34 protein-coding genes, 1 other RNA gene and 4 pseudogenes are annotated in these 42088 nt (G+C 41.4%); 24 read left to right on the plus strand and 15 right to left on the minus strand.

What is annotated here, in order from left to right:
- Together B3X18_RS08835 and B3X18_RS08840 are read right to left on the minus strand one after the other, a co-directional pair.
- Nucleotides 1–2967, minus strand: a 2967-nt coding sequence (locus tag B3X18_RS08835) for an AAA family ATPase (protein ID WP_286935417.1), incomplete at its 3' end; no start/stop codon positions are given.
- Nucleotides 2964–4226 (minus strand): exonuclease SbcCD subunit D C-terminal domain-containing protein, encoded by a 1263-nt coding sequence (locus B3X18_RS08840; protein ID WP_005027472.1) that lies wholly within the window; start codon nt 4224–4226, stop codon nt 2964–2966. The genes B3X18_RS08840 and B3X18_RS08835, both read right to left, overlap by 4 nt.
- Before the next feature lie 455 nt (nt 4227–4681).
- On the opposite strand from B3X18_RS08840, the gene B3X18_RS08845 reads away from it, so the two are divergent.
- Nucleotides 4682–5137, plus strand: coding sequence for an ABZJ_00895 family protein (locus B3X18_RS08845; RefSeq protein WP_005027469.1), 456 nt, complete (start codon nt 4682–4684; stop codon nt 5135–5137).
- Nucleotides 5138–5155: 18 nt separating this feature from the next.
- Nucleotides 5156–6070, plus strand: coding sequence for a TIGR01777 family oxidoreductase (locus B3X18_RS08850; RefSeq protein WP_005027467.1), 915 nt, complete (start codon nt 5156–5158; stop codon nt 6068–6070).
- A 10-nt stretch (nt 6071–6080) separates the two neighbouring features.
- On the opposite strand, the gene B3X18_RS08855 is transcribed toward B3X18_RS08850, so the two are convergent.
- Complete coding sequence (locus tag B3X18_RS08855; protein WP_005027466.1) at nt 6081–7214, minus strand: NAD(P)/FAD-dependent oxidoreductase; 1134 nt, start codon at nt 7212–7214, stop codon at nt 6081–6083.
- A 15-nt stretch (nt 7215–7229) separates the two neighbouring features.
- Complete coding sequence (hemB, locus tag B3X18_RS08860) at nt 7230–8243, minus strand: porphobilinogen synthase (RefSeq protein WP_034671009.1); 1014 nt, start codon at nt 8241–8243, stop codon at nt 7230–7232.
- Nucleotides 8244–8348: 105 nt separating this feature from the next.
- On the opposite strand from hemB, the gene B3X18_RS08865 reads away from it, so the two are divergent.
- From B3X18_RS08865 to B3X18_RS08875, 3 genes are all read left to right on the plus strand, one after another.
- Nucleotides 8349–8849 (plus strand): thioesterase family protein, encoded by a 501-nt coding sequence (locus tag B3X18_RS08865; RefSeq protein WP_034670996.1) that lies wholly within the window; start codon nt 8349–8351, stop codon nt 8847–8849.
- Between the two features lie 297 nt (nt 8850–9146).
- Nucleotides 9147–10295: an HlyD family efflux transporter periplasmic adaptor subunit gene (locus B3X18_RS08870; protein ID WP_005027458.1), complete on the plus strand. Its 1149-nt coding sequence runs from the start codon at nt 9147–9149 to the stop codon at nt 10293–10295.
- 6 nt (nt 10296–10301) lie between these two features.
- The gene (locus B3X18_RS08875) at nt 10302–11831 is read left to right on the plus strand and encodes a DHA2 family efflux MFS transporter permease subunit (RefSeq protein WP_005027456.1); all 1530 of its coding nucleotides are present in this window, start codon (nt 10302–10304) and stop codon (nt 11829–11831) included.
- A 48-nt stretch (nt 11832–11879) separates the two neighbouring features.
- Here B3X18_RS08875 and glpK read toward each other — a convergent pair whose 3' ends face one another.
- Entirely contained in the window at nt 11880–13367 is a 1488-nt protein-coding gene (gene glpK, locus B3X18_RS08880; RefSeq protein WP_005027454.1) for a glycerol kinase GlpK, read from the minus strand.
- A gap of 129 nt (nt 13368–13496) precedes the next feature.
- Between glpK and ssrA the strand changes: the two genes are divergently transcribed.
- The 14 genes and pseudogenes from ssrA (at nt 13497) to B3X18_RS08955 (ending at nt 29310) form a co-directional block, all read left to right on the plus strand.
- Nucleotides 13497–13855: a transfer-messenger RNA gene (gene ssrA, locus B3X18_RS08885) on the plus strand.
- Nucleotides 13856–14007: 152 nt separating this feature from the next.
- Entirely contained in the window at nt 14008–15429 is a 1422-nt protein-coding gene (locus B3X18_RS08890) for a tyrosine-type recombinase/integrase (protein ID WP_228133636.1), read from the plus strand.
- Entirely contained in the window at nt 15426–16247 is an 822-nt protein-coding gene (locus B3X18_RS08895; protein ID WP_139880566.1) for a hypothetical protein, read from the plus strand. The genes B3X18_RS08890 and B3X18_RS08895 overlap by 4 nt, the downstream gene beginning before the upstream one ends.
- 132 nt (nt 16248–16379) lie before the next feature.
- A complete protein-coding gene (locus tag B3X18_RS08900) occupies nt 16380–16580 on the plus strand; it encodes a helix-turn-helix transcriptional regulator (protein WP_051590408.1) in 201 nt (66 codons plus the stop codon).
- Between the two features lie 13 nt (nt 16581–16593).
- Nucleotides 16594–16767: a hypothetical protein gene (locus B3X18_RS08905; RefSeq protein ID WP_155756791.1), complete on the plus strand. Its 174-nt coding sequence runs from the start codon at nt 16594–16596 to the stop codon at nt 16765–16767.
- Between the two features lie 19 nt (nt 16768–16786).
- Nucleotides 16787–17023 carry a hypothetical protein gene (locus B3X18_RS08910; protein WP_034671310.1) on the plus strand — a complete coding sequence of 79 codons (237 nt, stop codon included), beginning with the start codon at nt 16787–16789 and terminating at the stop codon, nt 17021–17023.
- Nucleotides 17007–17276, plus strand: a complete 270-nt coding sequence (locus tag B3X18_RS08915) for a hypothetical protein (RefSeq protein WP_034671305.1) — start codon at nt 17007–17009, stop codon at nt 17274–17276. The genes B3X18_RS08910 and B3X18_RS08915 overlap by 17 nt, the downstream gene beginning before the upstream one ends.
- Before the next feature lie 140 nt (nt 17277–17416).
- The gene (locus B3X18_RS08920) at nt 17417–18628 is read left to right on the plus strand and encodes a hypothetical protein (protein ID WP_034671302.1); all 1212 of its coding nucleotides are present in this window, start codon (nt 17417–17419) and stop codon (nt 18626–18628) included.
- A gap of 689 nt (nt 18629–19317) precedes the next feature.
- Nucleotides 19318–24249, plus strand: a complete 4932-nt coding sequence (locus B3X18_RS08925) for a DEAD/DEAH box helicase (protein ID WP_034676049.1) — start codon at nt 19318–19320, stop codon at nt 24247–24249.
- 57 nt (nt 24250–24306) lie between these two features.
- On the plus strand, nt 24307–26145 hold the full coding sequence (locus B3X18_RS08930; RefSeq protein WP_034671297.1) for a DUF262 domain-containing protein: 1839 nt from the start codon (nt 24307–24309) through the stop codon (nt 26143–26145).
- A 38-nt stretch (nt 26146–26183) separates the two neighbouring features.
- Complete coding sequence (locus B3X18_RS08935) at nt 26184–26567, plus strand: hypothetical protein (protein WP_034671294.1); 384 nt, start codon at nt 26184–26186, stop codon at nt 26565–26567.
- A gap of 401 nt (nt 26568–26968) precedes the next feature.
- Nucleotides 26969–27427: pseudogene (locus B3X18_RS08940) on the plus strand (tyrosine-type recombinase/integrase); the annotation flags it as partial.
- A 10-nt stretch (nt 27428–27437) separates the two neighbouring features.
- Nucleotides 27438–28421 (plus strand): annotated as a pseudogene (locus tag B3X18_RS08950) (DUF2515 family protein).
- Entirely contained in the window at nt 28408–29310 is a 903-nt protein-coding gene (locus tag B3X18_RS08955) for a hypothetical protein (protein WP_286935420.1), read from the plus strand. The pseudogene B3X18_RS08950 and the gene B3X18_RS08955 overlap by 14 nt, the downstream one beginning before the upstream one ends.
- A gap of 170 nt (nt 29311–29480) precedes the next feature.
- On the opposite strand, the gene B3X18_RS08960 is transcribed toward B3X18_RS08955, so the two are convergent.
- On the minus strand, nt 29481–30182 hold the full coding sequence (locus tag B3X18_RS08960) for a VIT1/CCC1 transporter family protein (RefSeq protein ID WP_005027387.1): 702 nt from the start codon (nt 30180–30182) through the stop codon (nt 29481–29483).
- Nucleotides 30183–30615: 433 nt separating this feature from the next.
- On the opposite strand from B3X18_RS08960, the pseudogene B3X18_RS08965 reads away from it, so the two are divergent.
- From B3X18_RS08965 to B3X18_RS08975, 3 genes and pseudogenes are all read left to right on the plus strand, one after another.
- Nucleotides 30616–30729, plus strand: a pseudogene (locus tag B3X18_RS08965) (YadA-like family protein); the annotation flags it as partial.
- 324 nt (nt 30730–31053) lie between these two features.
- The gene (locus tag B3X18_RS08970; RefSeq protein WP_005027386.1) at nt 31054–31941 is read left to right on the plus strand and encodes an NAD(P)/FAD-dependent oxidoreductase; all 888 of its coding nucleotides are present in this window, start codon (nt 31054–31056) and stop codon (nt 31939–31941) included.
- A gap of 87 nt (nt 31942–32028) precedes the next feature.
- Complete coding sequence (locus tag B3X18_RS08975) at nt 32029–32493, plus strand: AAA family ATPase (RefSeq protein ID WP_005027385.1); 465 nt, start codon at nt 32029–32031, stop codon at nt 32491–32493.
- A 651-nt stretch (nt 32494–33144) separates the two neighbouring features.
- Here B3X18_RS08975 and B3X18_RS08980 read toward each other — a convergent pair.
- The 9 genes from B3X18_RS08980 to fahA form a co-directional block, all read right to left on the minus strand.
- Nucleotides 33145–33585: a universal stress protein gene (locus tag B3X18_RS08980; RefSeq protein WP_005027383.1), complete on the minus strand. Its 441-nt coding sequence runs from the start codon at nt 33583–33585 to the stop codon at nt 33145–33147.
- A gap of 269 nt (nt 33586–33854) precedes the next feature.
- Complete coding sequence (locus tag B3X18_RS08985; protein ID WP_286935422.1) at nt 33855–34238, minus strand: carboxymuconolactone decarboxylase family protein; 384 nt, start codon at nt 34236–34238, stop codon at nt 33855–33857.
- Nucleotides 34239–34318: 80 nt separating this feature from the next.
- On the minus strand, nt 34319–35497 hold the full coding sequence (locus B3X18_RS08990; RefSeq protein ID WP_005027379.1) for a thiolase family protein: 1179 nt from the start codon (nt 35495–35497) through the stop codon (nt 34319–34321).
- A gap of 91 nt (nt 35498–35588) precedes the next feature.
- Nucleotides 35589–36998, minus strand: coding sequence for a short-chain fatty acid transporter (locus B3X18_RS08995; RefSeq protein ID WP_005027377.1), 1410 nt, complete (start codon nt 36996–36998; stop codon nt 35589–35591).
- A gap of 134 nt (nt 36999–37132) precedes the next feature.
- Nucleotides 37133–37783 carry a CoA transferase subunit B gene (locus B3X18_RS09000; RefSeq protein WP_010699856.1) on the minus strand — a complete coding sequence of 217 codons (651 nt, stop codon included), beginning with the start codon at nt 37781–37783 and terminating at the stop codon, nt 37133–37135.
- Between the two features lie 2 nt (nt 37784–37785).
- Nucleotides 37786–38490, minus strand: coding sequence for a CoA transferase subunit A (locus B3X18_RS09005; protein WP_005027374.1), 705 nt, complete (start codon nt 38488–38490; stop codon nt 37786–37788).
- An 18-nt stretch (nt 38491–38508) separates the two neighbouring features.
- Nucleotides 38509–39066 (minus strand): VOC family protein, encoded by a 558-nt coding sequence (locus B3X18_RS09010; protein ID WP_005018974.1) that lies wholly within the window; start codon nt 39064–39066, stop codon nt 38509–38511.
- A gap of 19 nt (nt 39067–39085) precedes the next feature.
- Nucleotides 39086–39724: a maleylacetoacetate isomerase gene (gene maiA, locus B3X18_RS09015; protein ID WP_005027372.1), complete on the minus strand. Its 639-nt coding sequence runs from the start codon at nt 39722–39724 to the stop codon at nt 39086–39088.
- Complete coding sequence (fahA, locus tag B3X18_RS09020; RefSeq protein WP_005027370.1) at nt 39711–41027, minus strand: fumarylacetoacetase; 1317 nt, start codon at nt 41025–41027, stop codon at nt 39711–39713. Before fahA ends, maiA begins: the two co-directional genes overlap by 14 nt.
- Nucleotides 41028–41446: 419 nt before the next feature.
- On the opposite strand from fahA, the gene B3X18_RS09025 reads away from it, so the two are divergent.
- Both B3X18_RS09025 and B3X18_RS09030 read left to right on the plus strand, forming a co-directional pair.
- The gene (locus B3X18_RS09025; RefSeq protein ID WP_005027368.1) at nt 41447–41785 is read left to right on the plus strand and encodes a hypothetical protein; all 339 of its coding nucleotides are present in this window, start codon (nt 41447–41449) and stop codon (nt 41783–41785) included.
- Between the two features lie 47 nt (nt 41786–41832).
- Nucleotides 41833–42066: pseudogene (locus tag B3X18_RS09030) on the plus strand (multicopper oxidase domain-containing protein); the annotation flags it as partial.
- Nucleotides 42067–42088 lie beyond the last annotated feature (22 nt).

Below are 42088 nucleotides of genomic sequence, written 5' to 3' on the forward strand. Positions count from 1 at the left end.
AAGCAAATTCTGTAACTGTTCAAACTCATGGGCCGGTTTGGTCGCAAAATGCTGTTCAAACTGTTCCTGTAGGGTATTTAAGGCAGTTTTTGCCTCAGATAGACCCCGATCGTTCGCCTGAATCAGTTGACGTATTCGCTGTTCTTCTGTCGCATCTTGTAATACTAAAAACTCAATCAGTTCAGGGGAATAGTCAGGATGATCATTGAGCCAGTGTTGAACTTGGGCATATATATTCGTATATTCCTGCTGAACATGCTGCCGGGTCGCCTGAAATTGAGAAATTTTGGATTGCTGCTGCTGATAGTTTTGCTGAAGTCCTTCAAAATATTGCTGTTTTTCCAAGCAGGATTGTTCCAGTATGGAAAGCTGTTGCGTAAGGTCATCCAGCCAATGTTGGGCCTGTTCATAAGTTTGTCCGGCAACTTTCAGCGTTAATTCTTTAACCTGTGCAACATTATCTAGACCTTGCTGCTTGAGCTGTTCCAGCTCTTGCTCTAATTGAACAATTTGCGTATTTAAATATTGATATTGAAGCTGTTGAGGCTGTAATTTTAGGTTTAGCTGCTCTACTGAGCCTTTATGAGTATTTAGCTGCTCAAGCTGTAACAAGCGATTCTGGAAGACCTGATAAATATGTTGTGCTTCTTGAAGGCTATTGTCATGCCAGTCTGAATGTTGACTTGAAGGCAGTTTCTCTAAAATTGGAGTAGCGAGCTGTTGTAATTGCTGTGCACGGGTACATTGTGCTCGAAGCTTTTCGAGTTGCCGAACCAATTCATTATACTGCGACTGGGTCTTTTGAGTTTCTGTAATATTAAAATCAAGCTGTTCACGTACTTTAAGCTGAACCTGTTGTAGCTCTCCTAGTTTTAAAAGCAATTGTTCGGGGGGCTGTTCCCATAGAAGCTCTAGCCCGGAAAAACTGTATTTGTGCTGAAGCTGCTGTTGTAATTGCTGTATCTGTTCAAGAGAGTACTGCTGCTGTTGCTGCAAATGTGACAGGACGGTTTCCTGTTTTAGATATTGCTGCCGGGCAGCCAGCCACTGATTTTGAGCCTCCTGTTCTTTTTGCAGATAATTTTTTTCCTGCTGTTCCTGTATAGCCAGCAATGATTTCTCAAGTGAATGCTGCTGTTCACGATAAGGATGCTGCTGGCTGCCGCAGACCATACACGGTTCATCTGGCTGCAGAGCTGCACGTAACTGCTCAATATTTTCTGAAAAGAGTAGACGCTGTTGCTGTAATTGCTTCTGTAACAGTTCACGCTCTTTCTTGTCATGCTCATAAGCTGAGTGCTGTTCCAGCATTGCAGTGTGCAGCTCTTGAATCTCACTTTTTAATTGATGAATATTCTGGTCGAGGCTTTGATGTTCACTATAGTGTATCTGCCAACGTTCCAGCTGGTGTTGGAGCTGTTCAAACTGATAGGTGCGTTCCAGCTGTTGCTCACGCTGCTGATACAAATCACGCAGTTCTTTCTCAAGCTGGTTGGCATTACCTGCATGTTGAACCAGTTTATGAAGTTGCTGTTCAATTGAATCCTGCTGGATTTGAAGATGGACAATTTGATCTTGCGTGTACAGTTCCGATGCCTGTTGAGCCTGAGCTATATAGGCTTTCAGGTGCTGTAAACTAGCTTGCGGTTCACTATCAAAACCGCACAATTGCTGGCTTTGTGCAAGTTGCTGCTGTAGTTGCTGCTGTATATTTTCCAGCTGCTGATATTGTTGCTGTGCCTGCTGTAACTGTTCAAGTTGCTGCTGTTGTTCAGCAGTTTTTTCCTTAAGTTTATTGCGTATCTGCGTATACTGACTCTCAATTAGCTTCCGCTGGTCCAATAACTGCTTGGCCTGATTCAAATAGGGAGCTAGCTGGTTCTGACGCAGCTTTTCATCTTCTACTGCAGTTCTGGCTGCCTGACAGCTTTTTTGTGCTGTCTGATACTCTTCACAAACCTGCTGGAACAACTGCTGGTGTTGAGAAATTTGTTTTTCAAGATTCTGCAATTGCTGCTCACAGCGTTTTTGCTGAAGCAGGACTGGACGAATGGAGGCGAACTGCTCAAGCTGTTGTAAACGCTGGCGCTGTTCACCCAGCTTCTGGTTGGCATCCAGCTGGACCTGATAAAACTCCTGCTTGGCCTGTATCTGAGTGTAGAGCAGGTCGTGACTTTTATGCCATTGCAGCTCATTTCTTAAAATCTGGCGCTGTTGCTCAAGTTGCTGCACTTGCTGTTGTCGTGCTTTATATTGATCTTCGAGTTGCGCCATCTGTTCAGTACTGAGCAGCTCTACATGGCCAATCAGCTCATTTAATTTTTCTCGCTGTATCCGGACCATTTTGGTCCGTTCAAACGCAGCCTTACCCACCAGACTGAAAATATTGGAATTGGTCAGGTATTCCAGTAAGTCAGCCCGCTCATTGTCTTTGGCTTTTAAAAAAGCTCCAACTTCTGACTGCGCCAGAAGTACGGCCCGGGTAAACTGTTCAAAGCTCAGGCCAATCAGCTCCAATACCTGTTTATCACACTCTTTAGCCTTGTCTGTAAGCATGTTGCCATCAGTGACACAGACCAATGCACGCTGCACTGCCTGTAATTTACCTTCGGCATGTCCGCGTGCACGTTTTAATTCCCAGCGGGCAATATAGCGTTTCTGGTTCTGGGCGATGAACTCAAGCTCACTATAGGCATGGGCTGTTCCTCGCCGCAGGATATTGAGAGTTGAATCAATCTGTACGTCTTGGCCACTGACATCCTTGAGCTTACCTTCATGGGTTTTTAATCTGGGAATTTTATTAAATAATGCCAGACACATCGCATCCAGCAGGGTCGATTTTCCTGCACCTGTGGCGCCAGTAATAGCAATCAGACCAGCATGCTGTAGAGGGTCAGCCTCAAAATCGATTTCCTGTTCACCCGCCAAAGAAGCCAGATTCTGGAGTTTTAGGCGTACAATTTTCATGTATTATCCGCCGTTTTCACTTTATGTTCTGACTGCTGTGCATCTTGCAGTAGTGTCATAAAATCTTGCTTGACCTGTTCATCCTGACTATAGCCCATTTTTTGCCATAACTGTTCAAAGAGCTGTTCAGGGGTTGGCGGTGCCAGATCAATTTTAGATGCATGAACTTCAGATGAACTCTGCTGTAAATATTTTCGGCTAATCCGCACCAGCCGATAGCGCTCGGGTGGGAGCAGATCTTCAATTTTTTTGCGTAAGTCAGGTGGAGGCGGAGTCAGGCTATAATATTCAATATCAAGATAATCACGCTGGTCGATATCAGAAATTTCTCCTGCAGGTAGTAAGGTAAGCTGCGTTAATACCTCATCGAGTTCACCGCTCAAGCGGTGTAGCTGTACAGTACGCGGAATATAAAGCGGATTCATCTCGAGTCTATTCTCAGATAGATCCGGATCAATATTGACCTCAAGTACCTGATGTTTATAGTTGAGTTCGCTAAATGAAAGAGGAATCGGAGAGCCACTATAACGGACATGTGGAGACTGGACTTTCTGTGGTTTATGTAGATGACCCAAAGCCACATAATCAATTTCAGGGCTAAACAGTTCAGTCGAAAGTGCTTCATGGTTGCCAATAATGATGGGCCGTTCCGACTCTTTAGATTCATCAGCACCCTGCATATGTGCATGAGACATAAGAATTAATGCCTGATCTGCAGTTTTACGCTGCAAGGCCTCCTTAATAAGTGCCTGATGTATGTATTCGATTGCCTGCTGGCTGTCTTGGGTTGCTTCACCATGACCGGTAATTTCAGCCGGGCGTAAAAAGGGCAGTGCAATACACCAGGCAACTATTTCTTGATATTCATTATGAATAGGTAAAATCAGCCGGTCGAAATCAAGACGATGCTCGGTATTCCAGCGCACGATACCGACTGTTTTTGCATTGTATTTCTCAAGTAAAGGTTCAACCTGTTCAAGACGATAACCAGAGTCATGGTTGCCGGCAATCATCAGGGTTTGCATATGGGGAGCAGCAGAGTGCGCATCGGCCAGAAATTGATAGAGCTGCTTTTGAGCACTAGATGCCGGATTAATCACATCAAAAACATCACCAGCAATTAGTAGCGCATGTGGCTGTTTGTCTTTAATCTGTTCTATAAGCCAGGTCAGAAACTGTTGATGTTCATACTGCCGCGAATGATTATAGAAAAACTGCCCCAAGTGCCAATCTGAAGTATGAAAAAAACGTACCGCCATGCCTGCCCCAAAACTCAATGCTACCACTGCAAGGCTATACTATAAGCATTTCCGCCTGTACTTGGCTAGTTGCCAGCAGATAATCTATTGTATGTCAGCTTAAAACTTATAAGGATAAATAAATAGAAATAAAGGGTTTTAAAGTAGCAAGCTAAAATATACAGGCAAAATAAAAGCCGACGATTCGAGTGATGAGTAAATCGTCGGCCAAGGAAGGAAACTTCGATGAGTGATACCAAGATATACACTCGCCATGAAGTTCAAGTTATTGCTTTGATAAGTAAAGGCCACCGTAAACAGATGCGGATGCCATGCATCGTTTGCGGTTGCTGCTGGCCTTGTACCCTATATAACGTAATGTCCTCGGATTTGGTTGACAAAGAAATGCAAAAAAATTAAAAAAACTTTTTATCCGGCTTATACTGAAAAAAATCTGTTGTTTTAGGACTGGTCAAATGCCCTCGCTTACAAGATATTATTTGCAGTTTTTCCTTTGGTGTTTGGGACTTACCTTAGTGGTAGGCGTGGTCGCTGCATTATTACCGGCGGGTCTGGGCGGTATCTTGACTATTATTCCTTATATGGCCGCGATGATCATTACCCTATACAAGTTTTTAAATCAACAGGGCCGTGCGCCAAGCCAGCGGGAAAGAAAAAGGCTGACTTTGGGATTTACCCTGATATTTTGGGGTTATAACCTGAGTTTTCTGGTTCTAGGTTTAGTGTGGTTTTCAAGAAAAGATCCGGAAATATGGCAGAATTTTATGCTGTATCTTCAGCACCCGCAATTTTTGAGTCTGGTTGTAATTATGTGTCTGCTCATGGCCATTCCTTTATATTTACTGACATACTGGTTCTATGGACCACAAGCCCAGCGTATGGCTCAGCATAAATTTGGCTCATCTGACTAAAAAATATAAGAGGACTACATGATGCAGCAGAAACCACAGGTATTAATCACCGGTGCCAGCGGTTTTATTGGCCAACATCTTGCTGCTTACCTGATTCAGCAGGGTTATCAGGTGATTGGTCTGACACGTAATCCAAATAGAAGCTCTTCTCAGGCCGGTTTGCGATATATTCACCGTTTGGAACAGATCAGTCAGGAACCGATTGATTATGTAATTAATCTGGCAGGTGAGAATATTGGCCAGTCACGCTGGACAGAAAAGCGCAAACTTGAACTGATCAATAGCCGGATTGAGACAACACGTCAAGTATTTGAATGGCTACAACAGAACAGGATACAGCCACATCGCATCATTTCAGGTTCTGCGATAGGGTACTATGGTATTGATCCACAAGAACAGTGGAGCGGATACTGTAATGAAAGCTCACCGCCGCAGGATATCTTTATGTCCGAGCTATGTCAGCGGTGGGAACATCAGGCAAAAAACAATCCCGGACAACAGGTTAGTATTATCAGGCTTGGAGTAGCCTTTGCCAGAAACGGCGGGATATTGCCACAGATGCTTATGCCAATCCGTTTTAATCTGGTCGGCAAGATCGGTCATGGCCTTCAGCCGATAACCTGGATTCATATTAATGATGTGGTGCGTGCCATTACATTTATTTTACAGCAGCGTGAGGCAAAGGCAGTCTATAACCTGGTAGCGCCAGAACAGGGCACTCAGAGAAAATTTGCTGAAATAGCTGCTGCTAAATTACATAAAAAACCATTGTTGAGTATGCCAGCCTGTGTATTGAAAACAATGCTGGGTGAACAGTCACAACTGGTATTAAATGGGCAGTTTGTAATGCCTCAAGCTTTATTGGAACAAGGCTTTGAGTTTCAATATCCAGATTTAAATAGTGCACTTACCGATCTTTTAGATGAGAAATGATCATCTGCTTTTAGCTGGCCGTTGAGTGAACCCTATCATAGCTTTGAGGAATTAAGCGTTCAGGTGAATAAACTTGAGGCTCAACCAGGGGCGGCTGCTTAAGAATGAGCTGACGCAGCAGGCGGGCAGATGCAGGTCCCATGCAGAGACCATTACGGAAGTGCCCAAAATTCGCCCATAAATTATTAATATCCGGTATTTTTCCGATGTAAGGGATACCTTCTGGAGAACCGGGACGCAGTCCAGCCCACTGTTTCACAATAGGAAATTGAGCCAGTTCAGGCACCATTTCCAGAGATGCAGTTAAAATACTTTCTGAAGTCTGAGAATTTATAGAAGTATTAAAACCCTGATGAGCCATGCTCGAACCACAGACAATATGGCCATCAGAACGTGGTATCAGATACATTACCCGGTTCATGCACATGGTCGGTAACCAGTTCTCCGGTGTCTTGAACAGAATCATCTGTCCATGTACCGGTTGTACCGGTAACTGGATATTTAACTGTCTAGACCACTGTTCAGACCAGGCACCTGTAGTCAGTACAAACTGATCGGCCTGGAAGCTACGAAGATTCTGGTCTCGTACAGCTACAATCTGTCCATGTTGAATATCAAGCTGTTGAATTGCTGTATTTTCGAAAAACTGCACGTTAGGATGCGTTTTTAAATAATTCTGAATGGATTGTAATAGCCGTGGATTACGAATATTAGCAAGCTGAGGGAAATAGAGGGCTTCTTTAAAACCAGATGCAATATGCGGATTAATCTGACGAAGCCGCTCATGCTGTACAAGCTCACAGATTTGCATTGGCTCCTGAAATTGCTGGCTATAACTCAGGCCCTGCCTAAAATCTTCCTGGTCAAAAATCAGCATACCGGTTTCATGAATCTGAAAATCTATTCCTGAAACCGGTTGCAACTTCTGGTTCCATTCCTGGTATAAAGCTTTGCCAAATTGAGCCAGCTGGTTTACGGCGGGTGCATAACGCCAGGGATACATTGGAGAGAGGATTCCACCGCCTGCCCAAGAGGCACTCCCGCTGTAGGGCTGATCAAAAATATCAACTGAACAGCCCTGTTCTATAAGCTCAAGTGCCGTAAGCAGTCCACTGATTCCGGCTCCAATAATGGCAATCTTCATTATCCTGTCCGAATTTTACTGCATGGCTTTAAGTTTAAGCGCTGCTTCTTCAGCAAAATAGGTCCAGATTCCATCCGCACCAGCCCGACGGCAGCAAAGTAATGATTCAAGGATGGCACTGTCGGACAGCCAGCCATTCTGGATCGCGCCTGCCAGCATCGCATATTCGCCACTTACCTGATAAATAAAAGTAGGTACACCGAAAGTATCTTTCACCTCTCGAACAATGTCGAGATATGGCATACCTGGCTTGACAATCACCATGTCTGCACCTTCCTGCAGGTCTAGGGCAATTTCATGCAGGGCTTCGGCACGGTTACCTACGTCCATCTGGTAATTATATTTATTCCCACCTTTCAGATTGCTGGCTGAGCCTACCGCATCGCGAAAAGGGCCATAGAAACTAGAAGCATATTTTGCTGAATAGGCCATGATACTGGTATAAATATGTCCATTGGCTTCAAGCGCCTGACGGATTGCACCAATGCGTCCATCCATCATGTCACTCGGTGCAATTACATCTGCACCTGCTTCAGCATGGCTTAATGCCTGCTTGATCAGGCATTCTACAGTCTCATCATTAAGTACATAGCCACTAGCATCAATAATACCGTCCTGGCCATGAGTCGTATACGGGTCAAGTGCACCATCCGTGATAAGTACCATATCAGGTAACTCTTTTTTCAGCAGGCGAACAGTAGTTTGCACCAGACCATCTTCATGCCATGCAGCCTCAGCTGTCAGGCTTTTATCTTCTTGAGGCGTCACCGGGAATAATGCCAGCTTGGAAACTCCGAGTTCCAGAAGACGTTCCGCTTTTTTTAGTAATAGGTCTGCAGAGAGGCGCTGTACATTCGGCATGCTTGGAATATCCTGGTTCTGATTTTGTCCAGGTAACACAAATACGGGATAAATCAAATGATCAGCTGTTAGTTGCGTTTCCCTGACCATTGATCTCATTTTTTCATTTTTTCGAATACGACGCATGCGGGTGGCAGGAAATGCAGGACGATTGAACGTATAAGTCATAACAATCTCGATCATCAGTATTAAACTACCCACTATTGTAGACCCATAATCTGGGTTTAGGGCGACGGTATTTATTTATTTATTCAATAAAGGTAATTCGGGCAAATGGTTAACGAGACAAATAAAAGCTGGACTGGCAATATTCATCTGGGCTCGAAAGTCGATATTGATGTGGTGCTCAAACAGTTATGCAAGGCATTTAATAGTTCTCCCTATTTTCAGCATAATGGCATGACTATGCGGGTCATTGAAGGGCAAATTGAGGGTTACATTGAAATGCAGCCTTATATGATCGGTAACGTGGCTTTCCAGATTCTGCATGGCGGTGTGGCTGCAACTTTGCTGGACAGTATCGGTGGTATTGTCGCCATGGGTGAGCTATATAAGCGCGCGCCTGCAGAGCAACTGGTAGATACCATTAAAAAAGTCTCCCGACTGGCGACTGTTGATATGCGGGTTGATTATCTGGCTCCGGGCCGTGGACAGCATTTTATTGCCCGTGCTGAAACGCTCAGATTAGGACGTAAAGGCTGTACCATGCGTATGACTATGATCAATGATGAAAACAAGGCGATTGCCACAGCAATTGCGTCTTATGCCTATTAGAAAAACAGTTAAAGCAAGATGGCCTGATGCAGATGAGATAAAACCGGCTTTGGAGTTAAATGCTAAAACTTCTTTAAAATTGTAGTTTCTATTTGGAGAATCGGCAGAGCTTTCTCATATAAAGAGAACTTGCCAGTTACATTTTTTTTGCGACATTTATTTTAAAGCTGCATTAAAATCCATCTCCTTCTCCAAAGCCCTGCATGAAAAACAAGCCCCAAATAAAAGTTGGATAGGCTCCAGACAAGGTCTTTTCATCCATACAGTGCTTTGGTCCATATTCAAAAGGAATAGCCTATGACTGATGCTCAAGCTCATGATCTCGACCCGGCGCAAGTCACTTCTTCTGGCGATCTCCCTCCTCCCAATAAAAGAAAAAAACTTCTTAAAATTGTAGCGATTCTCTTTATTGTCGCGGTGCTGATCTATGCATTGTGGATGTACTTTGCCAGCCGTTCGGTTTCTACAGATAATGCCTACGTAGGGGCCGATACTGCCCAGATTACCTCTATGGTGAACGGACAGGTTACAGAAGTGCTGGTCAAGGATACCCAACAAGTCAAACAGGGAGATGTACTGGTACGTATTGATCCGCGTGATGCCAAAATTGCTCTGGTGCAGGCACAGGCAGAACTAGCCAAAGCCAAACGACAATATAACCAAACCTCGGCCAACAGCCAGTCCCTAAATTCACAGGTGTCGGTACGCGCTGATGAGATTGCCAGTGCTCAGGCACAGGTTAAGAAGGCAGAGGCTGATCTTGCTAAGGCTCAGGCTGATTATGAACGCCGTCGCAAGCTCTCAGAAACAGGCGCAATTTCCAAAGAAGAAATGAGCAGTGCGCAAACCGTGTTAGATACCGCACGAGCTAGCTTGACCTTGGCACAAGCGGGGCTGTCTCAAGCTGAGGCTAACCGTAAAGCAGCACAAAGCACACTGGCCGCCAACGAAGCACTGATTCGCGGTGCTACTGAACGCTCTACTCCTGATGTGCTGATTGCCCAGGCACGGGTAGAGCAGGCGATGCTCGATCTGGAACGGACAGAAGTACATGCGCCACTTGATGGTGTGGTTAGCCGCCGTAATGTGCAGGTCGGACAGCGTGTAGCGCCAGGAAACTCACTCATGGTGGTGGTTCCTGTGGCCCAGCTTTATGTCGATGCTAATTTTAAAGAAAGTCAGCTGGCAAAAGTCAGAACCGGTCAGGCTGTAGAGCTGATATCAGATTTCTATGGTGATGAGGTGGTTTATCATGGCAAGGTTTTAGGCTTCTCCGGGGGAACTGGAGCTGCTTTTGCTTTAATTCCAGCCCAGAATGCCACAGGAAACTGGATCAAGGTGGTTCAACGTCTACCAGTACGGATTGCACTTGACCCGAAAGAGCTGGCACAGCATCCGCTCAGGGTAGGGCTGTCCATGAACGCAACGGTTGACCTGACCAGGTAATTCAATATGAATAGCCAAAGCACACCTTTTGCCGACCTTAAAGGCGGACGGCTGCTGATTGCAGCGCTGGTGCTGGCACTGGCTAACTTTATGGTGGTCCTTGATACCACCATCGCCAATGTCTCATTACCACATATTACTGGAAGCCTTGCTGTTTCAAGTACACAAGGTACCTGGGTAATTACTTCCTATGCTGTTGCCGAAGCAATCTGCGTACCATTAACCGGCTGGCTGGCTGGCCGCTTTGGAGTGGTCCGTACCTTTGTTGCCTGCGTCATCGGGTTTACTGTCTTTTCAGTATTATGCGGCCTTTCAAACAGCCTGGCCTTGCTGGTCATTTGCCGTATCGGGCAGGGGCTTTTTGGCGGGCCGATCATGCCACTGAGCCAGACTCTGCTTATGCGGATTTTCCCGCAGGAAAAACATGCACAGGCGATGGGTCTCTGGGCGATGACTACCGTCATTGGACCAATTCTTGGACCAATTCTTGGCGGTACAATCAGTGATAATATTTCCTGGCACTGGATTTTCTTTATTAATATTCCAGTCGGTATTATTTGCGCTTTAGGAGCAGTGAGCCTACTCAAAAGTGCTGAAACTCCATTAAATAAGCTCAAGATTGATCATATCGGACTTATCCTGCTGGTAATCTGGATTGGTGCCCTGCAATTGATGTTGGATCTGGGTCATGAACATGACTGGTTTCACAGCAATATTATCAACAGTCTGGCTGCAGTTGCGATTGCCGGATTTATCGTATTTTTAATCTGGGAAATTACCGAACATAATCCGATCGTAAATGTACGGGTCTTCAGGCATCGGGGATTCACGATTTCAGTACTGGCCTTATCGTTTGGTTTTGGTGCATTTTTTGGCAGTATTGTGCTGATTCCACAGTGGCTACAGATCAATATTGGCTATACTGCGACTTGGGCCGGATATGTGACAGCAACAATGGGTTTTGGCAGCCTGACCATGTCTCCTGTGGTTGCCAAGCTTTCTACCCGTTATGATCAGCGTGCCTTGGCGTGTTTCGGTCTGTTAGTCTTGGGCGGAGTAACCTTTATGCGAGCACTCTGGACCTCGGAAGCAGACTTTATGGCATTGGCAATTCCACAGATTCTACAAGGTTTTGCAGTGCCATTTTTTTTCATTCCATTGTCGAATATTGCTCTGGCATCGGTATTGCCTCAGGAAATAGCCTCTGCTGCTGGTCTGATGAGTTTTATGCGAACGATGGCAGGTGCAATAGGTGCTTCTATGTCTGCCACGATGTGGGATGATCATGCCAAACTGGCACGCAGTGAAATTGTGTCGAGCTTGAACCCTGAACCGGCACAACATACATTAGTCCAAAGTGGTATGAGTCCGGAAGGTGCTTTAGCGATGATTTCCAACCTGGTAAACAAAGAGGCACTCACATTAGCGGCTGACCATGTGTTTTTACTATTTTCACTGGTATTTGTTGTATCTGGCCTGATTATCTGGTTGTGTCCAAAACCAAAAACAGGCGCTGCAGCGGGGCCAACACACTGATGAAAAAACCAGGCTTGGCCTGGTTTTTTATTATTTACTCTTGTTGAATTAGCTTAGGTCGGACCGTACCCGCTGTAGGGCATCTTTCCAGCGCGCTAAATGTTGCTGACGCTCATCTTCTGACATTTGCGGTATAAATTCTCGCTCCAGTTGCCAGGAAGCTGAAAGATCATCCAGACTATTAAATACTCCAGCTTTTAGCCCCGCCATGGCTGCGGCGCCCCATGCCGTCGATTCCTGTAGTTTAGGCCGTAACACTGGCACATTCAGCAAATCTGCCTGAAACTGCATCATCATATCATTGCAACTGGCTCCACCATCTACACGCAGTTCTTTTAAGGGCTGATCCAGATCAGCCTGCATTGCAGATAATACATCAGAAACTTGAAAGGCAATTGCTTCTAGCGAAGCACGTGCAATATGCGCTTTTGTAGTTCCGCGTGACATACCACAAATCATGGCCCGTGCTTCACTATCCCAATGCGGTGCGCCTAATCCGGTAAAAGCAGGCACTAAAACTACACCTTCACTGGATTTAACCTGTGCTGCCAGTTTTTCAGTATCACTGCTTTTTTGAATGATCCCTAAACCATCACGTAGCCACTGCATAATTGCACCCGCCATAAAGACACTCCCTTCGAGTGCATAATGGGCTTGATACTGGCATTGCCAGGCTAAGGTGGTCAGCAGCTTGTTCTGACTGAACTGGATGTCAGTGCCTGTATTAAATAACATGAAACAGCCTGTACCATAGGTATTCTTGGCTGTACCTGCCTCAAAGCAGGATTGGCCAAATAGTGCAGCCTGTTGATCACCTAAAACTCCCATAATTGGAATGGTTGAGCCCAAAAGTCCACTGGCGGTATCTGCAACATAGCAGTCAGACGAGATAATTTTAGGTAATACGGAACATGGAATATTAAACAGCTCTAAAAGCTCTTCATCCCAACTTTGGGTTTGCAGATTCATGAGCATGGTTCGTGAAGCATTACTCGCTTCGATGACATGTTCAGCACCTTGTGTCAGATTCCAGATTAACCAGCTGTCAATTGTTCCAAACGCTAAATGTCCCTGATCAGCCAGTGTACGCAGTCCCTCGACATGTTCGAGTAACCAGACCAATTTGCTTGCACTGAAATAAGGATCAATTCGCAGTCCGGTTTTTTCCTGGATTAACTGCATGTGGCCCTGTTCAATCATCTGATTACACCAGTCGGATGCACGACGGTCCTGCCATACAATGGCAGAAGTAAGTGCCTGACCAGTACGTTTATCCCATACGACCGTAGTTTCACGTTGGTTGGTTAAACCTAAGGCTTTAATATCCTTCGCCAGCAAATTTGCTGAGGCGAGTGCCTGCTGAACTACGGCAATTTGTGTAGTCCAGATTTCCTGTGCATCCTGTTCCACCCAACCGGAATGAGGAGTCTGTATATGAATTTCACGCTGTGCAGTGGCATGAATGCGGCCTGATTCATCAAAAACAATTGCCCGGCTGGAAGTTGTTCCCTGATCGAGTGCTAATAAATAACTCATGTTTTTATAAGAAGAACTTGAAAAATAAAATACTACCGCAATTATAGTATTAAACCTATCTCGCTCTTGATTTTAATGAATTACAGCATGGTAAATCAGTAAAAGTATGCTAAGATAGGAACGTAACTTGGGGGTGTCTCTGGCTTCGACGCTGGTGATGAAACTCATAGATGCATGCCGAGAGCGCATTTTCTCTCGTAAATCAAATTTGCATTTTTTAGTCGCAAACGACGAATCATACGCTCTAGCTGCCTAAGGGCAGCTTGTCCGCCTCTCTGAATACTTGTGGTTAGGGAGTCCGACTGAAGCGCACGCACACAAGTCCGTATAAAACCAAGCCTCGGGGTTTTGTACTAAATTAAGAGGATCGCGATTTGTACCCTGTTCGTCGGGTCACAAAGAGTTAAAAAAGTAGACGATATCTAAGCATGTAGTATTCTCGAGTGTAGTGCTGGCGGACGCGGGTTCGACTCCCGCCACCTCCACCAAAATTCTTAATTGTCATTCGTTCACATGATGACATATCAATCTAAAAGCCTTAACTATCAATAGTTAGGGCTTTTTTTATGCCTTTACATTCTGCATTATTCGTAAACATAGCGTTGGCTCATTTGTATGGTGTTTTGTATGTTTGAGTTTAATGATGTGTGACCATACACGGAAAAGGTTTATTGTGTTTAAAGAAGATATTTCAAAATTTCCCATGGCGGATACGGTACTAAAAGCCTTAGAGACAAATAAGGCTGAAGAGCGTATTAATGACGGCGATAATTTATATTTTGTTATCAAAAGAGATGGCAAAAAGCGTTGGGAATTTAGGTATAAAAAGCCATCTACGGGTAAGTGGACATTTATAGGTCTAGGATCATATCCGCAAGTTAGTGGTAAGTTAGCAAGACAAAAAGCTATTGAAGCTCGAAATCAACTCTCTGATGGTTTTGACCCGAAAGAAGCTAAAGATCAACTAAAACAAGATCAAATTAAGAAAAGTAATGGTGAATTCTCATTCCAAAAACTTGCTGAAGAATATTGTGCAAGTAAAACTTGGACAAATGATACTCGTGTTCGAAATGAAGGAGCACTAAGAAATCATGTCTATCCTCTCATGGGAAGTCTTGATTATCGGACAATTAAAAAAGTTGAATGGCTTGATTTGTTTAAGACGGTTCAGAAAAAACTGCATCCTAAAACAAAGAAGCCGATTGTTGAGATGGGGCAACGTGTTTGTGCTTTATGCCGTGATATTTATGATTTAGCTGAAGTGACAGGTCGGGTAGATCAGAATCCTGTTGCTAATATTCATAAGCATCTTGAAAAACATGTAAGTGTAAATATGCCTCATGTTTCTGAAAAAGAATTACCTGATCTTTTGGTTAAGGTCATAAATTATCCAACACGACAAACTGCAATTGGTTTACAGCTAGCATTAATGTTGGGTACTCGACCAAATGAAATTCGCCGTGCTGAATGGTCTGAATTTGATTTTGAAGAAAAATTATGGGTAATTCCTGCACATAAAATGAAGAAGCGTGTTGAACATACGATTCCACTGTCATCACAAGTTATAGAGTTGTTAACAGAGTTAAAAGCATACAGTGGTTCAAGCCCTTACTTATTTAGAGGGCGAAATTCAGGTAAAGAACCTATCTCGAATGCCACACTGGGAAATGCTTTAAAAAAAATGGGCTATAACGGTAAGCAAACACCACATGGATTTCGACATATTATGAGTACAGCATTACGTGAGCGAGGTTTTCGACGTGAGTGGGTTGAATCAGCGTTGGCGCATAAATTGGGTGGTGTTGAAGGCGTTTATAACAAAGCTTTATATCTAGAGCAACGTAGAAAGATGATGCAAATCTGGTCTGACTATTTAGATGCTTTAGCAAATGGTAAACCATTTGAGTTTGATAATTTCGATATGGATAGAATGACAGAATATTCTTGGAATGATATTGGTTTAGAAAAAAACAAATTCAATGCAAAACAACTAAGAGTTCTTCAGTCCTTTATTGAAGCTATGGCTCAAGATGATGATATGTCTGAAGAGGAGGCTGCATGATGTCTTATGTGGATTACGCAATGGCTATGGACTTAATTTCTGGAAAAACAAAGCAGCAATGTAATGCGTTTACAATCTTGCATTATATTAAAAATCAACTTTTAGACTTATTTTTTGAGACTGATGGTGAGTTTGATGCTTGTGAATGTTTAATATCGGATACAGAAGATGATTCTTCAATTATTGCTCGCCGTATATTTCCTGAACATCAGGACTATTTAAGATTAAATATTTTAGAAATGACGGATGCAAATTTATTTGAATTCATAACCAGTAACGGTCAATTAAAAGTTACATTATTTAAAAAAGCCGATATTGGCTTAGATTACATTTTATTGCCTGAAAAGTTAGAGGTTAAAAGGAACTTAATCAATTCTGAGACTAAAGAAGCTAAACAACTATTGATAGAAATTGAGCCTTTATATAGTGAAGGTGCTAATCCTATTCATTTGTCTTCTGTTATTGCACTTTTAGGCATCATACAAAACAAAGTTTTTGAATTAAAGGACGTGAAGTTCAGTCTTGATCAAATCGAAAAATTACAAAATAAGCCTATTATTGAGCAAAATCCGAAAGCTAGAGGCTCTCAGATTAAAGTTGCAGATCAAAATTGGATATGTAACTTCTCTATCGCTTTGGCAAAAGAGTTTAAAGATTCTGTGCCTGAGTTAAACAAATATGAAGTCTCCAAACTAATCATGAAAAGTCTTGCTTCTTTTGACGTAGCTCGCGAAGTAGAAACTATCGAAGGTTGGATTTCGCCATTATTTCCATTGAATCCAGTAGGTAGACCTCCAAAATTTGATAAAAAAGATTAATAAATATTCAAAAAAACTGATTGATCAAAAAATAATTAGGATCTCAGGAATTTATTTCCTGAGATTTTTGTTCTTATTTCACGTGAATCCAATAATAAACCTCATCAGCACAATGCTGTAAATGAGGTAACAATGAACATCCAACCAATTCGACTCACCAAGAAAGATACTGCTAAAGCTTTAGGTTTAAGTACTGATGGCTTGGATAAGTTAATGAAAAGAGATTCAACCTTTCCAAGAGCCTATAAGTTTGGAAGTTCAATGCAATCAAAATCTTATTTTGATTATTGCGAGATTCTGAAGTGGCATGAATCTCAAAAGTTGATGGTGTAAGTTGGAGAGATAAATGAAAGTGACAGTCCTTACTTTAAATGAGTACTTTGAAGTCTATACAGAATGTGAAATTACAGGTGAACTTACATCCAATACTTCAATTGTGTTTACGGCGGTACATCATGGTGAAAAAGTGATTCTGATTAATACGGCGTTTGAAAGTTACTTAATTCAAAGTACTAGTTAGGAAAAGTGCAGTGCAAGAAATGTATAGCATTTGGAATGCGGCGCTATTGTTAACAGCGGAATTAAATAAGCGAACTACAAAACAGTGGTGGTCTTATTTGAAACATAATCCACGAAAGTGGCAAGAACAGGACGGTTTTCTCATCAATTATCACTTGATTGATGGTGAGCTGTTCTACACAAAGGCAGGTTTAAAAGCCTTCATTAATGCTCATAAGCAGGAAACTAAAGGAGAAGTGCATGGACGCTTTAAATGAACTCGAAGTAATTTTACGTGATAACACAACTGTCACGGGTACTGATGCAATGAGGGAATTTATTAAATGTGAGGTGGCGAATGTTATCGAGCATGCCGATACAGGGGATGTCACGGTAGATCTCAGTACCCCATCAGGTATTCAAGGAGCAGCAGAATTGATTTTTTATCATATTGAAGCTGCAACGGAGGTAAAAATTGATATTGCGTTCATTGTTGATGAGATTTGTAGTCAATTAAAGAGACGCAAATAACAAAACGGTGATGCAGTAAAAAAAGGAGATGCTGAAACATCTCCTTTTCCACATTTACACAATCGGCAAAACTGAGCAAGTAACCAACGAACTAGTGTTCATTGTAGCAGTTATTGCTATTCACAGCAGTTAGACAAGATATGGAAATTACACAATATTTAAGCCCACGCGAGTACCGTGAGACTGATAAAGCTACAGCGGAGTTAAATAGCTTCATGCTTGAACTATTTAAGGATGAAAAAAAGCTAGTTATCTTTGATAAGGATATTTTGCTCAGTGAGTACGATGACAGTGTACCAAAATGGTCAAAGACGAAGCGAACCAAAAAGTCAAAGGTAATCGAATCAACAGCGGTCACAATGGAAACGCCCATAGCGGAAGTTCATGCATTGTTAGACTCATTACAGGAGCGCCTAGCTGACAACATAAAAGATGCTGAACTTTACTATCCTATCAATGTTGAACTGTTTTCATCAGTGCGAAAGATTAAAGCTGTGATTGATTGGCTAGACTTGAGGTTTACGGTAGACCCGACTATGTGCAAGTTCTACAAAGAACCTAATGCACGTAGCCGCATTAAAGAGTTAATCACAAAGCGTACAGGTATACGTCACTACATTGCACATAAGGACAACCACATCACCCAGCATGATGCATCATTCACAATTCGACTGCATGACATTCGGAATAAAAGCGATCTAAAGAAAATTACTGATTTACTGGTCGAAGAGTACGGTGCAAAATGTGAAACAATGACTATTGATGCGATCGAATTATCTCTTGATTTTTACGGAGGTGATGGTTCGGCTATAGTCATCAAGTTGCACAAAGCCATGCAGTACCCAGTAGACGCTAGGTTATTACGAACCTATAAAACAAAATGGACACGGCGAGATATACCGACCGCCCCACATGCGCTTTATGAGCTTGTAGAAAATGGCTACAACATCGGCATGGGCGATCATCGGAGTGATGTATTCTGCGTGAGAGCATACTTCAAACGAACCGACAAGGGCGGTCAATCTTTATCGAAAGACCAGCACAGAGCGCGAATTGAAGTAACGCTGACAAAGTTAGCTTTTACGGATGATACCATTGACCTTCACATAAGCAACTTGCGCAAAATCATTACTTGCGGATTCAAGAAAATGCAATTCACTAAATTGAGCAAACGAGCAACGCTCACCGAAAAAGACCAGTATTACACCCAAGTGAAACCATTCGGAAAAGAGCAAGAGGACAAGCTGAGTATCAGCAGACATAAGCGAAATTTACCCGATGCGATCGAGAGCTACGCGTGGCTGAATGAAGCGAAACGAAACGCCGTGAAAGACCTTGCGAGAAAGTTTTAATTCGCAAATTTCGGGGTGTTTTTTTAAAGATCAATTTTACTCTAAGTCATATTTTGTATGACTTAGAGAGATTTTTGGAGCACAAGTTGGCCTAATAACAGTAATAACATATATATCTATTAATATACTGAGTAATGATTATTAACGAGAGGATGAGCGATAGCGAATCTGAACGAAAAAGAATAATCAGACCAACAAACAAACCGCCCATGGCTCAAATTGCCTACGCTACCGCTCCACCAATTTTCGCCCATGCTCACCCACAATCAAGATCACACAGCACCTTTCGATTTTGCACTGCTACAGCTATGCAAAACTTCAATCATGCCAGTGATTAAATGGAGTGATGTCCTAGAAAATAAGCGAAATGCGGTATGCCTACCATTCATCAATCGGCAATTTTTTTGAAAAGTTCTTATATTTCATTTAAGTGAAAACTTAATATTTACTTCTACCTAACTTAACCTAATTTTGGCATTAACTACACTTACTTATAATTATCTGCCGTAGAATGCACTCATTGGTACTGTAAGCTCGATTTTGGTTTTAGCTAGCCGATTCATCATTAATAAATTTTGATGCAAACTTTACATAATAAAGCGCATCTGAGAGACCTAAATTAAAGTTTTAGTTTTGTGATTTTTTTGCCTAATATAGCGGGTAAATATCGGGGTAATTTGGACTTTGAAATGTCATCTTTTTTTGACCTAATAAACACATATAGAACAACAGCGAAAACGGAACGCGAAAAAGGTACTTATTTTGAGTTGCTTTGCATTAAGTATTTTAGTAATGAACCGTTCTATGCGGATTTGTTTACTGAAGTTCAAACCTATACCGAGTGGGCTAAAGTGCAAGGCTTGTCGGGTAAGGATACAGGGATAGACCTTGTAGCGACTACCAAAGACGGCGAATTCCAAGCCATTCAATGCAAACTATACGATGCAGACCGTAAGGTCACTAAAGCTGAAATTGATAGTTTCCTGTCAGCGGCATCAAAAACTTACTTTAAGCGCCGTATCATCGTCAGCACTACACACGACTGGTCGGACAATGCACTGGCAACGCTTGAAAACCAAGACCCGCCCGTTACTAAGATTGACCTTGATACTTTAGAACAAAGTGCAATCGATTGGTCACTGTTCGCGGAAAAGAAAGAAGTTGTATTCAAGCCGAAAAAAGAGCTTCGTGACCATCAAAAAGCAGCACTTGTTAATGTGAAAGCAGGCTTGTACGACCAGAAGCTTGAGCGTGGTAAGCTCATCATGGCATGTGGTACAGGTAAAACCTTTACGAGCCTTAAAATCGCTGAAGAATGTGCGGGCAAAGGCAAGCGTGTATTGTTTCTTGTGCCTAGCTTGTCCTTATTGTCGCAAACATTGACTGAATGGACGCAAGAGTCTAAAACGCCGTTGCATAGCTATGCGGTATGTTCAGACACAGAAGTCGGTAAGAAGAAAAATGCGACAGCGATTGATGCAGTTACGACACTTCAACACGAATTGCAGTATCCTGCGACAACTAACGCTCAAAAGTTAGCGGACAATGTTGAAAAGCACCACGACGATGATCACATGACGGTCGTATTCTCGACTTATCATTCTATTCAGACGGTCAGTGATGCTCAGAATGACCATCAAATGCACGAGTTTGATCTCATCATCTGTGACGAAGCCCACCGTACAACGGGTTCAACGCATGACACCGAAGATGATTCAAACTTCGTCAAGATTCATGATGCTGGCTTTATTCTCGGGAAAAAGCGCCTTTACATGACGGCTACTCCGCGTATTTTCTCGGATGATGTGAAGAACAATGCGACTGATTACACATTGTATTCGATGGACAATGAAAAGCTATTCGGTGAAACGCTCTATACGATCAACTTCTCGGAAGCGGTAAAGCGTGGCTTATTGGTCGATTACAAAGTCATCGTATTGACGGTTGATTCAGATACAATCATCAAAAAGATTGGTAATACCATCACCGAGAACAGTGAAATTGTCGTCGATGATGCCGCACGTATTGTCGGATGTTGGAAGGCTTTATCGAAGCAAGGCATTCATGCTGACGTTGAAGAAGACACGAATCCGATGCAACGTGCGCTCGCATTCTGTCAGGTGATTGATCAAACCGAGAAAGCACGTAAGCATCAGGTGAGTTCTACCCGTATTGCAGATATTTTCCATAAAGTTGTTGAAGCCTATCAAAAAGCTGAAGACAAAGAAGGCAATGAAATCTCTCACCGTCTTGTCTGCGAAGCACAGCACGTCGACGGTGGTATGGGTGCAGACCTGAAGGAACAAAAGTTAAATTGGTTAAAAGCAACGCCTGAACCACAATACGATGAGGATGGCAAAGAGCGTCCGATTTGCCGTGTTTTGAGTAACGTGCGCTGTTTGTCTGAAGGTGTGGATGTTCCTGCACTGGATGCGGTGCTATTTCTGACACCGCGTAATTCACAAGTCGATGTGGTGCAGTCGGTTGGTCGGGTCATGCGCCTAGCACCAAACAAAACGCGCGGTTATGTCATTTTGCCTGTCGTGATTCCACCGAATGTGGACGCGAACAAAGCCCTTGATGACAACCAAACCTATAAAGTGGTGTGGCAAGTGCTGAATGCATTACGTTCACATGATGACCGCTTTGATGCCATGATTAACAAGATGGACTTAACGGGCATTGATCGCTCTAAAATGGAAGTCATTGCCATTACGGATAAGGTAGCAGCCAAAGCGAAAAAGAAAGGTGCAGGCAAAGGCGGCACAACCATTGGTACACCAACCAAGAAGAAAAAAGATGAAGCTGAAGACATCCAACAGTCCTTCAGTTTTGAATCAGGTGAGATTGAGCGCGCCATCGTTGCTAAAGTGGTTCAGAAGGTCGGTAATCGCCACCATTGGGAAGATTGGGCGAATGACATTGCCAAGATTGCACAAACCCATATCAAGCTGATCACGGACATTCTAGCGCGTCCTGAATGCGACAAAGAACGCGCCGTATTTGAAGAGTTTGCACATGAGATTCGTGACGATTTGAACAATGCAGTATCGGATGCTGAGATCATCGAAATGTTGGCACAGCATTTGATTACCAAGCCTGTTTTTGATGCCTTATTTGACGAGTATAGCTTTGCAGCGCATAACCCAATGGCTGTTGCTATGCAGAAGGTTTTAGATGTCTTAGATCAGCATCAGCTTGATAGTGAAACGGAAGCACTACAACGCTTCTACGACAGCGTAAAACTACGAGCACAAGGCATTGATAGTGCGGAAGGTAAACAGAAGATCATTGTTGAGTTATACGACAAGTTCTTCCGTAATGCTTTCCCTCGGATGACCGAGCGCCTAGGGATTGTTTATACGCCTGTCGAAGTCGTGGATTTCATTATTCACAGCGTCAACGATGTACTTCAGCAAGAGTTTGGCAAAAGCTTTGCTGATGAAGGTGTGCATGTTCTAGACCCATTCACAGGTACGGGGACATTTATTTCTCGATTACTACAAAGTGGCTTAATTCCACCGAAGAAGCTGACCTATAAATACAAGAATGAAATCCATGCCAATGAGCTAGTCTTGCTCGCTTACTACATTGCGGCAATTAATATCGAAGCTGTGTACCATAGTGAGATTATTGACGAGTACACACCGTTTGAAGGTATTTGTTTGACTGATACTTTCCAAATGTATGAGAAGGAAGATTTGGTCGATGAAGTGCTTGTGGACAACAGTGCACGCCGTAAACGTCAGAAAGCGTTAGATATCCGAGTGATTATTGGCAACCCACCATATTCGATTGGACAGAAAAAAGAAAATGATAATAACGACAATCTAACGTACCCATGTTTGGATGCACGTATTCGAGAAACTTATGCATTACATTCTAAAGCGACTCTTTCGAAAGGTCTCTATGATAGTTATATACGTGCAATACGTTGGGCATCTGACCGCATTGGAAATTGCGGAGTAATTGGATTTGTTACAGGAGCGGGATGGATTGCAACAAAGACATTTGATGGTCTACGTAAGTGCCTAGCAGATGAGTTCTCTAATATTTATGTATTTCATTTAAGAGGAAATCAACTTACAAGCGGTGAAACTTCTCGTAGAGAAGGTGGGAAAATTTTTGGTAGTGGTAGTCGTGCACCTATTGCTATATCGATATTAGTTAAAAATCCAAAAGGTGAAAAAGGTCAAATCTATTTTCATGACATAGGCGATTATTTAAGCCGTGAAGAAAAGTTAAGTAAAATTTCAGAATATTCGAGTATTAAAGGTATTCCTGAATGGCATAAGATAGCACCTGATGAGCATGGTGATTGGATTAACCAACGAGACAATACCTTTAATAAATTTATTGTTATGGGGGAAAAGAAAGGTACAGAAAGTAAACTATTTGGGAATTTTTCACTTGGTATAGTGACGAATCGTGACGCTTGGGCTTACAACGCTAGTAAAACACAAGTAACTAGTAATATGACCAATCTGATCAATTTTTATAACTGTGAATTAGAGCGTTTCAATAAAGCACATGCTAAGTTGGACACCAAAATGCGTCTTGAAAAGATGAGTGATTTCATTGATACAGATTCGCAAAAAATTAGTTGGACTCATAATATTAAACAAGACTTCGCTAAAAATAATTTGCATGCCTTTGAAATAGAATCATTAACACCGAGCTTGTATAGACCCTTCACCAAACAATGGTTGTATTACAATCGAAAATTTAATGAGCGTGTGTATCAAATGCCACGTATTTTCCCGAATACAAAGACAGAAAATATGGTGATTTGTGTTGCTGGGGCGGGTGCTAAAAATAGTTTTTCCTGTTTATTAGCAAATACATTACCTAACTTAGGAATGGTTGATATTGGCGTTACGCAATGTTTCCCTCTTTATTTATATGACGAGGTAATAAAGCAAAAAAATGTAGGTTTAGGTGATTTATTTGATCAATCACTTGATTTAACCGTGATTGAAGCCAAATACGAGCGTAAAGATGGTATCAGCGACGAAGGCTTGCAACACTTCCAAGTAGCGTATCCTAGCGAGCAAATCAGTAAAGAAGACATTTTCTATTATATCTACGGTTTACTACATAGTGATGACTACCGTAAGCGTTATTTAGATAATCTCGCAAAAGAGTTGCCACGCATTCCATGTGTGAAGAAAGCCGAAGACTTTTGGGCATTCTCGAAGGCAGGACGTGACCTTGCACACTGGCATTTGAACTACGAAACCATTGAGCCATACAACGCAACATTGGACACAGGTAGCACGCCGTATAGCCAACTAACCGCTGAAGACTTCTACGTGGAAAAAATGAAGTTTGCCAAGAAAGGCGAGAAAGGTACGGTCATTTATAACAAGCGCATCACGATCAAGGACATCCCTTTAGAGGCTTATGATTACGTGGTGAATGGTAAGCCTGCACTAGAGTGGGTTATGGAGCGTCAGGGCGTTTCTACACACAAAGACAGCGGTATCGTGAACGATGCAAACGATTGGGCAATTGAGACCATGAATAACCCAACGTACCCGCTTGAGTTGTTCTTACGTGTGATTACGGTAAGCCTTGAAACAATGAAGATTGTGAAGGCATTGCCGAAGCTGGATATTTAATTTTTATATGGCAGATACTAATCTGCCATTTTTTCATTTTTTGAGGGTATTTAATTAATGGATGTTTCTCCAATCAATCAAAACATTGACACTTTATTTTCAAATACGCAGTACAACATTGATTTTTATCAAAGAGATTATAAATGGAGTGCTGAGCCAGTAAATAGACTACTGGATGATGTATTTTATAAATTTAACGAAGTTTATTCGGCTAATTCAGATTTACCACCAGAACCCAAGGTGATTGATACTAAATATCCTTGGTATTACCTCAATACTTATGTGACCAACACCATTGATGGTGAAGTGTATGTTGTAGATGGTCAGCAACGTCTTACAACCATTACTTTAATTATTATTAATATGTACCGTAGATTGGTAGATAACAAAAGTAAATTAAGCAAATGGGTTGATGCAAAGATTTGTGGACAGGTTGGTTTTGAAAATACCTTTTGGATGAACCATAAGGGGCATTTAAAGACTCTAGATGCGCTTTACTCAGGTGATCCAGATACAGCACCAACAGGCTCAGGTCTTACCGCACTCAATATGGTAAAAAACTACAAAGTTATATCTGAATGGTTTAATACATATATTGGTGATAATCACCATAAATTGGAAACTTTTGTATTTTATTTTTTAAGACGATTAGTGCTAATCAATCTTTCAGTGGAGCAGACAGATGTTCCTATGGTTTTTGAGGTTATTAACGATAGGGGCGTAAAACTTAAGCCTTATGAGATTCTTAAGGGAAAATTATTAGGACAGATTGATAAATTACTCTTAGAAAGTAAAAATTATAATGAGCTGTGGGAAACTAGCCTCAAAAAAATTAACAAATTTAGCGAGGATGAGGCGGATAGATTCTTTAGATTTTATTTAAAATCTAAATTTGCTGATACGAGAGCCGAGGGGCAAAAGTTTGATGGTGACTACCATAGAATCATTTTCTCATCGAGCTTTCAAAGTAAATTGTGCTTAGACCACAATCCCAAGGGTGTTGTTGATTTCTTAGATGCAGACTTTACTTACTACTCTAAAGTTTATGCCAATCTTTTAGGTAAATTATCAAATGATTCAAATTCTTATTTTACTTTCAACTCTTTGAATGATTTAGATGGCAGTCTATTGTTAGGATTGTCAGTTTGTAGCATTGATGATCCGAAAGAAGATGAGAAATTAGACAGTATAGCTAAAGAAATAGATCGTTTCTTTGCTCTATTACAACTTCAGAATTGCTATGAAAGTAATGCTTTTCAAGAGTCTCTTTACCGCATTTCAAATGAAATACGTGAGCAGGATTTGTCTATCATACGTTCTGTATTTGATAATGAACTCAAGTCTCAAATAGAGAAAAAGAAACAGGTTCAACCTGAGAATTCTTTTGACTATTCGTTGTTTAAAAATACTGGTGATAATTTAAATGCCAGATTCAAGAGATATTTTTTTGCTAGGGTTGAAGGCTTTTTAGCGAAGAATCTGAATGTAGAAATGAGACATTCCTATCAACCTTTAGTTTCAAATACAGGTTCTGTTAATGGGTTCCATATAGAACATATACTTTCAAGGAACGAAGAAAGCCTAGCACTATTTGATAACCAAGATGACTTATTCGTGAATGAGCGAAATCGTTTAGGTGGTATCTTGTTGTTAAAAGGTAAGGACAACATTTCAAGCAATAATGAAACCTATGGCGAGAAGTTAAAAACTTATTCAGGTACGCTTTTATGGAATGAAACTTTAAGAGAAGATTTTTATAAATCAAATTTAGACTTTAAAGCGTTTAGAGAAAAATTCGATCTTAATGAGTTGGAACATATTAATGTATTTGACCGTGATGCTTTGGAAAGTAGGCAGAAAATTTTATTTAAAATAGCTACACATATTTGGTCTTAAGTTGACTGATTTTAATAGGTTTTAATGTTGGAATGGCTATGAATATTCCTGAATGGCTTGAGGTGAGCAAGCAACGAGCAGTTGAAAATGGCTATGAGCCTTTTGAAGATACTGAGGCATACGGTGGAGAAGTCTTTGTTAAAGATGATCGTAAATGGATTCACTCATTAGGTCGCTTGAAGCATAAATTAGGTGTAGTGACCGATGATGAATTAGAGGCATTAGGGTATTCGGTAACTGATTACAACCATTTTAACTCGGATGAAAAGGAGTTCTCATGGAATATTGTAATGAAGACGGTAAATGCTGAACTGATAGAAATTTTTGGCGATTGTGCTCCTGATGCGAATGGAGCTATTTATCTTGGAGATGGAATTTATATGGACGAGGAGGGGAATACATTTGGGGACTGGAATCGTTAGATTCTCGAATTGTTGCTCAATAGCTTCCATAAGATTACATAACCTAGACGAGTTCAATTTCAATTGTTAGAATTGAACTCGATAAATAGGCTTTTAAGTTACTGATATATTAAGTAATTGGTATCTTGTATGGTGTTATGTATGGTTGATTTTTAAATTTTTATAAAAATCATATAAATCAATGCATTAATCTTTTAGTTTAGTAGACGCCACCCACCAAAATTCTTTCCGAAGTAATCCATCGGAATCTAAAAAAGCCTTTAAAATCAATGTTTAGAGGCTTTTTTATTGGCTGTGTTGTCCGATGCTGTCCTAAGCGATTTGACCCTATTTTTGCTTTGTGTGGGTAAAAATTGGCAAAATTTACCCAGAAATTAACACAACAAATTCTGGTTAAAGATATGTCACTCACAGATGCAGAATGTAGAAAAGCTCAACCGAAAGATAAGCAATATCGTCTATCAGATTCACATGGTTTATCGCTGATTATTACGACTAAGGGTCAGAAGTATTGGAATGTCCGCTATACCGTTCATGGGCAGCGTCAATCTGAGTCACTAGGACCATACCCAGAACTTAGTTTGAAAAAAGCTAGAGAAATGGCTTATGAACTTAAGTATAAACATTCAAAATCAGTACTTCATGAGGACATAAAGCCTTTCTTTAAAGAAGTAGCTGAAGATTGGTTTGAGAATCAGAAAGAAGCGTGGTCCCCGAAGCATATTAGCAATGTCAGAGTATCTCTAGATGAATTGTATCTTTCATTAGAAAATCAGCGTATTAATCAGATTTAAGCACCTGAAATTTTACAGGTCATTAAAAAAATTGAGGCAAGAGGTTCGCTTGAAATTGCAAAACGTATCTAATTTAATGGATGTACGAAAAAATCTCTATAAACTCGAACCAGGATATGAAGCAAGAGCTAGAAGAATAGCATCGGTCTATGCCAAAATTTACCTTGAACAGGAAAATCATGGAGATAAACAACTTATAGGTCGTTATTATTGGATGGGTCTAGGCGCATTTGCCTCAAAAACAGTTGCAGCAGTGTTCAAACATGGACTCACCGCATGGGGATATAAGTGGATGCCACTCAGTGTGATTCGAGACCCTGTACATTCTTTTGCAAAAGGAAATTTATAGTTATTCATGGATATTGCTCCATGGCACTACGCTTGGAGTATGTCATCTGCATCTTTTAACCAGTGTAGAACTCAACGTGATGTCTCAAAATTCACCCATATAAAAGAAGAAGTAAGAAATATTCCTTGGTCAAGTTGCTTACCGATAATTAAGCACTTACAAAGTACCCCTGAAATTACACAGGCTTTTGAGTATCTTCCAAAAATTGAAAATGTATTTAAAAGAAAGAATGAATCAAGACAAGTTAGATTTAAGTTGTCTAGTAAAAATCTTTTAAAACATTTGATGGCGATTGCAGTACAAGAGCAAAGAAATATTTTACAGGAATTGGTATGGAAAGATTGGAAAGTACAAGCACAGGCAACGTTACAAAGCTATACCAAGCTCTCTGATAGTACCTTAGTCTTATCTAGTGATTATGGCGTTGATACGGTCAAACCTGATAAAAATGGAAACTATAAAGGTCGTCATGCAGGAGTTATTAATCAACTCCCTGAATCTGTCTATATTGAGCCTTTGCCACATACTAGAGTTCAAAACTATGATAGCCGTATGGAATGGATTAAAAAAGCAGCAGAAAAATATCATCTTTTAATGTTGAGTAACAAAGAACGTCCATTTTTAGAAAAGGAACTCGCAATTATTGCAGGATGGGGTAACAGTAAAGCTGATTTTAATGTTGGTAAGGACAGTAATGATGGAAAAATTTAAGATCTATTTTAACTTGATCTTTGTCTTTATATTCGGACTCTTCCTTTTAAGCTGTCAACCTCATCCAAAAAATACAGAGAACAATACAATGAATCAGCCACCTTATTCACTACATTTTGGTCCACAAGGTTTTAAAGATTTTGCTCACTACAATCAAGGGAAGGTAGATAATCACCCAGTAGCGAGTTTTCGAGAATTAGATTTTTCACTACCGAACTTAGGCCAAATTAAAATCGAGAATAGTACAAGTAGCTTGACCATTAATCATGTTTTTTCAGTACTTGGAGCATCTTTTCATGGGGAAGAAGGTATTGAGGTGATGACTATCAATGCAGGTTTAAACAAAGAAGAGTTTGTACGTCCTGAACAAGCCTATCAAGCTTATGTTGATTTAATGAAAAAAATTAATCAGGCCGAGTGGAAAAATTATTTCTATCGTTTTTCTGCACGAATAGCAAAAGAAGATAATATTCGATATCTAATGGAATCAGGTGATGTCATTGATCCGACTTATATCTTTAATTATGAAGAATGGAAAAAAATAATAAATACAGTTGGAGGAAACTCGATCGGCTACCGCTTATATGGCAATGGTATCCTTTTGGATCTGAGTATAAAACAAACTAAAAAAACTGAAGATGGTAAAGAACAATATATGGTTCATTATACTTTCAATACAATTCGCTATGATGAAAGAAATTCAATGGATGATTCAGAGAATAATATTGATACTTATAAAATGACATCAAAAGAGTTAGAACAAGCATTTACAAATGAGTTGAGAAGAAATAAAAAATCAAGGGAAATTGATGAAAAAGAAGTTATGGCACAGGGCTACCATATTGATGAAGATTATGTTGATCCTGTCGTTTGGCCGTATGTTAAATAGATCAGTTATGGTTATTTGATTTTAAGAAATTCTAAAATTAACATGATGGGTGTTATATGAATAAGCCCATAACCTGATCACATAAACATACTATCTGGATTATAGTTTTTCTTTCTTAAAATATAATTAAAAGAGTTATAAGGATACAATATGTTTATATGATTTATTACCTAAACAGCTGTGACATTAAATAATGAACCCACCCATGCGCTAAACAGCATCGCAATAATTCCCCATATCATAATACGTATGGCACCTTTCCAGATAGAATTGCCACCGGTATAGCTTGCCAGCGCACCCAGAACTCCCAGACTTAATATACCAATTATAATAATGCCTGATTGGAGTATAGATTCAGGAAGAAAAATAATTGCAGCAACAGGAAACAAAGACCCCACTGAAAAAGCCAGAGCTGATGCGACTGCTGCAAGAACAGGATTTGCTGAAGTCTGTTCTGAAATACCAATTTCATCTCTTGCATGGGCGTCCAGAGCATTATGTGCAGTCAGCTGTTGAGCAACCTGACGGGCAAGGTCAGAGTCTAAACCGCGACGTATATAGATATCTTGGAGCTCCTTTAATTCATGGGCCGGATGAAGATCTAATTCTCGTGCTTCCATATTCAAATCACTCTGCTCGATATCCTGCTGGGACTTAACTGATATATATTCGCCGGCTGCCATTGAGGCAGCGCCAGAAATCAGGCCGGCTATACAGGTAATTAACAGGGTATGAGTGGAGGCCCCACTTGCCGCTACGCCAATGATAAGGCTGGTAACAGAGATAATCCCATCGTTTGCACCCAGTACAGCAGCACGTAACCATCCCGCACGCTCCATATAGTGCTGTTCAGCATGATAAGAATGACGCATAGAACACTCTTTTATTGTTAAGGTTGTTAAAATAGAGGGAATTTATTTTAGCTATATATTAGGGCTTATAACTTCTAAATTGAATATATTTTTAACTTATTGATTTTAATAAAAACTAAAATAACAAGACAATTTCTATTATAGTCAGCCTTAAAAATCTTATTTTATAGAAATATTTTTTAAATATTGAGAATTTTAACATCTAAATAATATGGTATCAGAGAAGGTTAAATATTAAAAAATAGAAGATCGATACTTAAGATGCTATCTATTCTCATGATCAGGCTAGAGCAAGTTTTTTAGTGACCAGTTTAAGGGAGTTATCCCTGAAGAAGTAGTGCTAAATTATAAATCAAGTGATAAATGGAGTAATAAGCACATCCGTCTTATAAGGAAAAACCGTGTTGATGCCGATCTGTAGAGATCTGAACAGGCAGTTGCTGTAGGTTATCAGCGGATTGTTGATAACAATAATAGCCTGAGCATAAGTGGGGCATTTACTCGAAAAGAAAGTTCTGCTGGTATAGGGGGAGATTTTAGCTGGTAAATTTATATAAAGTGTTTAGTTTTGATATATTATTTAAGTGAATAAAATAATAAGTAAAAAAGTACCTATATAATAAATATATTCATTAAAAATAACTGGTTAATTAAAATTAATATTTGGGGTAGGTGTGATCTGCTATAGATTTGAGGTTTCTATTTTAAAAAAATGCTGCTTGAGATAGCCATTTCACTTTAAGGTGATAAAGAAATTCAGTTAAGCAAACAAAATAATCATAAAGTTGCATTTCTCATAAAGGACATCAACATTGGTATAAGCTAGAAGTATTAAGCTAATTCCTGAAATGAGATTTTCGGAGTTATCAAAATGATTTATGACGTTGCAATTATTGGCGGAAGTTATGCCGGCTTATCTGCGGCAGTACCTTTGGCAAGAGCACGTCGAAATATTATAGTAATTGATGCAGGGCAGAGACGAAATCGATTCGCCGAAAATTCTCATGGTTTTCTTGCACAAGATGGAATTCAGGCGCTGGAAATTATAAAAAAGGCACGGGAACAATTACAGCGCTATAAGACAGTCAACTGGCAACAGGGCACGGTCCAGCGGGTAGAAAAAAATAATCAGGATTTTTATTTGTATTTGGATACTCAACAGCCAATTTATGCCAAAAAAATAATCATAGCCTCGGGGGTCACTGACCGCTTACCGGATATTTCAGGTCTAAACGAACGCTGGGGGAAATCTGTATTTCATTGCCCGTATTGCCATGGCTATGAACTCAATCAGGGAAATATTGCACTTTTAGCCAGTTCTGCCCATGTTACCCATCTGGCCATGATGCTTCCAGACTGGGGTAAGACTACACTCTTATTAAATGGTCAGCCAGACCTGTTGAATCTGAAAGCCAAACAGCAATTACAAGAAAGAGGCGTGACTATAGATGACCGTTCAATTAAGCAGATGGATTCTCATGCTGATGTGATATTTACAGATCAGAGCATCACACACTTTGATGGATTGTTTATACAAACTAAAACCTTTTTAGAGCAAGGTTGGATCAAGGATTTGGGTTGTAAAATTGAAGAAGATGAAACAGGGGAATTCATTTATACAAATGACCTAAAAGCAACCTCAGTTGATGGGGTGTTTGCCTGTGGAGACGCAGCTCGGCCCGGCGGTTCAGTGTCTTTAGCCGTAGGTGATGGGGCACTGGCAGGAGTAAGCGCACATAATGCTTTAATTTTTGATTAAATTAAAAATATAAAATAGAGAAAGTTATCAGTCAAAACCTAATCTGCTACGACTATAGTCAGAAATGAAAGAAAGGGAAAATAATAAATGCCTGAAAATACTATAATTCCAGTTCTTTATTTAATGTGTGGATTACCAGGCTCAGGAAAGACTACATTGGCTAGAATTCTAGAAAAAGAATATGGGGCTATTCGCTTTTCACCAGATGAGTGGTTGTATGATCTCGGTTTAAGTTTTTACGATGATCAGGCAAGGATTAAGGTAGAGCAGCTCCAGTGGCAGCTCGCCCTGCAGTTACTTAAACAGGGCCACAGTGTCATTCTTGAATATGGATTCTGGTTAAGGACGGAGCGTGATCATTATCGCGCTGTAGCCAAGGAGCTTGGTGTTATAGCCAAAGTCTACTATTTGAAGGCGTCTATAGATGAGCTGAAGTCACGACTGAAAAAACGTAACCAGCTGGGCATCGATAGTATACCTGTGGTTAACTTGGCAAACCTGGATCAATGGATAAACCGCTTCGAAGAGCCTGCTCAAGAAGAGCTGAGTTGATTCTGGTTGGATCATTTATTTTTTGTAAGAATATAAAAGATGGCTAGTGAGCAGTTCTCTCTATGCTTTAAAAAGATCTTAAATATTTAGACTGCTGAATATTATTGCTTGGGTATTGGGTCAGCAGTTTTTAGTTAAGTAAAAAATCAGCTTTACTCAGGATTTTTATCTCAGGCATTGTTTTTCTGACTATAATAAATAGCCTCTAAAAATGAAATATAGAAAGCTAAATGAATAATAATTATTTATATGTACAAGGCCGTACTCATGCTATTTAAATCGCTCCTTATTCGTATAACCTGTTGAGTGATGATCCTGAATTATTTTAGATAAAATAACAGCAGAAGGTTTGATTTGAGCTACAGCTTTTTCTGAATCATGAAGAAGGTGAGCAAAGGCATATTGAACAATCAGTATGCCGGGACTCGGCAGTTTTTACCTAAAGAGAAAGAAATGTTATCTAAGTGACCTACAGCAATAGTTGGGAGTAGTGCAATCGATTGAAGATGGATCGGGATCTAAGTTATTCATCAGAACCGATATCTTAGAAAGTCATGTGAGGAAAATGAGCTGAATAGTCTTTAAAACTGTCTAGGCTTATTTTCCTCTCCTGACCTGAGATTCAAATGCAATTAACAGATTAAATAATTATTATTTGATAATCATGACTGGTAAATGCGTTGCTGCCAATACACTCTGGGCTACACTTCCGAGAAAGATTTTCTTGATCCCTTTACGGCCATGTGAACCCATAATAATCAGGTCGGCATTTATCTCTTCTGCGGTATTAATAATTTCTTTATAAATTTCCTGTCCTTCAGTCAGACGGGTTTCTATTTCTACTCCTTCTGCGGCAAAAAGGGCTTTGGCCTGATCCAGAGTTTTCTGTATTTCCTGTTTAGCTTTATTACGATAGTCTTCTACCAGCGTCTGGGTATCGACAAATTCAACAGCAATAAAAGGTTCAACTGAAAGTACACAAACTGCTGTAACCTTACTGCCAAAAGCCTTGGCAATATCAGCTGCCTGTTTGACTGCAGTGAGAGAAGTTGGTGAACCATCTACGGGAACTAAAATATGTTGATAAGTCATGGTGCTGACTCCTTGGGGAATAGTTCTTAAAAGGATACTTATTATTAGATGTCTTAATATTATACGCTGTCCAGCAGTTAAATATATGAGGAAAACTTAATTTATATAACTGATGTCCATTAATTTCAAAGCTAAGCCATCAACTTAAGGCTAACACACTTCCAGCAAACAAAATGCTTTTCTAGCACTAAAGTTTAAATAATAACCATAAAATATTTATATTAATAAAAATAAAAAATGCAGGTTAAAGGCCTGCACTTTATAAAATTTTACGAATTATGGTAGTCATTAATCACTTCAAGCGCAGCCCGGAAAGCTTCTTGGGCTGCTGGTGCTCCACAATAAGGTAGGCTGTGCAATAAAACTTCCTGAATCTCTTCAACTGTGGCACCGTTATTGAGTGCACCACGAACATGTCCCTTTAGTTCGGTAGGGCTCTTCTGGGCAACCAGAAATGCAAGCGTAATCAGATAACGGTATTTGCGTGGCAGTATACCTTCACGTTGCCAGGTTGACCCCCATGCATGTTCATTAATCCAGTCTTGCAGCGGCTGGGTAAATGGAACGGTGTTGTTTTGGGCACGCTGTACAAATGCCTCACCCATAACTTCAGTGCGGACTTTCAGGCCATTTTCGTAATCTTGCTGAGACATGATTGTTTCCAGAGTCAGAATATGAAAAAGGATATACCACGCTCGATGGTATATCCTGCAGAAAATTGACAATACTCAGATCAGGCCATGATTTCAATCGCTATTGCAGTGGCTTCTCCACCACCGATACAAAGTGCTGCAATACCTTTACGCTTGCCAGTGCGTTTAAGTGCATAGATCAGTGACAAAATAATACGTGAACCTGATGAACCCAATGGATGACCTAGGGCGCAGGCACCTCCATGTATATTAACTTTTTCAACATCCAGCTCAAAGGCATCAATCGCGGCCATCGTTACCATGGCAAAGGCTTCGTTAATTTCCCATAAATCAACTTCTGCTGCATTCCAGCCGGCTTTCTTCAGAACTTTTTCAATTGCACCCACTGGAGCAATTGTGAATTCAGAGGGATGTTGTGAATGTGAAGCATACGCTACAATTTTTGCTAGTGGTGTCAGACCACGCTGCTGTGCATTTTCTTCAGTCATGACCAGCATGGCTGAAGCGCCGTCACTAATTGAGCTGGCATTAGCTGCCGTAATTGTTCCATCCTTGGCAAAAGCCGGACGCAAGGTGACAATCTTATCAATTTTAGCATTAAACGGATTCTCATCCTGAGCCACAATGACCTCACCTTTACGACTGCTGACAGTTACTGGCACAATTTCATCTTTTAAATAACCTTCGCTAATAGCCTTTTGCGCACGAGTTAAAGAACGGATCGCAAACTCATCCATCTGTTCGCGGGTATAACCCTTCTGGTTAGCCATGTCCTGTGCCAGTGAACCCATCGAACGGCCGGTTTCTGCGTCTTCAAGACCTTCTAAAAACATGTGGTCCTTGACCTCACCATGACCCATGCGAAATCCTGCACGTGCTTTAGGCATCAGATATGGAGCATTACTCATTGATTCCATCCCGCCTGCCACTACAATATCAGCACTACCTGCCTTAATTGCATCTGCTGCCTGCATGACAGCTTTCATGCCTGAACCACAGATTTTATTGATAGTGGTGGCGCCAACATGGTCAGGCAAGCCCGCCAAACGCATTGCCTGACGGGCCGGACCCTGTTTTAACCCGGCAGGGAGTACACAGCCCATAATCACTTCATCAACCTGATCGGCTTGAACACCAGCGCGTTGTAGAGATTCCCTGATGACGGCTGCTCCCAGCTCAGGTGCAGTTAAACTGGATAAACTACCCTGAAAACTTCCCATAGCAGTACGGCTACCAGAAACAATAACAATCGGTTGCATATTTGAATTCCTATTCAGACCATAACGAAAAAACGCAGTACAGTGTTGGTAAAAATGAAAGGCTCTTTTGTTCTTGAAAAAGCCAGTACTATTAAAATACAGGTGGGGTATAAGCCAGAGTACGCCCCAGTATCCACAATAAAAAAAGAACCAGCGGAAAATGCACGACCAGCTGGGTTACGGTAAAACCAATCACATCTTTAGGTTTAAGTTTCAAAATACCCAGCATCGGCAACATGAAAAATGGATTGATCAGGTTCGGTAAAGCCTCAGCAGCATTATAAATCTGCACTGACCAGCCCAAATGTACTTTCAGGTCATTGGCAGCTTGCATAACATATGGGGCCTCTATGATCCATTTTCCACCACCTGAGGGTACAAAAAAGCCAAGAATAGCTGAATAAATTCCCATCACTACAGCAAAACTTTCCTTGGAAGCAATAGAAACAAAAAACTCGGCAATATAGTGAGATAAAGAAAGATCATTGCTGTTCATGGCATGAGTCATGATAAAAGCAATACTGCCGTATAAAGGAAACTGGATTAATACGCCAGAGACCGCAGGTACTGCCTTGGACACGGCATTAAGAAAATTACGTGGTGTCCCATGCAGAGCCAGACCCAGCATCAGAAAGACAAAGTTATAGGTATTTAAACTGGAAATAGCCAGAATTGGATTCTGCTGGGTAAATTCGAGAATCATCCAGCCTATACCAATCGCCACCACTAGTATGGTTAAGATTGGTGAATTTTCTAGCCAGTCTCCCGGGCGGCTAGACTTTGATTCCGGCTTTTTCTCAGTTTCAAAGTCCAGTTTAAAATCCTGCATGGTCTTGACGTTTTCACCTTTAGGGGCAGACCAGTAGGCAATTGCAATTGAGACAATGATCAGTACCAAAGTCATAACGATGGATTGCCACAGAAAAATTGTTTCAGTGAAGGGAATAACCCCGGTAAGCTGATAAATAGATTCAGGTAAACTGTCTTTATTGGCTTGTAGCTGGGCAGCAGATGAACTGATACCCAGTGCCCAAGTCGCACCCATACCAATAATAGCTGCAGCAGCCGCGGCCCGGTAGTCCATTCGCAGTTCAGTACGTTTTGCCAGTGCAATCACTAAAAGAGCCGTCAAAATAGTACTCACGGCCCAATTGACAAGGGAAATCAGCAGACTGACGGTAGCAACCAGTACAATTGCTCCACGACCGGAACTGGGTATAAGAGCCATTTTCTGAATAAGGAGTTCGACGGGTCTGGAAACCGAAACCACATAGCCGACAATAATCAGCATGGTCATTTGTAGGGTAAATGGAATGAGACTCCAGAATCCATCACCAAAAGCTTCAGCTACAGCTTGGGCCGGAGCACCGATCGTCATCGCGGCAATTGAAACAATGATGACTCCCAGTAAAGCGAAGATATAAGAGTCAGGAAACCATTTTTCTGACCAGTTACTGATACGAAGAGCGAACCGCTCAAGTAATCCTTGATGTTTATACATAGTTTTTGAAATCCATTTGTCTGTTTATTCTTAGATATGGTATCTAGCTGCCCATAGCCTGTTTTATTATTTACTTAGGACACACAAAGCAGCCGAAGCTGCTTTTTTATTCACATGATTTTTATAGTATTGGATCAGGCTGCATCATTCTCTAGCTGTACATTTAGCTGTACGCCTGTAACTGCCTGAATCTGCTCTAGCGTCACCTCTTTGGCCAGTTCTATCAGTTTCACCCCTGCGGCGTCAATATCCATCACACCAAGGTCGGTAATAATCCGGTGGACTACACCTTTACCTGTAAGTGGCAGGCTACACTGTTTTACAATTTTTGGTGTTCCATCTTTCGCATAGTGCTCCATCAGCACCACGACTTTTTGTACACCTGCAACCAGATCCATGGCTCCGCCCATGCCCTTAACTTTCTTGCCCGGAATCATCCAGTTGGCCAGATCTCCCTGTTCGGAAACTTCCATTGCTCCTAAAATCGCAATATTGACGTGTCCACCACGAATCATGGCAAAGGATTCAGCACTTGAGAAAAATGCAGCGCCGGGCCGGGCTGTTACGGTCTGCTTACCCGCATTGATCAGATCAGCATCCACCGTTTCTTCAGTCGGAAACTCCCCAATCCCCAGTAAACCGTTTTCAGACTGGAGCCAGACATTGACCTGTTCTGGAATATAGTTGGCGACCAGGGTCGGCAATCCAATACCCAGGTTGACATAAAATCCGTCTTCAAGCTCCTGTGCGGCACGCTGTGCCATTTCATTACGTGACCAGACCATATTTATCCCTCCGCCGTTTTCAGTGTCATCTGTTCAATCCGTTTTTCAGGTGTGGCATTGAGTACAATACGGTTAACATAGATTCCCGGCAGGTGAATAGCATCCGGATCCAGCTCACCAATCTCGACAATCTGTTCAACTTCAGCCACAGTAATTTTTCCGGCCATGGCACAGACCGGATTAAAGTTCTGCGCGGTTTTGCGAAAGACCAGATTCCCGGCTTTGTCGGCTTTATAGGCTTTAACCAGCGATATATCGGCTATCAGTGATTCTTCCATGATATAGGTTTTGCCGTTGAACTCTCGCTCTTCCTTCCCTTCAGCAATGAGAGTGCCTACGCCGGTCTGGGTAAAAAAAGCGGGGATACCAGCACCGCCGGCCCGCAGTTTTTCGGCCAGTGTACCTTGAGGGGTAAGTTCAACTTCAAGTTCACCACTCAGGTATTGACGCTCAAATTCTTTATTTTCTCCAACATAGGATGAAATCATTTTCTTGATCTGACGGGTAGCCAGCAGCTTCCCCAAACCGAAGTCATCTACTCCTGCATTATTGGAAATACAGGTCAGGTCTTTTACTCCGGTTTCTTTTAGAGCTGAAATCAGAGCTTCAGGAATGCCACACAGGCCAAAACCACCGACTGCCAGAGTCTGTCCATTTGCGACTACATCCTGAAGGGCAGCAGTTGCACTTTCATAGACTTTATTCATAAGTTGAATTCCTATGGTTTAAGCGGTAGTTTGATCCAGTTCGTCAGCATGCAAAAAATGAGTATGATGAGGCGCACGCTTGGTTTTACTCCATTCTTCTAGCATCTCATATTTCATTTCTTCAGTAATCATGGCAATTTTCTGCGGGGCTTTTTCATCATCATAAGCCAGCTCCAAACGGTGACCGTTTGGATCAAAGAAATAAATTGAATGGAAAATGCCGTGGTTAGTAATACCGAGTACATCTACACCATTTGCCTCTAGATGTGCTTTGGCGGCTTCAAGAGCTGTACGGTCTTTAACTTTCAATGCAATATGCTGGACCCATTTTGGTGTATTTTCGTCGCGGCCCATTTCTGGCTGGGTTGGCAGTTCAAAAAAAGCAAGAACATTACCATTCCCGGCATCTAAAAACAGGTGCATATAAGGGTCAAAAGCTTTGGTAGAAGGTACATGGTCTTCGGCAAATGCCAGAATAAAATCCATGTTCAGGTTTTTCTTATACCATTCGACGGTTTCTTTAGCATCTTTACAGCGATAGGCCACATGGTGAATTTTTTCGATTTGAATAGTCATGAACAAATGTCCTTATTTTTTATGCGGCATCCGACTGCGCTTCTGGCGCAGCATTCTGGAATGCGCTCAATGTTGAGCAGTGTGTATAAATACATTCAATTTTGGGGAAAGCTGTCAGGTCAATATTAAAACGCTTGGCGTTATAGACCTGAGGAATCAGGCAGCAGTCTGCCAGTGTAGGAGTATCGTTAAAACAGTAGCTGCCATTTGAGTCGTGTAATAAAGCTTCAAGTGCTTTAAAACCTTCAGTCACCCAATGGGCGTACCATTCAGATTTTGCTGTTTCACCAATTTGCAGGGTTTGACTTAAATACTGTAATACCCGCAGATTGTTCACCGGATGAATATCACAAGCAATACTCTGACAAAATGCCCGAATTCTTGCTCGCGAATGTGCATCTTTGGGTAAGAGGGGCGTTTCAGGATGAGTTTCTTCAAGATACTCTAAGATACTCATGGACTGGCCCAGATTGAAGTCTCCATCTGTGAGCGTAGGCACCAGTGCAGTTGGGTTCATGCGGCAGTAAGCTTCAGAACGCTGTTCGCCTCCATTTTTCAGCAGATGTACAGGCACAAGTTCGTAGTGCAGTCCTTTAAGATTCAGGGCAATACGCACCCGATAAGCCGCGGAACTACGGAAGTAACTATACAGCTTCATGTTGCTCTACCTCTGATTCATCAGTATTAAAATCAAACTGGACAGCTGGCAGTACCTTGCCGCTTACCTCACCAAAACCGATACGCAGACCATCTTTTTCACAGTAGCCTTTCATGACCAGGGTATCGCCATCTTGTAAGAAACTGCGCTGTTCGCCATTTGAGAGTGTAAGTGGCTTGGTCGTATTCCAGGTAAGCTCCAGCAGGGAGCCATAAGAATCGGGGGTAGGGCCAGAAATGGTACCTGAACCCATCAAGTCACCGACCTGAACGTTACAGCCAGAAATCGTATGGTGAGTCAGTTGCTGGGCCATTGACCAGTACATATATTTAAAGTTGGTTTGGCAGATCACATCGGCCTGTACCTGTCCGGCTGCCTGAAGTTCAACAGAAAGCTGGATATCGTAACTGTTGGCACTGTTGTCTTCACGCAGATAAGCCAATGGACGTGGTTCCTGTTCCGGACTGTTGGTCTTGAAAGGTTGCAGGGCGTCTAGCGTGACAATCCACGGTGAAATAGAGGAAGCAAACGTTTTGGCATTAAATGGACCAAGTGGTACATATTCCCATTGCTGAATATCACGTGCTGACCAGTCATTAAACAGTACCATTCCAAAAATATGGTCCCAGGCATTTTCAATGGAGATCGGTTCGCCCAGCTGGTTTGGTTTGCCAATAATAAAAGCGGTTTCCAGTTCAAAGTCGAGCTTGCGACAGGCAGTGAATACAGGGCGTTCTTCACTTGGCAGTTTAACCTGGCCCGACGGGCGAACTATATCTGTACCACTAACTACTACTGAGCTGGCACGACCATTATAGCCGACCGGAAGTTCTGACCAGTTAGGAAGCAAGGCATTCTTGGGATCACGGAACATACAGCCAACATTGGTAGCATGCTCTTTTGAAGAATAGAAATCGGTATAGCCGGGAATGTGGACTGGCAAATGTAGCACTACTTCTGAGCGTTTAAAGAAGGCTTTTTCACACAGTTCGCTATTATCACGTAGTTCTGGATTTGTACTGGAAAGAAGGAATTGCAGGGTAGAGCGAACTTGAGTCCACTGATCACGTCCAGACTCAATAAACTGATTTAAGGTTGACTGATCAAAATAGTTTCTGCCTGCTTCAATAGTGAGTAAGCCAGCCTGTTCAAGTACTGCCAGATCTACTACATACTCACCTAGTGCAACACCGGCGCGACGTTTTCCATCAGCTGTTTCACTAAAAATACCATAAGGCAGGTTCTGAATCGGGAAATCTGAATCTGGTGCAACATCGATGAATGATTTAAGTTGTGTCGTCATTTAACTGTTCCTTTTGTCCAAATGAAGGCAGCCTGCCGCTTTTATCTGACCTGATGTATCTATGGAAATCAGGCTACTTGCTTAAAGTTAGTTCGTGTTCAGAAATTAAAATGTCTGCAAATTTTCCAAAGCTTAAGACAGCTGTTTTTATCTTAGTTCTATCATACTTATTTTTATATATTACACAATATATAATTTAATTATGAATATCGTAATAAGTGGAAATTAAAGTAATACTCAGCCATTATTTTTCGGTTTTTATATAGAATGACCTATTGAAATCCGCTTGCACCCCGGCAAAAATCCGTTATGCTGATATAGCTAATATACGATTTGTGGACCTGAACGTGCGCCTTGGCAGACTTTTAAAACAGTCTTGGCTTATCTGTTTTCTTGTTTTTGTAACAGGATGGTCTACTGTGTCTGCTCATCTGCTAAGTCATTCCGGCGGATCTCAACCTACGCAGCAAGTGAACCAGCATGTTGGCCATGCAGGCTGTCACGAAGTGTCTCATGCTGCATCACAATCTGCGCATCATTCTTGTATCAATGGTGATAACCATCAGACAGTGCAGCAGGTTCATTGTCACGATTGCAGCTCACTACATTGCAATACACTGCAAGTGGTTTTAGCAGCAGCTGATAACGTGCCTGAATCTTTACCAAATCTTTCTTTACCCGAAACAAGCCACAGCCATTATTTTGCCCGTTACTTGCCAGGATACTGGCAGGAAATTCTGCGCCCTCCTAAAGCCTGACCTTAATTTCACGATTAAAAATTATTTTTAATTATCAAGGTCAAATCATGTCTATAAAACTGAGTCAAGCCCTGTTACTGGGTGCCTGTCTGTCCTCATCCACCTGGTTAATGGCGGCAGTCAAGGAATATCATCTTACTATTGATGAACAGCTGGTGAATGTAACCGGCAAGCCACTAAAACGTATTACTGTAAATGGAAAATTTCCAGCTCCTTTACTCGAGTTTGAAGAAGGCGATGAAGCCGTAATTCATGTTTATAACAAGCTTAAAAATGAAGACTGGCGAATTCAAACATGAGGTG

The organism is Acinetobacter sp. UBA6571 (assembly GCF_002434085.1).
Lineage (GTDB): Bacteria > Pseudomonadota > Gammaproteobacteria > Pseudomonadales > Moraxellaceae > Acinetobacter > Acinetobacter radioresistens.

What these genes read in the sequence shown, in the direction of transcription:
- B3X18_RS08840 (WP_005027472.1), bottom strand. Translation starts at nt 4,226, where the DNA reads ATGGCGGTACGTTTTTTTCATACTTCAGATTGGCACTTGGGGCAGTTT.
- B3X18_RS08845 (WP_005027469.1), top strand. Translation starts at nt 4,682, where the DNA reads ATGCCCTCGCTTACAAGATATTATTTGCAGTTTTTCCTTTGGTGTTTG.
- B3X18_RS08850 (WP_005027467.1), top strand. Translation starts at nt 5,156, where the DNA reads ATGATGCAGCAGAAACCACAGGTATTAATCACCGGTGCCAGCGGTTTT.
- B3X18_RS08855 (WP_005027466.1), bottom strand. Translation starts at nt 7,214, where the DNA reads ATGAAGATTGCCATTATTGGAGCCGGAATCAGTGGACTGCTTACGGCA.
- hemB (WP_034671009.1), bottom strand. Translation starts at nt 8,243, where the DNA reads ATGACTTATACGTTCAATCGTCCTGCATTTCCTGCCACCCGCATGCGT.
- B3X18_RS08865 (WP_034670996.1), top strand. Translation starts at nt 8,349, where the DNA reads ATGGTTAACGAGACAAATAAAAGCTGGACTGGCAATATTCATCTGGGC.
- B3X18_RS08870 (WP_005027458.1), top strand. Translation starts at nt 9,147, where the DNA reads ATGACTGATGCTCAAGCTCATGATCTCGACCCGGCGCAAGTCACTTCT.
- B3X18_RS08875 (WP_005027456.1), top strand. Translation starts at nt 10,302, where the DNA reads ATGAATAGCCAAAGCACACCTTTTGCCGACCTTAAAGGCGGACGGCTG.
- glpK (WP_005027454.1), bottom strand. Translation starts at nt 13,367, where the DNA reads ATGAGTTATTTATTAGCACTCGATCAGGGAACAACTTCCAGCCGGGCA.
- B3X18_RS08890 (WP_228133636.1), top strand. Translation starts at nt 14,008, where the DNA reads ATGATGTGTGACCATACACGGAAAAGGTTTATTGTGTTTAAAGAAGAT.
- B3X18_RS08895 (WP_139880566.1), top strand. Translation starts at nt 15,426, where the DNA reads ATGATGTCTTATGTGGATTACGCAATGGCTATGGACTTAATTTCTGGA.
- B3X18_RS08900 (WP_051590408.1), top strand. Translation starts at nt 16,380, where the DNA reads ATGAACATCCAACCAATTCGACTCACCAAGAAAGATACTGCTAAAGCT.
- B3X18_RS08905 (WP_155756791.1), top strand. Translation starts at nt 16,594, where the DNA reads ATGAAAGTGACAGTCCTTACTTTAAATGAGTACTTTGAAGTCTATACA.
- B3X18_RS08910 (WP_034671310.1), top strand. Translation starts at nt 16,787, where the DNA reads ATGTATAGCATTTGGAATGCGGCGCTATTGTTAACAGCGGAATTAAAT.
- B3X18_RS08915 (WP_034671305.1), top strand. Translation starts at nt 17,007, where the DNA reads ATGGACGCTTTAAATGAACTCGAAGTAATTTTACGTGATAACACAACT.
- B3X18_RS08920 (WP_034671302.1), top strand. Translation starts at nt 17,417, where the DNA reads ATGGAAATTACACAATATTTAAGCCCACGCGAGTACCGTGAGACTGAT.
- B3X18_RS08925 (WP_034676049.1), top strand. Translation starts at nt 19,318, where the DNA reads ATGTCATCTTTTTTTGACCTAATAAACACATATAGAACAACAGCGAAA.
- B3X18_RS08930 (WP_034671297.1), top strand. Translation starts at nt 24,307, where the DNA reads ATGGATGTTTCTCCAATCAATCAAAACATTGACACTTTATTTTCAAAT.
- B3X18_RS08935 (WP_034671294.1), top strand. Translation starts at nt 26,184, where the DNA reads ATGAATATTCCTGAATGGCTTGAGGTGAGCAAGCAACGAGCAGTTGAA.
- B3X18_RS08955 (WP_286935420.1), top strand. Translation starts at nt 28,408, where the DNA reads ATGGAAAAATTTAAGATCTATTTTAACTTGATCTTTGTCTTTATATTC.
- B3X18_RS08960 (WP_005027387.1), bottom strand. Translation starts at nt 30,182, where the DNA reads ATGCGTCATTCTTATCATGCTGAACAGCACTATATGGAGCGTGCGGGA.
- B3X18_RS08970 (WP_005027386.1), top strand. Translation starts at nt 31,054, where the DNA reads ATGATTTATGACGTTGCAATTATTGGCGGAAGTTATGCCGGCTTATCT.
- B3X18_RS08975 (WP_005027385.1), top strand. Translation starts at nt 32,029, where the DNA reads ATGCCTGAAAATACTATAATTCCAGTTCTTTATTTAATGTGTGGATTA.
- B3X18_RS08980 (WP_005027383.1), bottom strand. Translation starts at nt 33,585, where the DNA reads ATGACTTATCAACATATTTTAGTTCCCGTAGATGGTTCACCAACTTCT.
- B3X18_RS08985 (WP_286935422.1), bottom strand. Translation starts at nt 34,238, where the DNA reads ATGTCTCAGCAAGATTACGAAAATGGCCTGAAAGTCCGCACTGAAGTT.
- B3X18_RS08990 (WP_005027379.1), bottom strand. Translation starts at nt 35,497, where the DNA reads ATGCAACCGATTGTTATTGTTTCTGGTAGCCGTACTGCTATGGGAAGT.
- B3X18_RS08995 (WP_005027377.1), bottom strand. Translation starts at nt 36,998, where the DNA reads ATGTATAAACATCAAGGATTACTTGAGCGGTTCGCTCTTCGTATCAGT.
- B3X18_RS09000 (WP_010699856.1), bottom strand. Translation starts at nt 37,783, where the DNA reads ATGGTCTGGTCACGTAATGAAATGGCACAGCGTGCCGCACAGGAGCTT.
- B3X18_RS09005 (WP_005027374.1), bottom strand. Translation starts at nt 38,490, where the DNA reads ATGAATAAAGTCTATGAAAGTGCAACTGCTGCCCTTCAGGATGTAGTC.
- B3X18_RS09010 (WP_005018974.1), bottom strand. Translation starts at nt 39,066, where the DNA reads ATGACTATTCAAATCGAAAAAATTCACCATGTGGCCTATCGCTGTAAA.
- maiA (WP_005027372.1), bottom strand. Translation starts at nt 39,724, where the DNA reads ATGAAGCTGTATAGTTACTTCCGTAGTTCCGCGGCTTATCGGGTGCGT.
- fahA (WP_005027370.1), bottom strand. Translation starts at nt 41,027, where the DNA reads ATGACGACACAACTTAAATCATTCATCGATGTTGCACCAGATTCAGAT.